The following is a 56,583-nucleotide window of genomic DNA, read 5'->3' as shown; positions in this document are numbered from 1 at the left end:
AGTCGCCCGGGCGGTCGGCCTTGTCGACGGCGTCCCAGACGTTCGAGTACCAGGGCCGGACCGTACCGGCCTTGCCGGTACGGTGCCGCTCGGCGGCTTCGGCTCCGGGGTCGGTCATGATGTAGCCGATCTCCCCCGGGCGCAGGAAGTGCAGGTGCTTGCGCGCCTGCTGCTCGGCGTACGCGTCGTCCTGCCAGCGGGCCTTCTCGTCGCGGAGCCGCTCCAGGCGGTCCCGCGCCGCGGCGGCCGCCTTCTGCTGCTCCGCGATCTCCGAGCGCTGGGAGACGTACTGGCGCATCGGATACGCGAGGGCGACGACCAGCGTACAGAGGACGAGCACCAGCAGGGCCGCACGTCCGGTGAGCCGGCTGCGGCGGACCTGGCGGCGCGACTGGGAGCGGTAGACGTGGGCGGCGGTCCGCTCGCCGAGCTGCTTGAGCCTGGTCGCGGTGGAGAAGGTGGAGAACCGATCCCGGTTCCCGGCCATTGATCCGCCTCCCCTGTGTACACGTACTAAGCAATACGTCCCCGCACACGGTACGGGACCGAGTGCGGGGACGTACGGAGGCTAGACCCGGAGGTCCGGATCAGCCCTTGAAGCGGGGGAACGCGCTGCGGCCCGCGTACACGGCGGCGTCGTCGAGGATCTCCTCGATGCGCAGCAGCTGGTTGTACTTGGCGACGCGGTCCGAGCGGGCCGGGGCGCCGGTCTTGATCTGACCGCAGTTCACCGCGACGGCGAGGTCGGCGATGGTGACGTCCTCGGTCTCACCGGAGCGGTGCGACATCATGCACTTGAAGCCGTTGCGCTGGGCCATCTCGACGGCGTCGAGGGTCTCGGTCAGCGAACCGATCTGGTTCACCTTCACGAGCAGGGCGTTCGCGGAGCCCTCCTCGATACCGCGGGCCAGGCGCTCCGGGTTGGTGACGAAGAGGTCGTCGCCGACGATCTGCACCTTGGAGCCGATGCGCTCGGTGACGGTCTTCCAGCCGGCCCAGTCGTCCTCGAACAGCGGGTCCTCGATGGAGACGAGCGGGTACGCCTCGACGAGCTCGGCGTAGTAGTCGGTCATCTCGGCGGCCGAGCGGGACTTGCCCTCGAACTCGTACTGGCCGTCCTTGTAGAACTCGGACGCGGCGACGTCCAGCGCGAGCGCGATGTCCGTGCCCGGGGTGTAACCGGCCTGCTTGATGGCCTCGATGATGAGGTCGAGCGCGGCGCGGTTGGACTCCAGGTTCGGGGCGAAGCCGCCCTCGTCGCCGAGACCGGTGGAGAGGCCCTTGGCGTGCAGGACCTTCTTGAGGGTGTGGTAGACCTCGGCACCCCAGCGCAGCGCCTCGGAGAAGGACTCCGCGCCGATCGGGGCGATCATGAACTCCTGGATGTCAACGTTGGAGTCGGCGTGCGACCCACCGTTGAGGATGTTCATCATCGGAACGGGCAGCAGGTGCGCGTTCGGACCGCCGAGGTAGCGGAAGAGCGGAAGGTCGGAGGCCTCGGACGCGGCGTGCGCCACGGCGAGGGAGACACCGAGGATGGCGTTGGCGCCGAGGGAGCCCTTGTTCTCGGTGGCGTCCAGGTCGATCATCGCCTGGTCGATCAGGCGCTGCTCGGTGGCGTCGTAGCCGACGAGCTCGGGGCCGAGCTGCTCGATGACGGCGAGGACGGCCTTCTCGACGCCCTTGCCGAGGTAGCGGTCGGGGTCACCGTCACGGAGCTCTACGGCTTCGAATGCACCGGTGGAGGCACCGGACGGAACTGCAGCACGGCCGGTGCTGCCATCGTCGAGGCCCACCTCGACCTCGACCGTGGGGTTGCCTCGGGAGTCCAGGATTTCCCGGGCTACGACGACGTCGATGGACGGCACGAGCATCTCCTTCTGGGATGTGACGCTGGGTGTGCGGCGGCATGTCAGGCCGTGGGACGGCCTTGCCGCTTAGAGCCTAACCGGCTCCGGGCACTCGGCCCGCCGACCGCCCGGGTCCTGGGACGAAAAAGGGCCCGAATACCCCCGTTCCAGGACATACAGCTGCGGAGGAAGGTGTCTTGGCCGTGCACACGCCGCCGCCCGGCGCGTGGAGGGGAAGGCGCGCCGGGCGGTGGGGCTGTCACGTGTGGTGAAGAAACCTGCGGCTATTGCCGCATCGTTCAGCTGAGCTTCAGCTTCTGACCCGGGAAGATCAGGTCGGCGTCGGACACGATGTCCTTGTTCAGCTCGAAGAGCTTCTCCCAGCCGCCCTTGACGCCGTTGGCGTCGGCGATGCCGCCGAGGGTGTCGCCGTCCTTGACCTCGTACGAGCCGTTGCCGGTCTTCGGGGCCTCGGTGCGCTCGGACCGGGTGGTCGGGGCCGGGGTCTCGGAGCGCTTGGGCTCCGTCTTCTTCGGCTCGGCCTTCTTGGTCTCGGTCTTCTTCGGCTGGGTCTTCTTGGTCTCGGTCTTCGGGGTCTCGGTCGAGCCGCCGCCCGTGTAGGAGGAGTTCGACAGACCCACGCCGCAGGACGGCCAGGCGCCCTTGCCCTGGCCCTTGAGGACCTTCTCGGCGATGGCTATCTGCTGGGACTTCGAGGCCTGGTTGGCCTGCGGGGCGTACGACTTGCCGCCGTACGCGGCCCAGGTGGAGGAAGAGAACTGCAGGCCGCCGTAGTAGCCGTTGCCCGTGTTGATGGCCCAGTTGCCACCGGACTCGCACTGGGCGACGCGGTCCCACTCGCTCGCGGTGGCGGCACTCGCGGTGCCCGCGGCCATCAGCGGCGCGGCGACGACGGCACCGGCGACACCGGCGAGCGTGGCGATGCGGACGGCCTTGGTGGCGCGACGGTGCTTGCCCTTGCCGGAAAGCAGCATGAGGTTCTCCTCACCGACGCCTACGAGGTGAGCTGTCGGGTTCGGGCGGATGAGTTGCCCGGCCGTGCGACCTAGCGCACGTCTTGACCCCTAGCCGGTTGCCGCCCGTCTCCGGACGGCCGTTCCCGGCACCTACCTTGGGTCCCCCGCTCCTGCCTTCGGCGCTTGACGCGACGACTGTTCCCCCCGTCCGCCGGCAGGACTCGGCGATGCGGTCGAAGGAGCCCGCGGTGGCGGGCGATTCAGAAGGTAGACAGGTCTCCCCCCGATGTTCAACGCGCCGCATCGGGGGGAGACGACCCCTACTTGCGCTCTCCCCAAGGGTGTTTGCGCAGGTGAGGACGGGGTTTGCGGAAGCCCCTGGGCGGGACACGCCAGTTGACCGGAAGAGACACATGTCTCATTCGAACGAAACGGACAATCAACTCTTTCCGGAAGGGTGAAGTGCCCTTATTGCGCGGTTAGATCCAGGTTCTGTCCGGGCTTGATCAAGTCCGCGTCCCCGCCGATGACCTGCTCGTTGGCCTTGTAAAGGGCGTCCCAGCCGCCCTTGACCCCCTTGGCATCCGCGATGGCCGTCAGGCTGTCGCCCGCCTTCACGGTGTACGTGGGCTTCGACGCGGCGTCAGAAGCCGCGGGCACCTCGGCCGCGGGCGCCCCGCGGTGCTTGCCGCTGCCCTCGCCGGGAGCGGCGAGCGGGGCCGTGGAGGCGTCAGGGGCCGCGGGGGCGTTCGGGTCCGCCGGAGTGGTGGCCGGGGGCAGGCCCGGGGTCGCGGGGGCCGTCGCGGGCGGGGTGGTGGACGGAGCCGTCGGGGTGCCCGGGTCCGCAGGCTTACCCGAGTTGCCCTGGTTGCCCTGATCGCCCGGGTTGCCTTGGTTGCCCTGGTTGTTCGAGTTGCCCGGAGCCGAGGGCTCCTCGACCGGGAGGTCGGCCGGAGGCATGACGGGCAGTCCGAGGTTCGGGCCGAGCGGGCCGTCGGCGATCCCCGGGGTCGGCGCCCCGAAGTCGGTGGACGGCGGCACGGCGCCCGAGTTCGGCACGGCGTCGTCCGGGCGGGAGGGCGCGGGGCCGACGGTCCCGTGGTTGCCGGGCTGGCCGGGGTCGACCACGGCGGCGGGGCCCTGCGCGTCCAGCCCGGCGGGCGCCGCGCACATCGGCCACGCCTGCGGGCCCTTCGCGGCGAGCACCCGCTCGGCGATGGCTATCTGCTGGGAACGGCTGGCGAGGTCGGCCCGCTCCGCGAAGTCGAGCCCGCCGGCCTCCCGCCACTCCTCCTGGGTGAACTGGAGCCCGCCGTAGGCACCGCTGCCGAAGTTGGCGCTCCAACTGCCGCCGCTCTCGCATTCGGCGACCTTGTCCCACGTGGACGTGTCCGCCGCGCTCGCGCCGGTGGCGGCGAGCAGCGGCAGAGCCAGCGCGGAGCCGGTGACTCCGGCAGTGACGACTATCGCGGGCACCTGACGGGGGCGTCTGTGGCGGCCGTTCCCGGAACGCATGAGGCTGCACCTTTCGCATAACGGCGGGGTAACGGCAGAACCTAGCGGCCATCGAACGCATGTCACAAGTTGGGTCGGAAACTGACTTCGGATCAGGTGCGACTCAGGCGTTCGGTACTGCGAAGCGAACGGGAAGAGTGCGCAGGCCACGCATGACGAGTCCGCCGCGCCAGCGCAGCCCTTCGGGCGGAACGGCGAGTTCCAGATCCGGCAGACGCGTCAGCAAACTCGCAAGCACGGTCTGCAGACGGGATTCGGCAGGGGACACCCGCCGGTCCGGGTCGCCTCCTCCGACGTACACCTCCCCACAGTTCCCCGTGATCCGGCCGGCGGCGGGGGTCCGCCGGCCCAGCCGCCCGCCTGGAGCTTCTGCTCGCGGCCGTTCCAGGTCCGGGAGAAGATCACGGCGGCTGTGAGGTGCTTCGGCCCGTCACGGTTACGGTCAGGAGGTGCACGAAGACGCCTCCCCTACCCCGCCGCCCCGTCTGTTCGACTGGGAGTTCGCGACCGACCCCTACCCCGCCTACGCCTGGCTGCGGGAAAACTCCCCGGTGCACCGCACCAAGCTCCCCAGCGGGGTCGAGGCCTGGCTGGTCACCCGGTACGCCGATGCCCGCCAGGCCCTCGCCGACCAGCGGCTCAGCAAGAACCCGGCACACCACGCGGGATCAGCGCACGCCAAGGGCAAGACCGGGATCCCGGGGGAGCGCAAGGCGGAGCTGATGACGCACCTGCTCAACATCGACCCGCCGGACCACACCCGGCTGCGGCGGCTGGTGTCGAAGGCGTTCACCCCGCGCCGGGTCGCCGAGTTCACAGGACGTGTGCAGGAGCTGACGAATCAGCTCCTCGACGGTTTCGCGGAACGGGGGGAGGCGGACCTCATCCACGAGTTCGCCTTCCCGCTCCCCATTTACGCGATCTGCGAGATGCTCGGCGTACCGCGCGAGGACCAGGACGACTTCCGCGACTGGGCCGGCATGATGATCCGCCACGCCGGAGGCCCGCGCGGTGGGGTGGCTCGCTCGGTCAAGCAGATCCGCAGCTACCTCGTCGAGCTCATCCACCGCAAGCGCGACGACCTGGGTGACGATTTGATCTCCGGACTGATCCGGGCGAGCGACCACGGCGAGCACCTCACCGAGAACGAAGCCGCTGCGATGTGCTTCGTGCTGCTCTTCGCCGGTTTTGAAACGACGATCAACCTCATCGGCAACGGAGCCTACGCTCTGCTGCGGAATCCCGGTCAACGCGAGCGTCTCCAGGCCTCCCTCGCTGCTGGAGAAACAGAGCTGCTGGAGACCGGCATCGAAGAACTGCTCCGCTATGACGGTCCCGTGGAACTGGCCACCTGGCGGTACGCGACGCAGCCGCTGACGCTGGGCGGCCAGGACATCCCGGCCGGCGACCCTGTCCTTGTGGTCCTCGCCGCCGCCGACCGCGACCCGGAGCGGTTCACCGATCCGGACACCCTGGACCTCTCCCGGAGCGACAATCAACACCTCGGATACGGCCACGGCATCCACTACTGCCTGGGAGCCCCCCTGGCCCGCCTGGAAGGCCAAACGGCCCTGGCTGCGCTGCTGACCCGCCTGCCCGACCTCGAACTCGCCGTAGATCCTTCGGAGCTGCGGTGGCGGGGAGGCCTCATCATGCGGGGCTTGCGCACTCTGCCGGTCCGGTTCACCCCGGGCACCGGCCCCCGGGTATGACGAAGGCCCTCAACGGAAGAGGGCCCATGCCGGTGCCTGCACGGGTCACGCGCCTTCACCGAGGCCTTCGCGGTGGCCCCGGTCCCCGTCAGCTGGTCACCGTGGTCACGTGCCCGGATCAGGTCGGAGATGACGCCGCTGGTCGGCGAGGACCTGACGGGCATCGGCGTACCGGGTGACCAGCCAGGCCTCGACCCCGCTGGGGAGCTTGGTGCGGTGCACCGGGGAGTACTCGTGCACGCGACGACCGTGTCCCGGCTCCCACCCCTCATCCCATATGGCCGGTTCGCCGCGGCTGTCCGTAGATCGCCTTCCGCTTGACCTCGCGCGCTCCCGCGTTCCTACTTTCGGTTCTGTGGATGTGAGGATCTTGAAAAGCAGTTTTGCGGTGGTGGAGAGACGGGCCGAGCACGCGGTCAAGTTCTTCTACTCCCACCTCTTCTGGCACAACCCCGGATTCCGTGATCTCTTCCCGGCCTCCTTCGAAGACATGGAAAGACAGCGGGACCGGCTCTTCGCCGCGCTCACGCACGTGATCGCCCACCTGGAGACCGAGAGCCTCGTCCCCTATCTGCGCGACCTGGGCCGCGACCACCGCAAGTTCCTGGTCGAGCCCCAGCACTACGCGGTCCTCGGCTCCAGCCTGCTCGCCGCGCTCGCCGAGACCTCCGGCAACGCGTGGACCACGCAGACGGAGAAGGCGTGGGCCGAGGCGTACCAGGTGATCGCCGACGCGATGATGGCCGGCGCCGCCGCGAGCGAGGACCCGCCGTGGTGGGACGCGGAGGTCGTCCGGCACCTCCAGTACGGAGAGGACATCGGCGTGCTCACCCTCCAGCCCCGGATCCCCTTCCCCTACCTCCCCGGCCAGTACACGAGCGTGTGCAGCGAACGGGTCCCGACGACCTGGCGCACGTACTCCATCGGCAACGCGCCCCGCCCCGACGGCACCGTCGACCTGCACGTCAGCCGTGTCGACCGGGGCCGGCTCAGCACCTTCCTGGTCCGCGACACCCTGCCGGGCGACGTGCTGCGCCTCGCCGCCGCCGGCGGGCGGATGACCTTCCGCCGCGAGGGCCGGCCGGTCAGCCTCATAGCCGCCGGCACCGGCTGGGCACCGGTCCGGGCCATGCTGGAGGAACTCGCCGAGCATCCTCCCGATCAGGACGTGCGGCTGTTCGTCGTGGCGCGGGACGCCGCGCACCTCTACGACCGGCCGCTCATCGACGAGTACGCCGCGGCCTGCGACTGGCTGGGCGTCACCTACATCACGCCCGCTCCCGGCCGGCACCGCAACCAGGCCACGGACCGGCTCGTCACCGCCCTCGCCAACCGGGGGCTCTGGCCCGACCAGGACGTCTACGTCAGCGGGCCGCCGCCGTTCATCAGCGAGACCGCCCGGCTCCTGGAGGAACTGGGTGCCCCTCCCGACCGGATCTTCCACGACTCCGTACCGGCCGGCGCCCAGGGGGACGGTCCCGGCCAGGGGCGCCCGCTGGGCTTCGGCGAGTGGTTCCTGAACCGCCCGTCACCGCACTGGCACGACCCTTCGAGCCGCGCGCCGAAGGACGGCCGTACCACCTGAACACCGATGCCGGGGGCTACCCGCCGACGCCCTCGGCCGCACGGATCGCATCCCGGTAGACGCGGGCCGCAGCCCGCAGGGCGGTCTCGGGGTCGATCCCCTCCTCCTCGGCGCGCGCCGCCAGCGCCAGCAGCTCGTACCCCACGCCCTCACCCCCGGGCAGCTCCACGGCCAGTTCCCCCGCACGGGCACGGCCGGCGAGCTTCGCCGCGAGCGCGAGACCGGGCTGGCCCAGCGGGATCCCGTCGGTGACCGACTCCCGCCGCTTCTCGACCGCCTTGGTGCGCTGCCAGTGCTCGTGCACGTCCTCGGGGGTCTCGGCCGAGGCATCTCCGAACACGTGCGGATGCCGGTGGATCAGCTTCTCCACCAGCGTCCCGGCCACGTCGTCGATGGAGAACGCCCCGCCCGCGCCTTCTTCGTCCTCGTCGCCGTCCCCTCCTCCCACGGCGCCCTCCTGCGCGATCCGCGCGTGGAAGACCACCTGGAGCAGGACGTCGCCGAGCTCCTCGCGCAGCTCCGTACGGTCCCCGGCCTCGATGGCCTCGACGAGTTCGTACGCCTCCTCGATCGCGTACTTCGCCAGGCCCTCGTGGGTCTGCTGCGAGGTCCACGGGCACTCGCGCCGGACCCGGTCCATCACCTGGACCACGTCGAGCAGGCGCGCGCCCGGCAGGTCGTAGGAACCCGGCAGCAGTTCCAGGTCGGGCATCGAGACGCGGCCCGAGCCCGCGAGCCGCGCCAGCCCGTCGGTGAGCCGCTGATCGCCCTCCCCGCCCGGGAGCACCACGACCGTGCGGCCGCCCGCGCAGGCGTCGACGAGCGCGTGCGCGTCGGGGGCCTCGTGCTCGACCTCGATGCCGGCCTCCCGCAGGTACGGCAGCTGCGGGTGGCCGGGGTCGGCGCACAGCACCCGGTCCGCGGCGTGCAGGGTCTGCCATGCCGGCCAGGACAGCACGCCGGGGGCGACCCGGTGGCTGGTGGTCAGCAGGACGATGCGGCCGGTGGGCCCGGCGGCGGGTGCGGGGTCGGCGGGTGCGTGGTCGGTCACCCTTCGAACCTACCTCTGCGCGGCCGCCATCGGATCCGCGGGGGCGCCCTCCGCCCGGGAGCGCTGGACGATCCACGGGGTCTCCCCGGCGCCGAGCCGGATCTGCTGGGCGTCCCAGGCTCCGTAGCGCGGGTTCACCTCGATGTGCAGGGCCTTCACGGCGGCCCGGGCGGGCTCCTCGAGCTTGCCGTTGCCGTACTTGGCGGTCAGCTTGGCCAGCAGCACCCGGTTCCGCAGGAAGCGGTCGGCCTGGCCCGGGGCCATGGCGCCGCCCTGGAGGAGCTTCGCCTCGAACTGCTCGGTGCCGCCCTCCTCGGCGACCAGCGCCTTGCGCGCCTCCTCGACGTCCTTCTCGGAGGCCTCGATCCCGGCGGTGTCGGCCATCTTGTCGATGATCCGGCTCTGGAGCATCGCGTCGAGCTTCTGCCGCTCCAGGTTCGGGGTGCTCGCGATGAGCTCGGCGGAGCCCTGCCCGGAACGGTTCTGCGCGGCCCGGACGTCGTTCACCTGTGCCTGGAGCGCGGAGGTCGTGATGCGTTCACCGCCCACGACGGCCGCGGTACCGGGGCGGGTCTCGCCGGAGCAGGCGGTCAGCAGGGGGGCCGCCACGAGCAGGGCGGCGGAGACGGAGATCGCTGTGCGACGGTGCAAAGGAGCCTCCAGGGCCGGGAGATTGTGCGTTCTTGCACAAGGCCGTGCGGTGATCGATGTTATGAGGTCGGGGTGATCCGAGCCACTGGTTCGACCAACGATTCGCGCGCGGACTGAACACGCCTCGTTCATAGGCGGATCGGCCCGCTTCGACGTGTCCGCCGCGCCACCCGGTCACCCGTCCTGGGGACCCGGCCGCCCTGGCGGCGGCCGTGCCTGCGGCGACCGGCCACCCGGAGGCCACCCTGCGGTCACCCGTCGCTGCCACAGTGCGCGCACCATGCCAACACCGCACCGCTCTCCGCGCGGCGCACCGCGCCGCCGCAGCCTGTACGGCTCCGCGCTCGCCGCCCTGCTCACGACGGCGGCCGTGTGCGCCGGGGACGCCGTCGCCCGCGTCTTCCCGTACGGGCCGCGCCACCGCAGCATCAACGACCTCGGCAACCAGTTCGTGCCCTTCCACGCGCAGCTGTGGGACCTGCTGCACGGCCGGGCGGAGGGCGGGCTGCTGTTCAACTGGCGCTCCGGGTACGGCACGAGCTTCCTGCCGGATCTGGGGACGTACCTGACCAGCCCGTTCGCCCTGCTGGTCGGGCTGTTCCCGCGCGCGGACATCGACCTCGCCGTGTACGTGGTCACCGTGCTCAAGACGGCGGCCGCGGCGGCGGCGATGTCCTGGCTGCTGCGCACCCAGCAGCGCGGCCCGTGGTGGGCGGCGGGGCTCCTGGGCGCCTCGTACGCGCTGTGCGGCTGGTCGGTGATCGAGGCCTCCTACAACCCGATGTGGCTGGACGGGCTGATCGCCTTCCCGATGCTGTGCCTGACGGGGGAATGGGCGCTGCGCGGACGCCGCCCCGTGCTCGGCGTGGCGGTCGTGGCCGTCTGCTGGACGGCGAACTTCTACACCGCCTACATGGCGACGCTGGGCGCCGCGCTGGTGGTGCTGGTACGGGTGGTCCTGGCGCGGGAGGGTGTCCGGGCCCGTCTCGCCGTGGTCGGGCGGGCGGCCGGGACGACGGTGCTCGGGATCGCGCTCGCGGCTCCGGTGCTGCTCCCGCTGTTCCTCAGCTCTGGGCAGGCCTTTCCGGGGTGGGTCAAGGAGTTCCGGCCGGTGTCGTGGGCCGACGTGTTCGCGCGGCTGCTTCCGGCGACGTACTCCTTCTCCTCCCCCGCCGTCTTCGTCGGCACCGGCACCCTGCTGCTGGTGGCCGCACTGCCGTTCCACCGGGCCGTGCCGGCGCGGACCCGGCTGTGCTGGGCGGGGCTGACGGCGGCGGTGGCGCTCTCGCTCCAGTGGGGGCCGACGCACCTGGCCTGGCACCTGTTCGCGACCCCGAACGGCAGCCCGTACCGGCAGACCTTCGTGCTCGCCGGCATCGCCGTGATCGCCGCCTGGGCGGGGCTCGCGGCGGGGCTGCCGGGGCCGCGCGCCCTGGCGGGCGGGGCGGGACTGCTGACGGCGGCGGCCCTGTGGGCGGCCGACAGCCCCCTCACCACGCGGATCGGGTACGTGCTGTTCGCGGGCGGGGGGTTGGTGGCGGGCGCGGCGTGGTGGGCGCTGCGCCGGCGCCGGCTGGTCCTCCCGGCCGCGGCCGCGCTGGCGCTGGTGCTCGCCGGGCAGGCCGCCGCGGCCACGGCGTGGGGCCACAAGGGCAAGCTCGGCGGCCTCGACGACTACCCGTCGTGGTCCGCGGCGCACACCGCGCGCGCCGAGGCGCTGGCGGGGGCCGAGGGCTGGCCCGCGTACCGCACGGACCCGAGCCGGCCCGCCCTGACCGGCAACGACCCGATGCTGCTGGGCGGGGAGGGCGGCGCGTACTACAGCAGCCACACCCCGGCGGTGTTCACGGACACGATGGTGGCGCTGGGGGCGGGCTGGACCTCGCGGGGCCGCAACGTCCAGAGCATCGACAGCCCGGTGACCGACGCCGTGTTCGCGGTCGGCGCCCGCCTGCAGCCCGACGGCACGGTCCGCCGCGCGCAGGTGCCGCCGCTGGTGACGACCCGCCCTCCCGGCCCACCCGGCTCCTACGGGGATTCGCCGTTCGCCAACCAGGAGCTGCTGCTGGGCGCGAAGGTGTACGAGGATCCGCAGGCGCCCGGGGTGTGCCGCGCGGGCACCGAGGCCTTCCTGTGGGCCCCGCAGTACAACGCGACGGCCCGCCTCGCCGACGGGCCCGCCTTCCGGCTGAACGGCAACGCGCCCCGCAACCGGGCGGCCGTCCAGCCGCTGGGCGTCTCCCGCGGGGAATCGTCGGCCCTGGTCTTCGACGCGGACCCGCCGCCCCGCTGGACCCTGTCCTGCCTGGACCGCTCGCTCCTCGACCCGGCGGTGGCCGCGCTGCGCGCCACTGCGGCGACCTCGGTGCGGGTGGGCTCCTCGGGGGTCCGGGCGACGCTGCCGCCGGGGGCCACGGGGACGGCGGTGCTGTCCGTGCCGGCGGTCGCGGGCTGGAGCTGCAACGGCCGCCCGGCCGGGGCCTACCTGGGCCTGGTCGCGGTCCCCCTCGACGGCCGCACCGCCACCGTCGCCTGCTCCTTCCGCCCGCCGGGCCTGCTGCCGGGCGCGGCTGCGGCGGGGGCGGCCCTGGCGGTGCTGCTCGCCGGGGCGGTGCTGCGCAGGCGCCGTCAGCGCACCTGACCCAGCCACTGGAGGGTCCGGCGCACCTCGGCCGGGAAGGGGTGGGCCGGGCCGTGCAGGCGTTCCGCGTCGAACAGGAGCCGCACCAGGGTGTCGTGGGCCGCCTGGCGGTCGCCGAGGGAGAGCTGCAGGTGCGCTATCCGGCGGCGGACCTCCAGGGGCAGGCCCGGGTCCGGGTTGGCGTAGTGGTTCTCGAAGAGCGGGAGCAGGGAGCGGTACTCCGCCAGGGCGGCGGCCGGCTCGCCGAGTTGCTCCAGGCACTGGGCCGAGTCGTAGCGGAACCGCAGGGCCTGGGGGTCGCCGGCCGGGTACTCGTCGGCGAGGCGGCGCAGTTCGGGCAGGGCGCGCCGGTACTGGCCGTCGTCCATGAGCGTGGCGGCGTACTGCTTGCGCAGGGAGCGGACCACCGGGGAGTGCTCGCCGTGCTCGGCGGCGGCCGCAGGGAGGATGCCGCCGAGGATGTCCACGGCCTGGGTGAGCCGGCCCTGGGAGAGGAGCTGCCGGGCCTGGTCCACGGCGCCCGGGATGTCCGGCTTGGCGGGCGCCGCCGGCGGCGCGCTCGGCCGGGGCGGGACCCCGGGGACGGACGGGACGCCCGGGGCCGACGGGACGCCCGCGGCCGGCGGGGTGCCGGGGGCCGCGGTGAGCGACGGGGCCCGGTCGGGCCAGGGCGCCTGCGGCTTGAGGAAGGGGCGGGTCGGGTCGAGCGGCCCGGCCGGGGCGGCGCTGCCGCGGGCGGGCAGCAGCGGGGTGAGGGCCTCGTAGACCTCCTGCGCGGAACCGGGGCGCTCCTGCGGGTCCTTGGCGAGGAGGCGGAGCAGGATCGCTTCCAGCTCCGCCGGGACCTCCGGCCGCAGCCCGCGCACCGGCTGCGGGGGCTCGTAGAGGTGGCGGTGCAGGACGCCGAGGGCGGTGGATCCGGCGAAGGGGACGTTGCCGCTGAGGAGTTCGTACAGCAGCACGCCGAGGGCGTAGAGGTCGGTGTACGGGCCCACCGCGCCGCCCATGGCCTGTTCGGGCGCCATGTAGGCGGGGCTGCCGATGGGCGAGCCGGTGCTGGTGAGGCGGGTGGTGTCGGTGTCCATCACCGAGGCCACGCCGAGGTCCAGGACGAGCACGGTGCCGTCGGGGCGGATCATCACGTTGCGCGGCTTCAGGTCCCGGTGGACGATCGGCACCGCGTGCACGGCGGACAGCACCGAGCACAGCTGCGCGACGACGGACACCGCCCACTGCCACGGGTAGGGGTCGTGCTCGGCGAGGTGGTCGGCGAGGTCCGCGCCCTCGACGTACCCCATGACCAGGAAGAGTTCGTCGCCGTCGCTGCCCGCGTCGTGGACGGTGACCAGTCCGGGGTGGTCGACCTGGGCCGTCACCCGGCACTCGCGCACGAAGCGGCGGCGCAGTTCCTCGGCGACGGTGCCGGGGCCCGCGACCTTGTCGGGGCGCAGCAGTTTGACGGCGACGCGCCGGTCGAGGCGCCGGTCGTAGGCCGTCCAGACCTGGCCCATGCCGCCCTGGCCGAGGATGGTGGCGAGCTGGTAGCGGTCGCCGATGAGCCGGTCGGTCACTGGTGCGGGTCCTCGAAGGAGGTCGGGCCCTGGTGCGGGGGCCGGTTCGGGTCCTGCTGCTTGCGCAGCAGTTCGCTGAGCTCGTCGAGTTCGGCGCGCACCTGCCCGATGCGCGGCACGTCGGGCGCCTGCGGGGGGACTCCGGGTACTTGCAGCTGGCCCGGGACGGGCGTGGGCGCCTGGGGCGGGTACCCGTATCCCGGCTGCTGGGGGTAGGTGGCGGCGGGGTAGGTGACGGCGGGCGACTGCTGCCCGTACCAGCCCTGGGCCGGGGGCGTGCCGGCGGCCGAGTAGTGCCGGATGTCCTCGTAGAGGAAGTAGGCGATGACGGCGATCGCTGTGGTCAGCGAGGTGATCATCGCGATGTTGGTGCTCGGCCCGGTCTCGCCGTCGGGCGAATCGTCCGAGCCGACGAACGCGATGCACACGATGTTGATCACGACCGTGCCGACGAAGAGGATCCAGTTCCGGGGCGCCCGCGTGACGATGGCGACCTTCAGCATGGCGGCCCACGCCAGGAACCCGCAGCTGAGCAGGGTGAGCGCGACGAAGAGCACGCGCAGCGATACCTGCAGCCCGTTGCCGGACTGTTGACCGGACTGCGGCGGCGTGAGGCCGGGGCCGTGCATCGTTGCTCCTGACGGGCCGTGCGGAAGGGTTGCAGGTCTGAGCGTATAAGCCTTTCCGGCCATCGGTGAGGGGGTGTGCGCAACCGTTGCACGCTCGCTGCACACCTCGCACGCCCCTTCGCTATTGCGGTGAGACCGTGCCGTCGGACAGGCCGTCGTAGAGGCCCTGTACGAGCTGTTCCCCGAGCCGTCCCGCCAGCCGCAGCGCGTCCTCGAACTCGGCGAGCGCGCGGAACCGGGCTCCGTAGCCGCGCTGTTCGGCCAGCGGCTGGCGGGGCAGCTGCAGCCGGCGGACGTCGAGGCGGGTGGCGGTGGAGGCGTGGCTGCTGGCGCGGCGGGTGCCCGCGGTGCCGCGCAGGAATCCGGCCAGGAACCACGGGTCGAGGGCGGCCGGGTCGGGGCGCAGCAGTACCAGGCCCCGGCCGGGGACGGCGCCTGCGGTGTCCGCGTCGACGACGCGGGCGACGGAGGCGGCGCCCACGACGGGTACGAGGACGTCGCCGGGGGCGGTGAGCAGGGGTGCTTCGGGGCCTGCGGCCAGGGCGCCGGAGGGGCCCGTCCCGGCGTAGACGTCCTGTTCGGTGAGGACGGGGGCGCTGCCGCTTCCGGCGCCCGTGCCGGTGTGGAGCTCCAGGGCTCCGGCGCGGGCGAGTTCACCGATGGTGGTCAGCGGCGGCCGGGCCGCGGCACCGGCGGGCGGGGCGGCGGGCGGCGGGGTGAGCCGGGCCGCCCGGCCGAGGGTCTCGGCGAGGCGCTCCCGTACGGCGGTCAGCTCGGCTGGTCCGCCGCCCGCGGCGGGCGGCGGCAGGTGGCGGGCGGGGGTGAGGTCCACGTCGTCGTCGAGCAGTTCGACGACGGGCACGACGCGGGTGGCGCCCGGCACCTCCTCCACCGTCCCGGCGGCGTCGTACGCGGCCCAGGCGGCCTCCACCCCGCCGTCCCCGGCGGCCGCGGCGTCGACGAGCAGCAGCCCGGCCGGGGGCGCCGCGTACGGGGCGGGCCTGCGCAGCACCCACAGGTGCAGGGGGATTCCGTACGGGGGTGCCGCGCCGGCCGGCAGGGCGACGACGGCGCGCAGTGCGCCGCGGCGCAGCAGGTCGGCGCGGATGCGGCGGCCGGAGCGGCGGGCGGCGACGGCGGGCGGCATGAGCAGGACGGCGGTGCCGCCCTCGCGCAGGTGGGCCAGGCAGTGCTGGACCCAGGCGAGTTCGGATTCGGTGCGGGCCGGGAAGCCGTACTCCCAGCGGGGGTCGTAGGCCAGTTCCTCGTGGCCCCAGTTGCGTTCGTTGAACGGGGGATGGCAGAGCACGGCGTCCACGGCGGCGCCCGCGAAGGCGTCGGCGCGCAGGCTGTCCGCGGCGGCCGCGCGGACCGGGGCGGGCCCCGCCAGGGCCAGGCGCAGCGCGGTGAGCGCGGCGAGTTCGGGCGAGGAGTCCTGCGCGTACAGGGTGCTCGCCCCCGGGAGCGCCCGCAGCAGGGTGCCGGTGCCGCAGGCGGGGTCGAGGACGGTGCGGGGGGCGGGCACGGCCTGGTCCGCGGGAGCGATCAGGGCGGCCATGAGCGAGGCGAGGCCGTCCGGGGTGAGCGTGTACTGGCGGGGGTTGGCGTCGAGGTGGCGGCCGAGGAGGAACTCGAAGGCGCCGTGGGCGCCGAGTTCGGCGGCGAGTTCGGCGGCGGCCCGCAGCAGCGGCACCACGGCGGGACCCAGCGGGACTTCGGTGAGGGCGTGGCCGGGCCCGAGGCGGGCGCGGAGCACCTCGTCGAGGACGGGCCGCAGCAGGCCGGCCGTCTGCTCGTCGGGGCCGGCGGTGAGCTTCAGCCACTCGGCGGGCCGTTCGCGTACGACGAGCAGCGCGCTGCCGGCCTTGACGAGTGCGGCGACCGCCCCGCCGGGGTGGGCGGCGATCTGCTGCCAGACGCGTTCGCGCAGGGGGACTTCGGCGAGCTTGCCCTGGGCGCGCAGCCACTGTTCGACCTCGGGGAGGGCGAAGGAGGGGCTGGTCTCGGTGCCGCCCACCGGTTTGGGGAAGTCGGCGTGGCGGCGGCGCCAGTTGCTGACGGCGGCCCGGCCGACTCCGGCCAGGCGCGCGACCTCGGCCGCGGTGACTTCCGCCGGGGCGGCCGCCGCGGGGGTCTGGGGGTCTTGGGGGGCGTGGGGGGCACCGATCTCCTCGGACATGCCGCGGAGCATACCCGTCCACACGTAAGAGACCCATTCACAGCGTGAACTCAACTTCTTCCGTAAATCCTGTTGACTCGGTTCACAGGCATCTGATGTGATCACCCTGTCGAACAGAGAAACGCTCAGTAGCCGGAACGCGCCGGAGAGGCAGGAGTCACCCATGTCCCACACCTCGCGCACGAGCTGGATCGCCCGCAACAAGGTCCTGACGAGCAGCGGAGTGGTCATCGCGCTCATGACGCTCGGCGCGTGCACCGACACCGACACCGCGGGCAAGGACGACGCGGCGGCCAAGAAGCCGGCGGCCTCGTCCCCGGCGGCGGGCGGCGGCGACTCCGCACAGAAGAAGGCCGCCTTCAAGGGCAACGGCACCTTCGAAGTGGGCAAGGACATCCAGCCGGGCACCTACCGCACCACGGGCAACGGCAGCGCGGGCTGCTACTGGGAGCGGGCCAAGGACTCCTCCGGCGAGGCCGACTCGATCATCTCCAACGACAACGTCACCGGCGCGAGCTACGTGACCATCGCGGACAGCGACAAGATCTTCAAAACCAACGACTGCAAGGACTGGGAGGCCGTCGACCCCAAGGCCGCCGGCGGCTCCCCGAAGACCGAGTTCTCCGGCAAGGCCGGAATGCTCAAGGTCGGCACGGACGTCGCCCCGGGCACCTACAAGTCCGCCGGCCCCGCCGAGGACGGCGCGGGCTGCTACTGGGAGCGCTCCAAGAGCGCCGCGCACGACCTCGACTCGATCATCGCGAACGAGAACCCCACCGGGTCCGCGGTCGTGACGATCGGCGCCGACGACGCCTACTTCAAGACCAACGACTGCGCGGACTGGAAGAAGTCCTGACCGCAGGCGAAATGCCCCGCCCTGACCCGGTCCGGGCCGGACTGACCCGGCCCGGCCCGGCCTGCCCCACCTGGCCTGGCCCGGCCTGCCCCACCTGGCCTGGCCCGGCCTGACCTGACCTCACCCGACCGAACCCGCGCGCCGATTAAACGGACCCCCGCCTTCCGGTTGTTCTCCCTCCCCCTTTAGCCTTCCCCCCACCTGCCATCCACTGCCCGAGAGAGTCCCCCCGCCATGCGCACCCTTCGCCCCCTCACCGCCGCCGCCGCGCTCGCCTGCGCCGCCGCCCTCTCCCTCACCGGCTGCTCCCTGCTCAAGGCGGCCGACTCCGGCCCGTTCCCCGGCAAGACCGGCTCCCAGGTGGCCAACGACTCCGTGACCGCCCTGCGCGGCACGCAGTCGCTCACCGTCAGCGGCAACGTCTGGGACGCGGGCAAGCAGATGCAGCTCAACATGGCGGTCAGCAAGAGCGGTGACTGCAAGGGCACGATCTCCAGCCAGGACGGCTCCTTCGAGCTGATACGCAACGCCCAGTTCGTGTACATCAAGGCCGACGAGCCCTTCTACCGCGCCCAGATGAAGGACCTGCCCAAGGAGCAGGCGGACGCCGCGGTCAAGCAGCTGGCGGGCCACTGGCTGAAGTCGAAGGCCTCGGACGAGGACTCGAAGGAACTGTCCGCCCTGTGCGACCTGGACGAGCTGCTGAAGGAGTTCGACAACAGCCAGGGCGCCCAGAAGGGCAAGGTGACCACCCTGGGCGGCCAGGAGGCCCTCACCATCACCACCAAGACCACCGACGGCACCGAAACCCTGCTGGTGGCCACCAAGGGGGAGCCGTACCTGCTCAAGGCGAGCAACACCGGCAAGGAGCCGTCGGACGTCTCCTTCAGCGGCTTCAACGAGCCGGTGAAGGCCGACGCCCCGACCGGCAAGGACGTCATCGACGCCGACAAGTGACACCCGGCGACGGATGTACGTGGAGGCCGGGCCCGGACGGGCCCGGCCTCCACGCGCCGTCACGGCACGGCCGTCACCCCGCTGCCGTCACACCGCCGCCGTCACGATCCGAGGATCGTGGTGAGGAACTCCCCCGTCCAGGCCAGCAGCTCCCGGCCGACGAGCGGCTTCCCGCCGATCTTCCCGGTCTTCGGACGCGGGACCAGCACCTGCGAAGTGGCGGGCTTCAGCACCGACCCCGGGTAGATCCGCTTCAGGCGCAGCTCCTGCGATTCGCGCAACTCCACCGGCCCGAAGCGGATGTTGGGACCCTGGAGGGTGATGTCACCGACCCCGCAGGCCCGGGCCAGCATCCGCAGCCCGGCCACGAGCAGCAGGTTCTCCACCGGCTCCGGCAGCTTGCCGTAGCGGTCGGTGAGTTCCTCGCGCACCGCCTTGACGTCCGCCTCGGAGGTCGCGGCGGCGATGGACCGGTAGGCCTGCAGGCGCAGCCGCTCGCCGGGCGCGTAGTCGTGCGGGACGTGCGCGTCGACCGGCAGCTCGATCTTCACCTCCAGCGGCGGCTCCTCCTCCACCCCGCCCTCGACGGCCGCCCGGTAGTCCGCCACGGCCTCGCCGACCATCCGGATGTACAGGTCGAAGCCGACGCCCGCGATGTGGCCGGACTGCTCGCCGCCGAGCAGGTTGCCCGCGCCGCGGATCTCCAGGTCCTTCATGGCCACGTACATGCCGGCGCCCATCTCGGTGTGCTGGGCGATCGTCGCGAGCCGCTCGTGCGCGGTCTCCGTCAGCGGCTTCTCCGGCGGGTAGAGGAAGTACGCGTACCCGCGCTCGCGGCCGCGGCCCACGCGGCCGCGCAGCTGGTGCAGCTGCGAGAGGCCGAAGTTGTCGCCGCGCTCCACGATCAGGGTGTTGGCGTTGGAGATGTCGATGCCCGACTCGACGATCGTCGTCGAGACGAGCACGTCGAACTTCTTCTCCCAGAAGTCCACCACGACCTGCTCCAGGGCCTGTTCGGACATCTGGCCGTGGGCCGTCGCGATCCGCGCCTCGGGCACGATCTCCCGCAGCTTGGCCGCGGCCCGGTCGATGGACTCGACCCGGTTGTGGATGTAGAAGCACTGGCCCTCGCGCAGCAGTTCGCGGCGGATCGCCGCGCCGATCTGCTTCTCCTCGTACGGGCCGACGAAGGTGAGGACCGGGTGGCGCTCCTCCGGCGGGGTGGTGATCGTCGACATCTCGCGGATGCCGGTCACCGCCATCTCCAGGGTGCGCGGGATCGGCGTCGCGGACATCGTCAGCACGTCCACGTTGGCGCGCAGCTTCTTCAGCTGCTCCTTGTGCTCGACGCCGAACCGCTGCTCCTCGTCGACGATCACCAGGCCCAGGTCCTTGAACTTGGTCTCCTGCGAGAAGAGCCGGTGCGTGCCGATGACCACGTCCACCGAGCCCTCCTTCAGGCCCTCCATGGTGGCCTTGGACTCGGTGTCGCTCTGGAAGCGGGACAGCGCCTTCACGTTGACCGGGAACTGGCTGTAGCGCTCGGAGAAGGTCCCGAAGTGCTGCTGCACCAGCAGCGTGGTGGGGACGAGGACGGCGACCTGCTTGCCGTCCTGGACCGCCTTGAAGGCCGCCCGGACCGCGATCTCGGTCTTGCCGTAGCCGACGTCGCCGCAGATCAGGCGGTCCATGGGGACCGACTTCTCCATGTCCTCCTTGACCTCGGCGATGGTGGTGAGCTGGTCGGGCGTCTCCGCGTACGGGAACGCGTCCTCCAGCTCCCGCTGCCAGGGGGTGTCGGGGCCGAAGGTGTGGCCGGGGGCCGCCATGCGCGCGCTGTACAGCTTGATGAGGTCGGCAGCGATCTCCTTGACCGCCTTCTTCGCCCGCGCCTTGGTCTTGGTCCAGTCGGCGCCGCCGAGCCGGTGCAGGGTCGGGGCCTCGCCTCCGACGTACTTGGTGACCTGCTCCAGCTGGTCGGTGGGGATGTAGAGGCGGTCGCCGGGCTGGCCGCGCTTGGCGGGGGCGTATTCGACGAGGAGGTACTCGCGGGTGGCGCCCTGGACGGTGCGCTGCACCATCTCGACGTAGCGGCCGACGCCGTGCTGCTCGTGGACGATGTAGTCGCCGACCTCCAGGGTCAGCGGATCGATCGACTTGCGGCGCCGGGTCGGCATCCGGCCGAGGTCCTTGGTCGCGGTGCGCTGTCCGGTCAGGTCGGTCTCGGTCAGCACCGCGATCTTCAGCGCCGGGTCGACGAACCCGTTGTCGAGGGAGCCGCAGGAGACGTGGACGATCGACGGCTCCAGGGTGCGCAGATCCGCCTCGAGGCGGGCCGCGATGCCCTCGCCGCCGAGCACCTCGACGGTGCGGGCGGCGGGACCGTGGCCCTCGGTGAGGTAGACGGTGTGCCAGCCGTCGGCGATCCAGCCCTTGGTGTCGGCCAGCGCGCGGGCCGTGTCACCGCGGTAGGCCTCGGGGGCCTGCATGCCGAGCTTCAACACCGTCGGCTCGCCGACTGATGTCACCGTGCCGCCGACCGCCTCGTCCGCGGCGAACGGGGACACCGACCACCACATCATGCCCAGCTCGCGGGCGTGGTCCCGGACGTCGGCGATCCCGCGGAGCGACGCCGCGCCGACGTCGATGGGGGCCTCGCCGCCGCCGGCCGTCGCGGCCCAGGAGGCCATCAGGAACTCCTGCGAGGTCGCGACGAGGTCCGCGGCCCGGGTCCGTACCCGCTCGGGGTCGCACACCACGGCCATCGACCCGGCGGGCAGCACGTCGATCAGCAGTTCCATGTCGTCGACGAGGACCGGGGCGAGGGACTCCATGCCCTCCACCGCGATCCCCTCGGCGATCTTGTTCAGCAGTTCCCCGAGCTCGGGGTGGGCCTCGGCGAGGGCCGCGGCCCGCTCCCGCACCTCGTCCGTCAGTAGCAGCTCGCGGCAGGGCGGGGCCCACAGCCCGTGCTCGGCGATCTCCAGGGAGCGCTGGTCGGCGACCTTGAAGTAGCGGATCTCCTCGACCTCGTCGCCCCAGAACTCGATGCGCAGCGGGTGTTCCTCGGTGGGCGGGAACACGTCGAGGATGCCGCCGCGCACGGCGAACTCCCCGCGCTTCTCGACGAGCTCGACACGGGCGTACGCGGCGGCGGCCAGCGCCTGCGTCACCTCGCCGAGGTCGGCGCTCTGCCCCTGCCGCAGCCCCACGGGCACCAGGTCCCCGAGCCCCTTGACCTGCGGCTGGAGCACGGAGCGGATCGGCGCCACGACCACGGAGACGGGCCCGGCGGCCGGGTCGTCCTTGCTCGGGTGCGCGAGGCGGCGCAGCACCGCGATCCGGCGGCCGACGGTGTCGCTGCGCGGGCTGAGGCGTTCGTGCGGGAGCGTCTCCCAGGACGGGAAGTCCACCACCTCGTCGGCCGGCAGCAGCGACCGCAGTGCCGCGGCCAGGTCCTCCGCCTCGCGCCCTGTGGCCGTGACCGCGAGGACGGTCCGCTCGGTCTGCCGGGCCAGCGCGGCGATCACGAAGGGCCGTGCGGCACCGGGCCCCACGACGTCGACGTGCATACGGTTGCCGTCCCCGGCCGCGGTGACCGCCTCGGCGAGCGCGGGATCCCGGGTGACGGCGTCGAGCAGTCCGTGCAGGCTCATGAAACGGCTTCCATCCGGTGAGGGGGCAACGCGAAGGACCCGACACGTCGTACGGGCCGGGGGTTCCCACTCTATGACGCGCCCGCCTGCGCCGCGCGAGGGATTCCGGTCCCCCGTGGGGTGACGGAAGGGGCGCGCACTGCCACGCCGGGCTCCTCGGACGGGACGCGTTCGTCCCGCTCTACGATGGCGGTGTACTGACCGTCTGAGCTCGCCGCGTCGCTGTCGCCGGAGAGACGCCGACCGGCCGAGGGGCACGACTCCGTGACGAGTGACGCGATAGCACGCCCGGCGCCGGTGACACCGGCCGACGCGAAGCCGGGCAGGGCCTGGTGGCCGGGGCCGTACGTGGTGGCCGGCGCACTGTTCCTCGTCTACCTCGTGCTGTCCGTCGGGCGGTTCCGGCGGATGGAGTGGGCCTCCTGGGACCTGGGGATCTTCGAGCAGGCCATCCGCGCCTACGCCCACCTGCAGACGCCCGTCGCCGATCTGAAGGGGCCCGGGGCCAACATCCTCGGGGACCACTTCAGCCCGGTCATCGCGGCCGTGGCGCCCGTGTACCGGGTCTTCCCCGGCCCCGTCACCCTGCTGGTCGTGCAGGCCGCCCTGTTCGCGCTGTCCGCGGTCCCCGTCACCCGGGCCGCCAGCCGGCTGCTCGGCCGGCCGCGCGGGATCGCCGTCGGGGTCGCGTACGGGCTGTTCTGGGGGATCCAGCGGGCCGTGGAGTTCGACTTCCACGAGATCGCCTTCGCCGTGCCGCTGATCGCCTTCGCCCTGGAGGCGCTGCTCGCCGGCCGCTGGCGGGCCGCTCTGCTGTGGGGGCTGCCGCTGGTCCTCGTCAAGGAGGACCTCGGCTTCACCCTCGCGGCCCTGGCGGTCGTCGTGGCCTGGCGGGCCCGGCACACCGGCCGGCGGGCCGTGTGGACCGCGCTCGGCGTCGCCGTCGCCGCCGCCGTCTTCGCCGTCCTCGTCTTCACCGTCTTCATACCGGCCTTCGCCACCGCGGGCTACGGCTACTGGGACAAGATCCACGGCGCGGGCCCCCTCGACGGCCTCGGCACCAAGCTCACCACCCTGACCTGGGTGCTGCTGCCCACCTCCGGGCTGCTCGCGCTGCGCTCCCCGCTGCTGCTGGTCGCCGCCCCCACCCTGGGCTGGCGGTTCCTGTCCGGGGACGACCACTACTGGTCCACGGACTGGCACTACAGCGCCGTCCTGATGCCCGTGGTCGCCCTCGCGCTCGTCGACGCCGTCGACATCCTGCGGCGCAGCGGGCGGCCGTGGCTGCGCTCGTACGCCCTGCACATGCCCACCGCCGTGCTCGCCGCCTCCCTCGCGCTGGCGGCGACCTCGATGCCGACGGCCAAGCTCGTCGAGGCGAAGACGTACGAGAAGCCCGCGCGGGTGACGGCCGTCGAGCGCCTCCTCGACCGGATCCCGGACGGGGCGACCGTGGAGGCCGACACCGGGCCGCTGACCCGGCTGACCTCCCGCTGCCGGGTGCTGTGGATCGGCGGGAGCAAGGGCCTGGTCCCCGACTGGATCACCATCGACAACGGCTCCAAGTGGGCGGGCGAGGACCCGACCGCGTACGCCACCCAGCTGCACCCGGGCGAACGGTACGCCCTCGTGGGCGAGGCCGAGGGCGTCGTCCTGATGCGGCGCGTGTAGGAAACGCACGGCGCCGGCCCGGGACCACTGGTCCCGGGCCGGCGCCGCCCCCCGTTCGACCGCGGCGCCGCCTACTCGCTCGCGATCGCGTTCAGGACGTTCATCCGCCCCGCCCGGAAGGCCGGGATCAGCGCGGCGAACAGGCCCACCAGGGCCGAGCCCGCGAACACCCCGAGGATCGTCGGCCACGGGATCTCCAGCACCTTCAGGCCCTGGAGCGCGAGCAGCTGCTGCGCGGTGGCTCCCCAGCCCATGCCCAGCCCGAGGCCGAGCAGGGCGCCGAAGAGGGCGATGACCACCGACTCCAGGCGGATCATGCGGCGCAGCTGGCGGCGGGAGAGGCCGATGGCGCGCATCAGGCCGATCTCGCGGGTCCGCTCGACCACCGAGAGGGCGAGGGTGTTCACGACGCCCAGGACCGCGACGATGATGGCGAGGGCGAGGAGCCCGTAGACGATGTTCAGGAGCTGGCCGACCTGGTCCTTCAGGGACTGCTTGTAGTCGGCCTGGTTGCGGACCGCGTACTGCGGGTACTCCGCCAGCCCCGTCTTGACCGCCTCGTACGCGGCGGCCTCGTCCTGCCCGTCCTTCGCGCTGGCCAGCAGCATGAAGGGGCGCGGCAGCCGGTCCGCCGGGACGTTCGCCTCGGCGACGGCGGTGCTGATGTACTTCATGCCCTTGTCGAGGTTGCCTTCGTCGTTGGTGATCGCCGCGACCTTCAGCTTGACGGTGTTGCCGCCGGTGAAGGCGACCGTCAGCTCGTCGCCGAGCTTGACGCCGTGCTTGGCGGCGTATTCCGAACCGACCGACATCGAGTTCGCCCCGTACGCCGCCGCGTGCTCGCCGGCGGCCATCTTGCGGCGGATGTCCTTGGCGTACGTGGGGTCGGTGGCGCCGAGTCCGTCTTCCTCGGCGGTGCCGTCGGGCGCGGTGACCTTGGCTTCGACCTCCCGGTAGGCGGTGACGTGGTCGAGGCTCTTGATGCCGCGCATCACCTGCTCGGCTTGCGGCATGACCGGCTGCCCGGTCTGGGAGTTCACGATGAAGTCCGCGCCGACCGACTTGTCGAGCTCTTGGGTGGCGGAGGCCACCATCGAGGAGCCGACGACCGACAGGCAGGCGACCAGCGCGAGGCCGATCATCAGGGCGGCGGCGGTCGCGCCGGTGCGGCGCGGGTTGCGCAGCGCGTTGCGCTCGGCGAGCCGGCCGACGGACCCGAAGGGCCGCAGGACGATGCCGGAGAGCACCCGCACCACGCCCGCTGCGAGCAGCGGGCCGATCACGATGAAGCCGATGAGGGTGAGGACGACGCCCTGGCCCAGCCAGAGCGATCCGGGTCCGGCCTCGTCGGCGGCCGAGGCCATGTAGAGCCCGGCGCCGCCGGCGGCGGTGAGGAGCAGGCCGATGACGGCGCGGACCACGCCGGCCTTCTTGTCGCCCGGCGTGCCCGACTCGCGCAGGGCGGCCATCGGGGAGACCTTGCCGGCCCGGCGGGCCGGGACGAAGGCGGCGACGACGGTGACGACGACCCCGAGGACGATGCCGGCGACCGGGGTGGTCCAGGCGACGGTGAGGTCGTCCGTGGACAGGTTCATGCCCATCTGGCCCATGAGCTTCATCAGTCCGACGGCCAGGCCCACGCCCACGCCGACGCCCGCGACCGAGCCGACGAGACCGAGGAGGAAGGCCTCCAGGACGACCGAGTTCAGGACCTGCCCGCTGTCGGCGCCGATGGCGCGCATCAGGCCGATCTCGCGGGTGCGCTGGGTGACCAGCATCGCGAAGGTGTTGAAGATCAGGAAGATGCCGACGAGGAAGGCGATGAGGGCGAACCCGAGCATCGCGTACTTCATGACGTCGAGGAACGAACCGACGTCCTTGCGGCCCTGGTCCGCGGATTCCTTGGCGGTCTGGAGCTTGTAGGTGTCGGCGCCGACGGCGGCGGCGATGTTCGTCTTGAGCTGCTCGTCGCTGACGCCCTCCTTGGCCGTGACGTTGATGTTGGTGAACGTGCCGGGGGCGCCGAGCAGTTCGCGCTGCGCGGTGGCGGTGTCGAAGTAGACGACGGTGGCGCCCGGGTTGGTCACCTTGAAGGTGGCGATGCCGGAGATCGTGGCGCGGAAGTCACCGGTGACGGCGATGGTGCGCAGCTCGTCCCCGATCTTCAGCTTGTGCTTCTTCGCCGTGTCGGCGTCGACCATCACCTCGGTGGGGCCGCGCGGCTCGTGGCCGGAGCTGACCTTCATCGACTTGAGCTCGTTGTCGTTCCAGCTCGCGGCGATCGTCGGGGCGCCGGAGGTGGGGCCGACGTTCTTGTTCCCGGCGGCCACGACCGTCACGGACAGGGAGACCACGCTGCCCTGGGCGGACTCGACGCCCTGGACGGCCGCGACCTTCTGGACGGCGTCGCCGGGGATGACCGCGGGCCGGGCGTTGCGCGGGTTCTCGACGTCGTCGTCCGCGGCTCCGACGGGCTTCGCGGAGACCGTGACGTCCGCGCCGGTGGTCGCGAAGAGCTTCTCGAAGGTGGCGTTCATCGTGTCGGTGAACACCAGCGTGCCGCAGACGAAGGCGACGGAGAGCAGGACGGCGACGGCCGAGAGGGCCATCCGCCCCTTGTGCGCGACGAAGTTGCGCCGCGAGGTCTTCAGGACGGTGTTGCTCACGAGGTCCGCCCGCGCGCGTCGAAGTCCTTCATACGGTCCAGGACCTGGTCGGCCGTCGGCCCGTACATCTCGTCGACGATCCGGCCGTCGGCGAGGAAGATGACGCGGTCCGCGTACGAGGCGGCGACCGGGTCGTGCGTGACCATGACGATGGTCTGGCCCAGCTCGTCGACCGAGCGGCGCAGGAAGCCGAGGACCTCGGCGCCCGCCCGCGAGTCCAGGTTTCCGGTGGGCTCGTCGCCGAAGATGATCTGCGGGCGGGCCGCGAGGGCGCGGGCCACGGCCACGCGCTGCTGCTGACCGCCGGAGAGCTCGGTCGGGCGGTGCTTGAGGCGCCCGGCGAGGCCGACGGTCTCCACGACCCGGTTCAGCCACTGCGCGTCCGGCTTGCGGCCCGCGATGTCCATGGGGAGCGTGATGTTCTCCAGGGCGTTGAGCGTGGGCAGCAGGTTGAAGGCCTGGAAGATGAAGCCGATCCGGTCCCGGCGCAGCTGCGTGAGCTTCTTGTCCTTCAGCCCGGTGACCTCGGTGTCGTCCAGGAAGATCTGGCCGCTGGTCACCGTGTCGAGACCGGCGAGGCAGTGCATCAGGGTGGACTTGCCGGAGCCGGAGGGCCCCATGATCGCGGTGAACTGGCCGCGCATGATGTCCACGTCCACGTCGTCGAGGGCGACGACGCGCGTCTCCCCGGAGCCGTAGGCCTTGACGACCTTCCGCGCCCGGGCCGCGACGGCTTCATGCCCTCCAGTACCCCCGTGCCTGGTTTCGGTCATAGCCGTTGTCACGGTCTTTCTCCTTCTTCGGTCTGCGGTGTGCGGCCGGCGCTGCCGTCGTCCTGAAGCATCCGGCGGGAGGGGGGTCCGGCGCCCTGGTGCCCATCGCCGTATCCACCCGGGGGTTAACCCCACCCCCGGCCCCCGGCCCGTACGTTCCAGTTAAGGAGCCGCCGGCGGCCGGTTCCTCCTCCGCCGGGACGAACGGCCCCTGGCCCGAAATACGGAGGTCCCCTTAGGGGTTGTCCACCCTTCGGACGATGCGTCCTGGGGGATACCCGGGGGCACCGCCGCGGTGAGATGGTGTTCCCCGCAGATACGTGTACGGGGAAGGGATCTTGGTGGGCGCAAGGGAAAGCGCGGCCGGCACGACCGGGACCGCGGCGACGGCGCCTGCCGGGCGGCCGCCCGGGGCGGTCGTCGCCTCGCTCATGCTCGGGATGGCGCTGGTCGCCCTCGAAGGCACCGTCGTGGCCACCGCCGTCCCGCAGATCGTCGGCGACCTCGGCGGGTTCTCCGTCTTCTCCTGGCTGTTCTCCGGGTACCTGCTCGCCGTCACCGTCACCCTGCCCGTCTACGGCAAGCTGTCCGACACCCTCGGCCGCAAGCCCGTCCTCCTCTTCGGCACGGGCCTCTTCCTCGCCGGCTCCCTGCTCTGCGCGAGCGCCTGGAACATGGCCGCCCTCATCGCCTTCCGGATCGTCCAGGGCCTGGGCGGCGGCGCCCTCCAGGGCACGATCCAGACCCTCGCCGCCGACCTCTACCCGCTCGCCGAACGGCCGCGGATCCAGGCCCGCATGTCCACCGTCTGGGCCACCTCGGCCGTGGCCGGCCCCGCCATCGGCGGACTGCTGGCCTCGTACGCGCACTGGCGCTGGATCTTCCTGGTCAACCTGCCGCTGGCCGCCCTCGCCCTGTGGATGATCTCCCGCCACCTCGTCGAACCCGTACGCTCCCCCGGCCGCCGGGGCCCCGTCGACTGGGCGGGCGCCGTCGGCGTCTTCGCCTGCGGCGGCGTACTGCTCTTCGCACTCGTCCAGGGCGGGGTCGCCTGGCCCTGGCTGTCCGCGCCCTCCCTCGGGCTCTTCGCCGCCGGCGCGCTCCTGGCCGCCCTGGTCGTCGGGGTGGAACGCCGGGCCGAGGAACCGATCCTGCCCGGCTGGGTCTGGCGCCGGCGCACCATCGCCGCCGTCAACCTGGCGATGGGCGCGCTCGGCCTGCTGATGGTCGCCCCGATGGTGTTCATGCCGACGTACGCCCAGTCCGTGCTCGGCCTCGGACCCGTCGGCGCGGGCCTCGTCATGTCCGTGATGACCCTGAGCTGGCCCATCAGCGCCGCCTTCAGCCAGCACGTCTACCGGCGCATCGGCTTCCGCAACACCGCCGCCCTCGGCATCTCCCTGGCCGCGGCCGTCCTCTTCTCCTTCACCCTGCTGCCCCACCCCGCCCGCCCCTGGCAGCCCGCACTGATCATGCTGCTGCTCGGCGGCGCCCTCGGCCTCTTCCAGCTCCCGCTGATCGTCGGGGTCCAGTCCACCGTCGGCTGGGCCGAGCGCGGCACCACGACCGCCTCCGTGCTGTTCTGCCGCCAGGTCGGCCAGAGCGTCGGCGCCGCGCTGCTGGCGGCCGTCGCCAACGCCACCCTCGCCGCCCGGCTCGCGGACGCCCCCGTGGCCGGACTGCCTGGCCACCTGGACGACGTGGCGAAGGCGCTCGAACAGCCGGGACTCCTCCCGCAGGCCGCCGCCGCGTACCTGCGCGAGGCCGTGGCCGTGGCGGTGGAGCACATCTTCCTCGGCGCGACGGCGGCCGCCGTGGCGGCGCTGCTGATCCTGCTGCTGGTGGCCCCGCGCCGGTTCCCGGTCCTCCCCGACCAGGAGCAGTAGCCACTTGTCATGACCCCAGCCATTCGGAGACCCTGTGAACAGGACCGTTTCCGGGGGGACGACATGGCATCCGCACTCTTCGCGCTGGCGTTACTCGCCGCAGCGACCGTTCCGGTGGGCCTGCGCCTGCGCCACCACCCCGGTTTCGTCACCGGCCGCGACGGCCGCCTCTCCACCTCGACCGTCCTGGCCCTGGCCTGGACGGTCATCCTCGTCTGGCTGCTGCTCGCGATCCTCGCCCACGGCCTCACCGCGGGCGGCGGAGTGGCGTACTTCCAGGGCGCCGACGGCCCGCTCTCCACCCTGACGACCGTCTACCTGCCCCTGCTCGGCGGCCCGTACGTGGCCCTGATCGGCGCGAAGACGGTCGTCGGCATGCGGCTGGAGAACGGCAGCATGACCAAACCCGCCCCGAAGCCGACCGCCTCCGGCCGCAGGCCCCTGCGGGAGCTCGTCGCCAACGACAGCGGCCGCATCGACCTGGTCGACCTCCAGTACGTCGCCTTCAGCGCGGTCACGATGGCGTACGTCGTGCTGTTCTTCCTCGCGGACGTCGACGGCGGGCTCCCCCGCCTCCCCGAGGAGATCTGGGCCCTGACGGGCGCCCCGGCCGGCGCCTACCTGGTCAACAAGATGGCGGTCCGCGCCAACCCGGTCATCACCGGCGCCACCCTCACCGGCCCGGCCCTCACCGTCGAGGGCGGCGGCTTCACCCCCGACTCCACCCTCACGGTCGACGACACCGTCACCCCCGCCACCTCCGACCCCGCGACGGGCACCCTCACGGCCACCCTCCCCGAGGGGACGAAACCCCCGCTCACCCTGGTGGTGACCACGGCCCGCGGCCTGCGCAGCGACCCCTACCTCATCGAGGCCTAGCCTTCACCCTTGTGCCGGGCGTAATAGCGGGCCACCCGCGCCCGGTTGCCGCAGACCGACGCCACGCACCAGCGGCGGCGCGGGTGCGCGGGCAGGAAGAGCAGCACGCACCCCTCCCCCTCGCACGCGCGCACCGAACCCACCCGGGGATCCGTCAGCAGGTCCGCGACCGCATCGGCCAGTTCCGCCGCCAGCCGCCGGGCCGGGTCGGCCGCCCTGCGCGGGGCCGCCGCGAGGCCGCTCCCCGCCTCCCAGGCCAGCTCGCGGTGGGCCGGCGCCGCGGCCAGGGCCCCGTTCAGCACGCCCAGCGCATCCGCCGGCGGCCGCTCCCCGTCCCGCACCGCCCCGATCACCGCACGCGCGGCCTCCCGTACGCCGCACACGGCGGCCACCTCCGCCTCGCCGACCTCCCCGACCGGGGCCAGCCGCCCCTCCTGCTCGGCCAGCCACGCCGCGAGACCCGCCGGGTCGGCGACCAGATCGCCGACGGCGGTGCGGGTGTTGAGGAGGTCCAGGGCGAGGGGCTCACCGATGAGCGGAAACGTCGTCACCCCACTAATGCTACCAACCGCTCTTGACCCATTAATGATCGTCGGTAAGACTAATGGAACCAAGTCCACAGGAGGCATGTGATGAGCGCAGTCCAGCACCGCACCGTCGACGTCGACGGAGTACGTGTCGCCTACCGCGAGAGCGGCCCCGCCGACGCCCCCGTCCTGCTGCTCCTGCACGGCTTCCCCACCGCCTCCCACCAGTTCGCCCGCCTGATGGACGCCCTCGGCGACACCCCCTGGCGCCTGATCGCCCCCGACTACCCCGGCTTCGGCCGCACCGAGGCCCCGGACGGCTTCACCTACACCTTCGACCGGCTCGCCGACACCGTCGAGAACTTCACCGACGCACTCGGCCTGGACCGCTACGCCCTCTACGTCTTCGACTTCGGCGCCCCCGTCGGCCTCCGCCTCGCCACCCGCCGCCCCGACCGGGTCACGGGCCTGATCGTGCAGAACGGCAACGCCTACGACGAGGGCCTCTCCGACATGGCCCGCGAGTTCACCGCCCTGCGCCGGGACGTCCCGGGCAACGAGGAACAGGTCCGCGGCCTGTTCACCCTCGAGGGCACCCGCTTCCAGTACGAAGCCGGCGTCGCCGACCCCTCCCTGATCTCCCCCGACAACTGGACCCTCGACGCCCACTACCTCGGCCTGCCGGGACGCGCCGACGCACAGGCCGACCTGGCCTTCGACTACGCGTCCAACCTCCGGCACTACCCGGAATGGCAGGCGTGGCTGCGGAACTCCGGCGTGCCGGTCCTGGTCGTCTGGGGCGCGGGCGACCCCTTCTTCACCCCCGCGGGCGCGAAGGCGTACCTCCGGGACGCGCCGGACGCCGCCGTCCACGTCTTCGACGGCGCCGGGCACTTCGCCCTCGAAACCCACCTCGCGCCCATCGCCGCCCTCATCGCGGCCTTCCTCCCCACCCTCCTCACCTGACCGCTGCGCGGGACCGCCCCCACGACCCGGCCGAGCCGGGGAACGGTGGAAGGGCGGTAGGGGACAGGCCCCGCGCAGCGCACGGCGGACGGCAGCGGCCGAATCCAGCCCCGCCGGCGTTTGAGGCGCGGGGTCCGGGGCGGAGCCCCGTGCGCACGGCCCGCGGCCGCACCCGCCGCCCGAAGAACCGCCTCACCCGGCGGAGCCACCGGCAGGGGCCCGCCCCGTCAGCGCCGCCAAACTCGCCCGCACGTGGTCCATATGGGCCCGCATCTCATCCTCCGCCTCCGCATGCTCCCGCAGGACCCGCTCCGTCTCCCGCCCCACCCGCTCCTCCTCCACCCGCGCCCCCGCCAGCACCTCCGCGGCCAGCGCCTCCGCATCCTCCTGGCCGTGCCGCGCCGCCTCCTCCGCCTCCGCGAACCCCCGCCGCGCCTCCGCCAGCCGGGACTCCGCCTGCCGCTCCGCCTCCGCATGCCGCGCAGCGAGCTCCGACTCCCGCGCCGACAGCTCCCGCTCCGCCGCGTCCCACCGCTCCACCTGCTCCTGCTCCCGCTCCGCGAGCAGCGCCTCCGACCTCCGCCGCACCGCATCCAGCCCCGCAGTCGCCTCCGCCCGCCACGCCGCCGCGTCCTCCCGCGCCGCACCCCGCGCGTCGTCCGCCTCCCGCTGGTCCCGCAGCAGCCCCTGACGGGCCCGCACCTCCGTCTGCTCCCGCACCGCCGCCGCGTCCTGCCGCGCCAGCTCCGCCACCCGGTCCGCATGCGCCTCGGCCGCACCCCGCGTCGCCGACGCGTCCGCACGCGCATCCATCCGCAGCGTCTCCGCCTCCTCCTGGGCCAGCAGCAGGATCCGCCGGGCGCGCTCGCTCAGCTCGTCGTACGTCTGCGCCTGCGGCCCCAGCGCCGCCACCGCACCCCGCAGCCGCTCCGCCTCCGCCTCCATCTGCTTGGCCAGGACGGTCAGCCGCGCCACCCGCTCCCAGGCCTCGTCCCGGCTGCCGGACAGCCGGGCGAGGTAGCGGTCCACGTCCTCCACCCGGTAGCCACGGCCGCGCACGATCGCAATGGGTGCACTCATCTGGGGGCGCCTCTCTCGCGGGGATTCCCGTCAAGGATGCGCCATTTGCTCCCGGAAGCCCGAATGGCCGGGCCGAAGCCCCTTTCGAGGGGCCCGCCCCGGCCATTCACTGCGAACCGGCCTCCGCTAGAGCAGCCCGTCCCACATCTGCTCCAGCAGCACCGACCACCAGCTCTCCGGCGAAGCCAGCGCCGCGCTGTCGAGCCCCGCCAGGTTCGCCTGGAAGTCGACCGTCCAGCGGCCCGCCTGCTCCGGCGTCAGATGCTGGCGCAGCCGCCACATGTGACCCAGCATCGCCAGCGACCGCACGAACTGCGGCAGGCTCGAGTTCACGAACTGCGGCGGCACCGGGGCACCGCCCGGACCGCCCTCCACCGGCACCGCCACGATGTGCGCGGTCCCGTACTGCACGCACAGCGCCTTGCCGAAGTCGCTGCCGACCACCAGGTACGAGCCCGCGTCCGACGCGGGCTGCACCTGCCGCTGCGCCGCCAGCTCGGCCAGCGTCGGCACCGGCTGGCCCGGCACCGCCTGCGCCCAGAAGAACGGCCCGAAATCGACCGGCAGGCCGGACCACACCAGCGTCTGCGCCACGATCTCCGGCACGCCCTGGCGGGACACGGCCCGCTGGTCGAAGCGGAACACGCCCTGCGGACCGAACGCCCCCGCCAGCTCCGCCGCGATCGCGTCCAGCGGGATCGCCGGCTGGAGCGGAACCTGCGGCAGCGGCGCCCGCACCGGCGCGGGACGCGCCGGGCCGTCCGCCACCTGGTGGAGTTCGCCCTGATGGGTGAGCAGATGCCGCATGCCCTGCTGACGGCCCGCATGGTCCTTGCCGTACGGGGCCACGCTGGTGATCCGCACCTGCGGCCACGTCTCCCGGATCATCCGGGCGCAGTAACCGCCGGGCAGCTCACAGGACTCCAGCTCCGTGTGGAGCTCCAGCACCTGCTGGGGCGGCACGTTCATGGCGCGCAGCTCGTGCAGGATCTGCCACTCCGGGTGCGGGGTACCGGGCGCCGAGCGGCGGATGAGCTGCTGCTCGGAGCCGTCGGGCGCACGGTAGCGGAGCACGGCCTGGTAGCCGGGCCCGACCGTGGGCACACCGGAGGGAGCCTGGTGCGGCTGGGGCGCCTGCGGAGCTTGGTGCGGCTGGGGAGCCTGGGGCGCCGGATGCGCCGCCACGGGACCACCCGGAGGCGGGCCGGGAGGCGCCGGCGGCTGACCCGTGACCGCCGGACCCGCCAGCATCGTCGCGGCATGGTCCAGCCCACCACCGAGCGACCCGCCACCCGGAACCCCCGGCGGACCGGGAGGCTGCGGCACACCACCGCGCGGCGCCCCGGGCGGACCGGGAGGCGCGGGCGGCTGACCCGTCACGGCCGGACCCGCCAGCATCGTCGCGGCATGGTCGAGCCCACCGCCGAGCGACCCGCCACCGGGCACACCGGGCGGACCGGGAGGCTGCGGCGCAGCACCACCGGGAGCCCCCGGAGGACCGGGAGGCGCGGGCGGCTGACCCGTGACCGCCGGACCCGCCAGCATCGTCGCGGCATGGTCCAGCCCACCACCGAGCGACCCGCCACCGGGCACACCCGGCGGACCGGGAGGCTGCGGCACACCACCGCGCGGCGCCCCGGGCGGACCGGGAGGCGCCGGCGGCTGACCCGTCACGGCCGGACCCGCCAGCATCGTCGCGGCATGGTCGAACCCGCCGCCGAGCGACCCGCCCCCCGGAGCCCCGGGCGGACCGGGCGGCTGCGGCACGCCCGGAGCCCCCGAAGCCGGCACTCCCGGCGATCCCGGCGCCGCCGGCACACCCTGCACTCCCTGCACTCCCTGTCCTCCCTGCGCTCCCTCCGACGACGCTGCACCCGGCACCCCGGGCGGAGGCGGAGGCGTCGGCACACCCGCTCCCGGCGTACCCGGCACACCCGCCGCCGGCACACCCGCACCCGGTCCGGCAACGCCGTCGGCGCCCCCGCCCGAGTCGCCCGGGCGGGAGATCCGGGCCCTGCTCGTCGGCGCGTCGGCGATGTCCGCCGCCTCCGACCCGAGCGCCGGCACGACCCGGGTCTTCGGCAGCCGGCTGCCCCCCGGAATCAGCGTGGTCTTCGCCTCGGGGGCCACCCCGGAGGACGGCGCGTCGTCCAGGTCCGACCCGGACAGCGGCGGCGCGAACACGGTCGCCGGCAGCGGCACGGACGCGTCGTCCGAGCCCGAGTTCACATCGGTCCCGGCCCACGGCGTGGACCCGGCCGGCACCCCGTCGTTGGCGGTCGGCTCGTACGGGATCTCGCCCCCGCGCCGCAGCGGCACCGCATCCACGGGCTCCACGACCCGCGCCGGAGCCGCATCGACGGGCTCGACGGACGCCGCAGCAACGGGCTCCGGAGCCCGTTCAGCCACACCGACACCACCAGACGCACCGGCACCGGCCGACCCACCGGCGCCCGAACCGCCGACCCCAGCCGGAGGCGTCACCGCCGGCGGAATCCCCGCCCGGTCCGCCGCCTCCTGCAACCACTCCGGCGGGCTCAGGATGAACGAGGTCTGCTCCGAATCGATCCGCGGCGGCGGAACCGAAGCCTCCGAAGCCGACGCGGCCGCAGCCGCCCCGTACTCCTCCTCGTACCGGCGGATCACCTCACCCACCGGCAGCCCCGGCCACAGCGTCACCTCACCGCTGTCCCGCGCGATGACCAGCCGCTGCCGCCCACCACCGGACACCGGACCGGCCGCACGGTCCTCAGCCCACACCACGAACCCGAGCCCGAACTCCCTTACCCGCACCTCACGGTGCTGGTACCCGGGCACGTCCCCGTTGATCCACTCCTCGGCGCGCTCCTGCGCCTGCGCAAACGTCACCATCGCGCGCTCACCCCTCCACCCGCGCCGGGCCCGCCACGGGAACCGAGCGTGCGAATCCGCCGTCCACCATCAGACCGGCCACCGTTTCCAGTTCCGGCGGATTGCCCGCCAAACGCTCCAGGAAGGCATCGAAATCAGCGCCGCACGGCAGCAACAGCCGCTCCACGCGCTCCTGGACGGACCATCCGTCCCGGTCGCGCGCGTCGTCGTACGGGGAGAACCACACCGACCCGATCGACTCGCCCTTGACCTTCAGCGCGAGCAGCCCGCCCTGCGCGAAGGCCACGCACAGGTAGTCCTTCGTCAGGTGGTCGCGCAGGCACTTGTTGACGTAGACGAGGTCGTTGACCGCCGCCTCCTCACGCACCGTGAAGAACGGCTGGTCCACCAGCAGCCCGAGGTCCACGTCCAGCCCCGCACCCACCGGAGCGCAGCCGCCCGCAGCCTTGAGGAACGACCGGTACGCCTCCGGCAGCCGGTACCCGAGGTCCTCCTCGACACCCTGCACCTGCGACTCGGACACCGAGACCACCGACTTCGGCAGCCCCATGTGCACCGGACGCACCTCCTGCAACGGCCGCGTCCCACGCTTCTCGTGGTCCACCGGAGCCGTCGCCAGACCGGCATGGTGCCGCAGCAGCGCCTTCACCTCGACGGGGACCAGCTCCATGCGCCGCGAACCCGCCACGTGGTGCCAGGTCCAGCCGTGCGGGGTCGCCACCGGGCCGACCGTGTCCCACAGCTCGTGCCCCGTCGCCTTCATCGCGGCGTTCGCGGACACGTAGTCCGTCAGGCGCAGCTCGTCCACACCGAAGCCCTCCGGCGGTTCGGCGATCTCCACCGCCGCGCGCGCGTACGCGGAGAAGTCCGGATGCCCGGCGCCGCCCATCCGCACTCCGTGGGGATGCCGAGCAGCCCGGACCGGGTCCGGGAAATGCACGACCTGCCCCGAGTAAGCGGCGTTGGGTGGCGCGGCATGCTGCCCGAGCCGACCTGTCGTCATGGCGGTAGCCCCCTGCTGGATCTGGCTGGTTCACCACAGCCTATGCGCTGGGGCAAGAGCGTCACTCGCCCGCAACCGGCGCACCCACCCGAGGGCCAGGAACATCCGAATTGATACGAATATTCGACCCCGCTTCCGTATGACAGATGACATTTGGCAGGCTGTCCCCGCAGCACGGGGGCGTGCGCACAGCGGCGACAACCGCGGCCACGGGAGGGAAAGCGCGAGCATGCACAACACGGCAACACGTACAGACCGGGCCGACTCGACCGGACCAGGACCCGGAACCGGAACCGCCACGGGCCCGGCCACCCCACCGGCCCCCGAACCCGGAGGCCCCGCCGGCGACCCCCGCCTGCGCTGGAGCAGCACCAACGGCCGCCCCGCCGTGCCCGTCCTGCGCTTCCGCCGCGACGGCATCCTGCCCACCATCGCCGCCGCACTCTCCGTCCGCGGCGAAACCCTCACCAGCACCGCCGGCAAGGGCGACCAGCCACCCGCGCTCCACCACCTCGTCCAGGACTACCTCGACACCCTCACCAGCGGCCAGCGCGAACGATTCACCGGCCGCTGCCCCGAGGCGATCCTGCTCTCCCGCCACCTCGCCACCGTCGAAGGCGCCCGCTCCAAGCGAGCCTCCCGCAAACCCCTCTCCCCCAGCGAGGCCCGCCGCTCCCTGAAGCACTCGAAGATCACCGCACGCCGCATCCGCGAGGACGGCGACCCCCTCCACGGCAGCTACGCACCCCCCTGCCGCTCCTGCGAGGCCCTCCTCGCCCACTTCGGCGTACGCCACGTCGACCTCACCCCCGCCGAGTAGCCATGACCACCACCTCAGCCTCCTACGACCGCTCCTCGGCCACCCGCTTCCCCGTCGCCGTCGACTCCGCCCTGCGCACCGCCGGATGGGAGCCCGGCCGCTGGGACATCAAGCAGGCCGAGTACTGGGCCGACGCCCTCCGGGACCACACCACCCCCGCCGGCCACCGGCACACCGTCTTCCCCGCCGCCGTCGAGGCCTGGGCCGAATTCGGCGGCCTCACCGTCACCGCCCACGGCCCCGGCCGCCAGATAGCCCCCGTGACCGTCCGCCTCGACCCCACCACCGGCCTCCACCTGGCCCGCACCTTCGCCGACCTGGGCCGCGCCCTGTCCACGGAGCTCTGCCCCCTGGGCACCGAGGCCGACGGGAGCTCGCACCTGGCCATCGACCGCGAGGGCCGCGTCTACGGCATCGACCACACGGGCGACTGGTACCTCGGCTCCCACCTGGACGAAGCCCTCACCCTCCTCCTGACGGGCCTCCAGCCGACCCGCCTCACCACGGGCTGACCCCGCCGGGGCGAAACCAGCCCCGCCGGGGATTGAGGCGCGGGGGTCCGGGGGCAGCGCCCCCGGCAACGGCGCCGCACGAACCCGCCAAGCGGCCCTACCCCCCGGCCCCCACGGGAAGCACCGCCGACACCTTGAACCCACCCGCATCCGTCGGCCCGGACACGAACACCCCGCCCAGCCCCAGCACCCGCTCCCGCATCCCCACCAGCCCGTTCCCCCCACTGGGAAGCCCCGGCTCGGCGGCGCTCCCGTCACACGGCCCGTTCTCCACCTGCATCGCCACCTCCCCCTCCCGGTGCGCGAGCCGTACGACGACCCGCGCGCCCGGCGCGTGCTTGTGGCAGTTGGTCAGCGCCTCCTGCACCACCCGGTAGGCCGTCTGCTCCACCTCCGCCGCATACGCGGCCGCCGCCTCCCCGTGCACCACCATCTCCACGGCCATCCCCGCCACCCGGGACTGCCCGACCAGCGCCTCCAGCTCACCGAGCGAAGGCCCGTCCTCGAAACCCGAGCCCGAGCCCGAGCCCCCCACCAGCGCCACGGAGACGGCAGCAGCCACCGGGACGGCCCTGACCGGCTCCTCCCGCCGCAAGACCCCGAGCATCTCCCGAAGCTCCGTCAGCGCCTGCCGCCCCATGTCACCCACCAGCGCCGCGTTCTTCGCCGCCCGCACCGGATCCTTCGCGGCCACCGCCTCCAGCGCCGCCGCGTGCACCACCATCAGCGACACCCGGTGCGCGACCACGTCGTGCATCTCCCGCGCGATCCGGGTCCGCTCCTCCGTACGGGCCCACTCGGCCCGCTCCTCCGCCCGGTCCGCCAGCAGCGACAGCTCCCGCTCCAGCGAGTCCGCCCGCTCCTGGAGGCTCTCCATCAGGCGCCGCCGGGCCCCGATGTACAGCCCGAGCAGCACCGGCGGCACGGTCAGCGCCACCGCCACGAAGACGGACAGCATGAGCACGAACGTACGGCCGGCCTCCGTGTCCCCGCTGGTCCGCAGGTACATCACGGCGAAGGTCGCAACCAGCGCCATCGAGGTCAGCGTGGCGGTGATCCGGCGGGGCACCTCGGAGGAGGCCACCGTGTACAGGCCCACCACCCCGAGCATGAACCCCATCACGGCCGGGGTCACACCGATCCCCACCAGCACCACGGCGACCGGCCACCGCCGCCGCACCACGAGGGTGGCCCCCACCACCAGCCCGAACAGCACCCCGACCGCGGTCGGCACCCCCGCCTCGTGGGCGAAGGACACGCCCTCCCACCCGCACTCGACGGCGGACGCGACACCGAGGGCCACGTCCACCACGACATCCCGCCGCCGCCCCCACCACCACACAGGCGGCCCGGCGCGGCCTTCCACATCCCCCGTACTGGTCATGCCGACCAGCGTACGCAGGGGCCCCAGCACACGGTCGACCGGAATTCCGGCAAACCCCGGGTAATCGCACATACGACTGAATAGCCCGGAATCCGAGACCCGAATCCCGAATTCCGGACGACATTGAACCCATGACCGAAATCCGACGTCGCCCCGGCGACGGCACCGGCGGACTCCGCCACGGCACCACGACCTTCGAATCCCTCCGCGAGCAGGCGGTGTCCCTGCGCCGCGAGGGCCTCAGCCGCCGCCAGATCCGCGACCGCCTGCACGTCCACAACAACGAAATCCTGAACCGCCTCCTGGACGGCGAGCCGGCCCCCGAGTGGACCGAGCGGCCGAACGCCAAGGACGACCTCCGCGCGAAGGCCCGGGACCTCCGCCTCCAGGGCCTCACGTACGACCAGATCCAGGTCGAGCTGGGCTGCTCGAAGAGCTCGATCTCCCTCTGGGGCCGCGACCTCCCGAAACCGGAACGCACGCGCACCGCCGAAGAGAGGTCGGCCATGGCCAAGCGAGGGTGGGAGCGCACCCTCGAGACGCGCGACGAGGAAAGGCGCCGAGCCAAACAGGAGGCGGCCGCCGAGATCGAGACCCTCTCGGACCGAGAACTGTTCGTCCTGGGCGTCGGCCTCTACTGGGCCGAGGGGACCAAGGACAAGGCGTACGACCGCCGCGAACGCGTGATCTTCGTGAACAGCGACCCGGACATGGTCCGCGTCTACCTCGCCTGGCTGCGCCTGCTCGGCGTGGAGGACGAGCAGGTGCGGTACTCCGTCATGATCCACGAGACGGCCGACATCGCAGGGGCGGAGCAGTTCTGGATGGACTTCGCCGGTGCGGACGCCTCGCAATTCCTCAAGACAGCCATCAAGCGACACAACCCCAAGACCATCCGCAAGAACACCGGCGAGGACCACTACGGTTGCCTTGCCATTCGCGTCCTCCAAAGCGCCGGTCTGTACCGTCGCATCGAAGGCTGGTGGTGCGGCATAGTAGGGGCTACGTCCGAACCTGATCAACGGAATCGGACATAGAGGGCGAACCATCCCGGATCGTCTAAAGGCAGGACAAATGGTTTTGGTCCATTGAATGAGGGTTCGAATCCTTCTCCGGGAGCTCACAGAGCACTGATGCTCAGGTTCGGGTCCTGACCTCCAAGGTCAGGACCCGCCCTCGTTTCCGGCCCTTAACGCCCCGGTATCCTTCACGGGTCCACTCCCGAAAGCCGAAGGGCACACCCGTGAGCGCCAACCGCCCGGCAGCCGTCGTCGTACTCGCAGCGGGTGAAGGCACCCGCATGAAGTCGGCGACTCCGAAGGTTCTGCACGAGATCTGCGGGCGCTCGCTCGTCGGTCACGTCGTCGCCGCCTCCCGTGAGCTGGACCCCGAGCACCTCGTCGTGGTCGTCGGGCACGCCCGCGAGCAGGTCACCGCGCACCTCGCCGGCATCGACGCCGACGTCCGCACCGCCGTCCAGTACGAGCAGAACGGCACCGGGCACGCCGTCCGCATGGCCCTCGAAGAGCTCGGCGGCGCGCCGGACGGCACCGTGATCGTCGTCTGCGGCGACACCCCGCTCCTCACCGGCGAGACCCTGCGCCAGCTCGCCGCCACCCACACCGCCGACGGCAACGCCGTCACCGTGCTCACCGCCGAGGTGCCGGACTCCACCGGCTACGGCCGCATCGTCCGGGACTCGGAGAGCGGCGCCGTGAAGGCGATCGTCGAGCACAAGGACGCCACCGACGCCCAGCGCGCCATCCGGGAGATCAACTCCGGGGTCTTCGCCTTCGACGGGGCCCTGCTCGCCGACGCCCTCGGCAAGGTCCGCACGGACAACAGCCAGGGCGAGGAGTACCTCACCGACGTCCTCGGCATCCTGCGCGAGGCCGGCCACCGCGTCGGCGCGGCGGTCGGCGCCGACCACCGCCAGATCCTCGGGATCAACAACCGCGTGCAGCTCGCCGAGGCCCGGGCGCTCCTCAACGCTCGCCTGCTGGAGCAGGCGATGCTCGCGGGCGTGACGGTCGTCGACCCCGCGGGCACCTTCATCGACGTGACGGTGACTTTCGGCCAGGACGCGATCGTGCACCCCGGCACCCAGCTGCTCGGCGCCACGCACATCGGCGAGGGCGCCGAGGTCGGCCCGAACAGCCGGCTCAAGGACACCCAGGTGGGTGCGGGCGCCCGCGTGGACAACACGGTGGCCGACGGCGCGGTCATCGGCGCGCAGGCCACGGTCGGCCCGTTCGCGTACCTGCGCCCCGGCACGAACCTCGGTGCGAAGGCCAAGGCCGGTACGTACGTGGAGATGAAGAACGCGACGATCGGCGAGGGCACCAAGGTGCCGCACCTCTCCTACGTCGGGGACGCGACGATCGGCGAGTACAGCAACATCGGCGCCGCGAGCGTCTTCGTGAACTACGACGGTGAGCACAAGCACCACACCACCGTCGGCTCGCACTGTAAGACGGGTTCGGACAACATGTTTGTGGCACCCGTCACCATCGGGGACGGTGCCTACACGGCTGCCGGGTCCGTGATCACGAAGGACGTGCCGCCCGGCGCCCTGGCCGTGGCCCGGGGCCAGCAACGGAATATCGAGGGCTGGGTGGCTCGCAAGCGTCCGGGAAGCGCCGCGGCGACGGCGGCTCAATCGGCGGTCCAGGTGGACTCCGACGCCCGTTGAGGTGAACTGACCGGAAACGGGTACGTTCAGGACGGCGTACCGTGATAGGTGCCCCAATTCGGCTGGCTCACCGTGTGCGGGACGGACGCACATGGGGGCGAGCAGCTTTCAACACGTCTGAGGAGACAGTGCTGTGACCGGGATCAAGACGACCGGCGAGAAGAAGCTGATGCTCTTCTCCGGCCGCGCCCACCCCGAGCTGGCCGAGGAGGTCGCGCACCAGCTCGGTGTCGGCCTCGTGCCGACCAAGGCTTTCGACTTCGCGAACGGCGAGATCTACGTCCGTTTCCAGGAGTCGGCGCGCGGCGCGGACTGCTTCCTGATCCAGAGCCACACGGCTCCGATCAACAAGTGGATCATGGAGCAGCTGATCATGATCGACGCGCTGAAGCGCGCGTCGGCCCGCTCCATCACCGTGATCGTCCCGTCCTACGGGTACGCCCGTCAGGACAAGAAGCACAAGGGCCGCGAGCCGATCTCGGCCCGCCTGGTCGCCGATCTGCTGAAGACCGCGGGTGCGGACCGCATCCTGACGGTCGACCTGCACACGGACCAGATCCAGGGCTTCTTCGACGGCCCGGTGGACCACCTTTCGGCCCTGAACGTCCTCGCGGACTACGTGGGCGCGAAGGTGGACCGCTCGAAGCTGACGATCGTCTCCCCTGACGCCGGCCGCGTGCGCGTCGCCGACCGCTGGTGCGACCGCCTGGACGCGCCGCTGGCGATCGTGCACAAGCGCCGCGACAAGGACGTCGCCAACCAGGTGACGGTCCACGAGGTCGTCGGTGAGGTCAAGGGCCGCGTCTGCGTCCTGGTCGACGACATGATCGACACGGGTGGCACGATCTGCGCCGCTGCCGATGCGCTGTTCGCGCACGGTGCGGAGGACGTGATCGTGACGGCGACGCACGGCATCCTGTCGGGTCCGGCTGCGGACCGTCTGAAGAACTCCAAGGTCAGCGAGTTCGTGTTCACGAACACGCTGCCGGACCCGTCCGACCTGGAGCTCGACAAGATCACGGTGCTGTCGATCGCCCCGATGATCGCGCGTGCGGTGCGCGAGGTCTTCGAGGACGGTTCGGTCACCAGCCTGTTCGAAGAGGACCACTGAGCCTCTAGAAGATCCTTTTGAAGTGCGGCCTTCCCGCCGGGTAGACTCATGAAGTTGCTCGGCGAGGGAGGCCGCACTTTCGTGTGCGGGCACTCCGTTATCGACGCGCTCTTCGTAGCAGGCCGTTCCGGCCGGGTGACTTCGTCCTTTTTTCCGTCACCCCACGAGGAGTGAGCATGTCCGAGGTCAAGCTTTCCGCCACCCTGCGCGACACCTTCGGCAAGGGCTCTGCCCGCCAGGCCCGTCGCGACGCCCTGATCCCCGGCGTCATCTACGGTCACGGCAACGACCCGAAGCACGTCAACGTCGAGGCCCACGGCCTGGCGCTGGCGCTGCGTACCCCGAACGTCCTGATCTCCCTGGACATCGCGGGCGACGGCACCGAGCTGGTCATCCCGAAGGCCGTTCAGAAGCACCCGCTGAAGCGCTCGATCTCCCACGTCGACTTCCTGATCGTCAAGAAGGGCGAGAAGGTCACCGTCGACGTCGCGATCGTCACCGAGGGCGAGCTGGCCGCGGGCGGCAACATGCTGGAGACCCTCCAGAACACCGTCTCCGTCGAGGCCGAGGCCACCCACATCCCGACCGAGGTCACCGTCTCGATCGAGGGCCTGGAGGCCGGCGCCACCATCCACGCCAAGGACCTGGTCCTCCCGGCGGGCACCACCCTGGCCGTCGACGGCGACATCGCCGTCCTGCAGGTCGTCGCCCCGCAGGCCGAGGAGCCGGCCGCCGAGGCCGAGGGCACCGAGGCCTGAGTCTCGCCCTCACCCCTCAGCAGTTGCTGACCGACCGCCGTCCGGCTCCACTGGAGCGGGACGGCGGTCGTCTTCGTTTTCCAAGGCGGTAAGGAGCTATTGATGTCGGACGACGCGGCGACTCCCTGGCTGGTCGTGGGCCTGGGGAACCCGGGTGGCGAGTACGCGGGGAACCGGCACAACATCGGTTTCATGGTCGCGGACCTGCTGGCCGAGCGGATCGGCGGCAAGTTCAAGGCGCACAAGGCCCGTGCCCAGGTGGTGGAGGGCCGGATCGGGCCTCCGGGGCCGGCGAACCGCCGGGTGGTGCTGGCGAAGCCGATGTCCTTCATGAACCTGTCGGGGGGTCCGGTGACGGCCCTGCGCGACTTCTACAAGGTGCCGCTGGAGCGGGTCGTCGCGATCCATGACGAGCTGGACATCGACTATCCGACGCTGCGTCTGAAGCTGGGCGGCGGGGACAACGGCCACAACGGTCTGAAGTCGATGACGAAGTCGATGGGTGCGGACTACCACCGGGTGCGCTGCGGGATCGGGCGGCCGCCGGGCCGGATGCAGGTCGCGGACTTCGTGTTGAAGGACTTCTCCTCGACGGAGCGCAAGGAGCTGGACTGGTTCGTGGACCGGGCGGCCGATTCGGTGGAGTGCCTGATCACGGAGGGTCTGGAGCGGGCCCAGTCGGCGTACAACTCCTAGGGGGTGCGGGTCGGTCGGCGGAGTGGACCGACCGCGCCATTCCGGGCATAGGGCACACGGACCCCCAAGAGCACACGAATACTCGTGCGTACCTCTTGACCGCTGTGGGGCGGCGTCAGCAAGCTGGGCGGCGCCACCCCCACGGCCCCGTATCCCTCGCCCGTGCCAGAGGTGTCCCATGCCCATTCCCAGCCAGCGCTTGACGGCCACGGCGGTTGCCGCCGCGGCTTCCCTCGTGCTCGCCGCAGGTGCCGTGCCCGCTCTCGCGACCGACGCGTACACCGTTCCGCTGCATCAGGCGGTTCCCCTCACCGCGGCTTCCTTCGGTGAGAAGGAAGCGAAGTGTGCGGATGTCCCGTCGTCCAAGGACGGCTGGCACTTCGTGCTGCCGGGCGGCTCGACCGTTTTCAAGAAGCTGACGGTGACCTTCGAGCCGGGCGGCACGCAGGTGATCACCGTCTTCGGTCCGCCGTCGGAGAAGCACGCGTACGCGGCCTCCGCCGCCGGTGCCAAGCTCACGGCGGCCTCGGCGGTGGTCGAGGGCGGCTCGGTGGAGTGGTTCAACCTGTCGCACACCTGCCCGGCGGCGGTGACGCCGAGCGGTACGCCGTCGAAGACTCCGTCCGGCACTCCGTCGAAGACGCCGTCGCACACCCCGTCGCACACTCCGTCGAAGACGCCGTCGGGCAGCGCCTCGTCGTCGGCTTCGTCCTCGCCGTCGGCGAGCCGGAGCGGTGGCGGTACGCCGTCGGGGTCGGTCTCCCCGAGTTCCTCGGCGAGTTCTCCGGCTCCGGTCACGGGTGGCACCACGGGCGGCGGTGGTCTGGCGAGCACCGGTTCGGACCTGCCGGTGGCCCTGCTGTCGGCGATGGCCGCGGCGCTGGTGGCCGCCGGTGGGGTGCTCGTGGTGCGCCGTCGCCGCATGCGTTAGTCGCGACGCGTACGGGGAAGCCCCCGGCACCGACCACGGTGCGGGGGGCTTCCTCGTGACTGCGGTGGGTTCAGCCGGTGTTGCGCAGGCCGGCGGCGACGCCGTTGACGGTGAGCAGCAGGGCGCGGGCGAGGAGCGGGTCGGCTTCCTCGCCGCGGGCGGCGGCTGCGCGCTGGCGGGCCAGGAGGGAGACCTGGAGGTAGGAGATGGGGTCCAGGTAGGCGTCGCGTACGGCGAAGGTCTGCTGGAGCACCGGCTGGGAGTCGAGGAGCTTCTCGCCTCCGGTGATGCGCAGGACTTCGGCGACGGTGAGGGCGTGTTCGGCTTCGATGCGGTCGAAGACGTGCTTGAGCTCTTCGGGTACGAGGGTGTCGACGTAGTGGCGGGCGATCCGCAGGTCGGTCTTGGCCAGCGTCATCTCGACGTTGGAGAGGAAGTTGCGGAAGAAGTGCCAGCGCTCGCCCATTTCGCCGAGGACGTCCTCGTGACCGGCTTCGCGCAGGGCCTTGAGGCCGGAGCCGACTCCGTACCAGCCGGGGACGATCTGGCGGGACTGGGTCCAGCCGAAGACCCACGGGATGGCGCGCAGGCCGTCGAGGCCGGCGCCGGAGTCCGGGCGGCGGGAGGGGCGGGAGCCGAGGTGGAGGTCGGCGAGCTGGTCGACGGGGGTGGCGGCGAAGAAGTACGAGGGCAGGTCGGGGTCTTCGACGAGTTCGCGGTACGCGCCGTGGGCGGCCTCGGAGACGATGTCCATGGCCGCGTCCCAGCGGGTGAGGGCGTCCGGGGACTGGCGGGGTGCGGTGTGCAGGGCGGAGGCCTGGAGGGTGGCCGCGACGGTCAGCTCCAGGTTCTCGCGTGCCAGGGACGGGACGAGGTACTTGTCGGAGATGACCTCGCCCTGTTCGGTGACCTTGATCTCGCCTTCGAGGGTGCCCCAGGGCTGGGCGAGGATGGCGTCGTGGGAGGGGCCGCCGCCGCGGCCGACGGTGCCGCCGCGGCCGTGGAAGAGGCGCAGGCGGACGCCGTAGCGGTGGGCGACGTCGCGCAGGCGGCGCTGGGCGCGGTGGATTTCCCACTGGCTGGTGGTGATGCCGCCGAACTTGGAGGAGTCGGAGTAGCCGAGCATGACCTCCTGGACGTCTCCGCGGAGGGAGACGAGGCGCCGGTAGGAGGGGTCGGCGAGCATGTCGCCGAGGATGACGTCGGCGGCGCGGAGTTCGTCGGTGGTTTCCAGGAGCGGGACGATGCCGATCTTGGCCCAGCCGGCGTGGAGGTCGATGAGGCCGGCTTCGCGGGCGAGGACGGCGGCGGCGAAGACGTCGTCGGCGCCCTGGCACATCGAGATGATGTAGGACTCGATGACCTCGGGGCCGAACTTCTCGAAGGCGTCCTTGACGGCGAAGAAGACGCCGAGGGTCTTGTGTCCGGCGGGGTCGAGGGGTGCCGGGGTGGGTGCGAGGGGGCGGCGCGAGCGGAGTTCCTTGGCGAGGAGCTTCTGCCGGTAGTCGCGGGGCATGTCGGCGTAGCGCCAGGATTCCTCGCCGAGGCGGTCGAAGAGCTGGCCGAGTGCGTGGTGGTGGGCGTCGGCGTGTTCGCGGACGTCCATGGTGGCGAGCTGGAGGCCGAAGGCGGCCAGGGTGCGGATGGTGCGGTCCATGCGGCCGTCGGCGAAGAGGGCGCCGCGGTGTTCGCGCAGGGAGGTCTGGATGAGGGTGAGGTCGGTGAGGAGCTCGGCGGTGCCGAGGTAGTCGCGGCCTTCCTCGTGCGGGATGCCCTTGGCGAGGCGTTCGCGGGTGTTGAGGAGCTTCTGGCGGATGCAGGTGGCCTTGAGGCGGTACGGCTCCTCGGCGTTCAGCCGCTTGTAGCGCGGGCTGATCTCGGGGAGGCGTTCGAGGTCTGCCTGGAGGGAGGCGAGGAGTTCCTCGGTGGCTCCGGTGTAGCGGATGGAGTTGGAGAGGAGGCCGCGCAGGAAGTCGATGAGTTCGAGGGCGTCGGTGATGCCGTGTTCGTGCTGGAGGATCAGCACGTCGCGGGTGACGTCGGGGGTGACGTTGGGGTTGCCGTCGCGGTCGCCGCCGATCCAGGTGCCGAAGGTGAGGGGGCGGGTGCCGGCGGGGAGTTCGATGCCGACGCGCTGGAGTTCGGCGGCGAGGTCTTCGAGTACGTCGCCGACGGCGCCGGCGTGGAGCTCGTCGAGGTAGTAGATCGCGTTGCGGGCTTCGTCGGCGGGCTCGGGGCGGACGACGCGGAGTTCGTCGGTCTGCCAGACGAGGTCGATGTTCTCGGCGAGTCGCAGGTCGTGGCGGCGGCGGTCGCCGGCGCCGGTGACGGGCTCTTCCAGGAGGGCGGCGATGCGGCGCAGCTTGTTGAGGACGCTGCGTCGGGCTGCCTCGGTGGGGTGTGCGGTGAAGACGGGCCGGACGTTGAGGTTCTTGACGGTTTCGCGCAGGTGCTCGGGGTCGGCGTCCTTGAGCATGTCTGCGGTGCGGGCGAGGAGCCCGCCCTCGGCGGCGCGGTGGGCGCGGAGTTCCTTGCCGCGGTGCACCTGTTCGGTGACGTTGGCGAGGTGGAAGTAGGTGGAGAAGGCGCGCACGAGCTTGGCGGCGGTCTCCAGGTCGGTTTCGCCGAGGAGGGCGGCGGCGGCCTCTCCGTCGGTGCGGGTGAGTGCGCGCACGCGTTCGACGAGGTCGAGGAGGTCCTGGCCCTCCTGGCGTACGAGGGTTTCCCCGAGGAGGTCGCCGAGGCGGCGGATGTCCGCGCGCAGCTCTGCGTTCGCGGCGTCCGTGGTGTGGGCGGGGGCCTGGTCAGCACTGCTCACGGGTGCGGCTCCTTGCAGTGTTTCGAGCGCTACTGGGCGGTGGGCTCCCGACCGCGCGCAGCGCTGCTGCTTCCTGATGCGCAGCTCGGGCTGCCCGTGCGGACCGCGCTGTCCGCCGGGGACAGGATAGGTGTCCCGTGCTTGTGCCTGGGCAAATGTCTCACCAGACGGCAGGTGGGCGGCTTGCGCGGCGGGTGTCGCGGGCCGGTCTTGGGCCGGTCGTGGGGCCGGTCGTGGCGCACGGGTCGTCGTGCTTTTGCGCGCCCCGGCCGCGCGCCTGTTGCCCCGGGGTCCGCCTTTGCCATACTTACGATGCCGTAGGTTACGCATCCGTAACCTCGGGGCCTGCCGACTTCTCACCCTCAGGGGACCTCCATGACCACCAGTCCCGATCTGATCGAGGACGTGTCCGCGTCCTCCGACGGGTCTGCGCCGTCCGCGACTCTCGGCGGCGAGAACAAGCGGTCCATCGAACAGATCGCCCTGCTCCTGTTCATCACCGTTCCTTTCGTGGCGCTGCTGGCGGCGGTTCCGCTGGCCTGGGGCTGGGGGGTGAGCTGGCTGGACCTCGGGCTGATGGTGTTCATGTACTTCCTGGCGTGCCACGGGATCACCGTCGGCTTCCACCGGTACTTCACGCACGGTTCCTTCAAGGCGAAGCGGCCGCTGCGGATCGTGCTCGCGGTGATGGGTTCGATGGCGGTGGAGGGGCCCCTGGTGCGGTGGGTGGCCGATCACCGCAAGCACCACAAGTACTCCGATCACGAGGGGGACCCGCATTCGCCGTGGCGGTTCGGGGAGACCGTGCCGGCGCTGATGAAGGGCCTGTGGTGGGCGCACATCGGATGGCTGTTCGACGAGGAGCAGACGGATCAGCAGAAGTACGCTCCCGACCTGATCAAGGACCCGGCGATCCGGCGCATCTCGCGCGACTTCATCTACTGGACGATGTTCTCGCTGGCGATCCCGCCGCTGGTCGGCGGTCTGGTGACGATGTCGTGGTGGGGTGCGTTCACGGCGTTCTTCTGGGGTTCGCTGGTGCGGGTCGCGCTGCTGCACCACGTGACGTGGTCGATCAATTCGATCTGCCACGCCGTGGGCAGGCGTCCGTTCAAGTCGCGTGACCGTTCGGGCAACGTGTGGTGGCTGGCCGTGCTCTCCTGCGGCGAGTCCTGGCACAACCTGCACCACGCGGACCCGACGTCGGCCCGCCACGGCGTGCTGCGCGGGCAGGTCGACTCCAGTGCGCGCCTGATCCGCTGGTGCGAGCAGCTGGGCTGGGCCACCGACGTGCGCTGGCCTTCGGCGGCCCGCATCGACGCCCGGCGCAGGGAAACCGCGTCGAACGCGGCATGATGGGGGACGTGGCGATCGACGGCGGTAATACCAGCAGTGACAAGCCCAGGCGTGGACGCCGGGTGCGGATGACGGGCGCCGAGCGGCGCCAGCAGCTGCTGGACATCGGCCGGACGCTGTTCGCGGAGAAGGGCTTCGAGGGCACCTCGGTGGAGGAGATCGCGGCGAAGGCCGGGGTGTCCAAGCCGGTGGTGTACGAGCACTTCGGCGGCAAGGAGGGCCTGTACGCGGTCGTCGTGGACCGTGAGATGCGCCAGCTGCTGGACGGGGTGACGGGCGCGCTGACGGCCGGGCACCCGCGGGAGCTGCTGGAGCAGGCGGCCTTCGCGCTGCTGGACTACATCGAGTCCTACACGGACGGCTTCCGCATCCTCGTCCGCGATTCCCCGGTCGCGCAGTCGACCGGCACCTTCGCCTCGCTGATCAGCGACATCGCCACGCAGGTCGAGGACATCCTGGGTCTGGAGTTCAAGGCCCGGGGCTTCGATCCGAAGCTGGCCCCGCTGTACGCGCAGGCGCTGGTCGGGATGGTGGCGCTGACGGGGCAGTGGTGGCTGGACGTGCGCAGGCCCAAGAAGGCGGAGGTGGCCGCGCACCTGGTGAACCTGGCCTGGCACGGCCTGGACGGTCTGGAGTCGAAGCCGCACCTGGTGGGCCGCCGCAAGAACTGAGCGCGTGCCCCGTGGACGCGACGGCGCCCCGTCACCGGAGATCCGGTGGCGGGGCGCCGTCGCGTGGTGCGGTCCGCTGCGCTCAGGCGCAGGATTCCAGGGTGTGGGGTTCCAGGAATTCGAGCCGGTTGCCGACGGGGTCCTCGGAGTAGAAGCGGCGGTGCCCGGGCAGGTTGTCGTCCCAGACGACCTTGGCGCCCCGCTCCTCCAGTCTGCTCGCGTACTCCGCGATGCCGGTCACGCGCAGCCCGGGGTGGGCCTTGCGGGCGGGCCGGAAGTCCTCCTCGACGCCGAGGTGCAGCTGTACGGGTCCGGCGGCGAACCAGCAGCCGCCGCGGGCGGCGAGGACGGGCGGTTTGGGGATCTCGGTCATCCCGAGGACGTGCGTGTAGTACGCGCGCAGCAGGGCCTCGGATCCGGGCGGGGCGGCGAGTTGTACGTGGTCGACGGCGGTCAGCATGGTCAGGCCTCCTTGCGGGCTACGGCGAAGATGCGGCGGAAGGGGAACACGGTGCCGCGCGGTCCGGGCGGGTAGGCCTCGCGCAGCCGGTCGCGGTACTCGGCGAGGAAGGTGCGGACGGCCTCTTCGTCGTCGCCGAGGGCGGTGAGGACCGGCCTGAGGGCGGTGCCCTTGACCCAGTCGAGGACGGGGTCGGGGCCTTGGAGCAGCTGGTGGTAGGTGGTCTCCCAGACGTCCACGGTGCAGCCCAGTTCGGTGAAGCGGGCGAGGTACTCGGCGGGTTCGAGGAGGTGGATGTAGCGGGCTCCGTGGCCGGCGAGCCGGGCGCGCCAGCGCGGGGTGTCGCAGAGCTCGGCGAGCAGGGCGTGGCTGGGGGCGGTGAAGTTGGCGGGGATCTGGAAGGCGAAGGTGCCGCCGGGGCGCAGTCCGTTGATCCAGGCGCCGAAGGAGCCGGGGTGGCTGGGGACCCATTGGAGGGCGGCGTTGGAGACGATCAGGTCGTATGGCTCGTCGGGCAGCCAGGAGGCGAGGTCCGCGTGGTGGAAGTCGAGGCAGCCGCCGCCTGGGGTGGGGCCGGCGTGTTCCTGTTCGGCGCGGTGGAGCATCTCCGGGGACAGGTCGAAGCCGGTGATCTTGGCGTCGGGCCAGCGGTCGGCGAGGAGGGCGGTGACGTTGCCGGGGCCGCAGCCGAGGTCGGCGATGCGGGCGGGGTCGGTGGGGAGCTCGGGTATGCGGGTCAGCAGGTCCAGGAAGGGCCTGGTGCGGTGGCCTGAGTGCCGGAGGTACTGCTGGGGATCCCAGGTGGGTGCGGACGGCGCGGTGGACGTGGGGGTCCCGGCGCGCGCGGTATCGGAATACATGTTCGAGCCTCCCTGCTGGCGGGGCGGTCGGAAGCGGAATCAGTTCCGGGACGCTCCATGCCCCACCCTCGCAGCAATTATATCTCGACGTCAAGATAGTTGTGGTCAAGAAGCTTGATGTGAAGAGACTTCATGTCGACAGACCCCTTACACTGATCGGCATGGAGGACGAGGTCGACCGACTGGTAGCGGCATGGCGCCGGGAGCGCCCTGACCTCGACGTGGAACCGCTTGAGGTACTGAGCCGCGTCAGCAGGCTCGCGCGCCACCTCGACCGCGCCCGCAGGCTGGCCTTCTCCGAGCACGGCCTGGAGCCCTGGGAGTTCGACGTACTGACCTCCCTGCGGCGCGCCGGAGCCCCCTACCAGCTCTCCCCCGGCCAGCTCCTGACGCAGACCCTGGTCACCTCCGGCACCATGACCAACCGCATCGACCGGCTCGCCAAGAAGGGCCTCGTCGAACGCCTCCCGGACCCCAGCGACCGCCGGGGGGTCCTCGTGCGGCTCACCCCCGAGGGCCGCGACCGCGCCGACCAGGCCCTCGCCGGGCTGCTGGCCCAGGAGCGGGCGATCCTCGCCCAGCTCTCCCGGCACGAACGGGCGGATCTCGCCGGGCTGCTACGCCAGTTGACCGCTCCGTTCGACAACGTCCCCGGCTAGCCCCAGATCGGCCGGCCGTACGCCCGCGCGCCGGGCCAGGGCCACCGCGGCGAGGGTGGAGTGCACGCCCAGCTTGCCCAGCACGTTCTGCATGTGCGTCCGGACGGTGTGCGGGGACAGGAACAGCCGCGCCGCCACGTCCTTGCGGCCCAGCCCCGCCACCATGCAGCGCAGCACCTCGTGCTCGCGCGGGGTCAGCGACTCGACCAGCCGCTCGCTGTCCGTACGGTGCTTGCGCGCGGCCGTCAGCTCGCGCAGCACCCCGGTGAGCAGCGCGGGCGGCAGATGCGTCTCCTCGCGCAGGACCCCGCGGACGACGGCCAGCAGCCGCGAGAGCGAGCAGTCCTTGGCCACCCAGCCCGAGGCACCCGCCTGGAGCGCGTGCGCGGCCCGGCGCGGGTCGTCGCGCTCGGCGAGGACGACCGTGCGCACTCCGGGGTGGGAGCCCCGCACGGTGGCGACCAGCGCGATCCCGTCCGCGCCCGGCGGCGCGGCCCCGGAGACGGAGCCGGAGCCCGGCTCCCGCTGGGCGGGCACCACCCCGGGGGTCCCGGAGGCGCCCGGGGCCCCGGCCGCGGCGGCCAGGTCGGCGTCGACGAGCAGGACGTCGAAGCGGCGGCCCTCGGCCACCGCGCGTTCGAGGCAGCGCAGGGCGGCCGGACCGCTGCCGGCCGCGGACACGTCCACGTCCGGCTCGGCCGCGAGCGCGGCTGCGAGCGATTCGGCGAAGATGCGGTGATCGTCGACGACGAGAACCCGGATACGAGCCACAAAACCCCCAAGGGTCGGGGAACGGACGACGGCGGGTACGGCGCCCGGACCGGGTGATCCGCAGCTGCCCCGGCCGCCGCCGTGACATCACTGCACTACCCCGGACCGGACGTCGTACCCGACTTGTCTCGACCCCTGAATCAACACCGGCCCCCACCGGTGTCACGCATCAGCGTAGGGCCGGGGGCGGCTCGCGGTTGGCCGAATAGCAGAAGTTTTTCCCGCGATTTTCCCGCGGGAACGACCCGAACAGGCTTTGTGGTGGCTTGAATTCGACTGCACCGAAGGTCCGGATGGCGGCATCCGCACCGGCGTGTGCCACGGGCAGTTGCACGGGGAGCATTTCACCCGGCGTGTGCACGCCGGGCGCCCGCGCACAGCGCCCGCCCACCGCGCGTGGCGGTCGTGCACGCGCCCCCCGCACCGGCAGGTGCGGGGGGCGCGTGGGAAAGCGGATGAGCGGGGTGGTTCAGGAGGCGTCCCTGCGCGCGAAGTTCCACGCGTCCGTGATGATGCCGGTGAGGTCCGTGCGGCTCGGGGTCCAGCCCAGACGCTCGTGGGCCGTGCGCGCGGAGGCCACCAGCTTCGCCGGGTCGCCGGCCCGCCGCGGGGCGACGACCTCGGGGATCTCGTGGCCGGTCACCTTGCGGACGGTCTCGACGACCTCGCGCACCGAGAACCCGCTGCCGTTGCCCAGGTTGCAGATCAGGTGCTCGCCCGCGGCGGCGTTCTCCAGCGCGGCCAGGTGGGCCTCCGCCAGGTCGGCCACGTGGATGTAGTCGCGGACGCAGGTGCCGTCCGGGGTCGGGTAGTCCTCGCCGTACACCGAGATAGACTCCCGCTCGCCCAGCGCGACCTGGAGCACCAGCGGGATCAGGTGGGTCTCGGGGGTGTGCCGCTCGCCGAACTCCTTGTAGGCGCCGGCCACGTTGAAGTAGCGCAGGGACACCGCGGCCAGGCCGTGCGCCACGCACTCCCCCGCGATCATGTGGTCGACGGCCAGCTTCGAGGCGCCGTACGGGTTGGTCGGCGCGGTCACCGAGGCCTCGGTCAGCAGGCCCTCCGTCGGCTCGCCGTAGGTGGCGGCGGTGGAGGAGAACACCAGCTTGGCCACGCCCGCCGCGCGCATCGCGGCCAGCAGGGCGAGGGTGCCGCCGACGTTGTTCTCCCAGTACTTGCCCGGGTTCACCACGGACTCGCCGACCTGCGAGGAGGCCGCGAAGTGCAGGACGCCGTCGAAGGAGCCGTCCACGTACTGCGCGGCGTCCTGGATCCGGCCCTCGATGAAGGAGGCGCCCGCCGGGACGCCCTCGCGGAAGCCCGTGCTGAGGTCGTCGAGGACGGTCACCTCGTGCCCCGCCTCCAGCAGGTGCGCCGCGACCACACTGCCGACGTATCCGGCGCCACCGGTTACCAGGTACTTGCTCACTCGACTACTGCCTCTCCCACGGGAACGCGCACGGGGGTACACGCGTGCTAGGAGACTGGCTTACCGGATGAGGCCGCTGCGGGGAAATCCGGGCCCCGGATCAGGCCTGCCCGGCCCCCCGCACCGGGGCCGCCCGGTCCAGCAGGCCGGTACGGGCGGCCAGCGCGGCCGCCTCCAGCCGGGAGCCCACGCCCAGCTTCATGAGGACCCGCTGCACGTGCGTACGGGCGGTGCTCGGGGCGATGGCCATGCCCGCCGCGATCAGCCGGGTGTCCTCGCCCTCCGCGACCCGCACGAGCACCTCCACCTCGCGCGGGGTCAGCAGCCGCAGCAGCCTGCTGCCCTCGTCGTCGGGCTGCGCTGCGGGGTTCAGGAGCTCCGCGAACGCCCCCTGGAGCAGTTGGGGCGCGATCGCCGGCTCCCCCGCCCGCGCCTTGGCCAGGGCGCGCTCCACGCCCTCGATCCGCTCGTCCTGGCGCACGTACCCCGAGGCGCCCGCGGCGAAGGCGGCGGCGATGCCGCGCGGGCTGGGCACCGGGCCCAGGACGACCACGGCGATCTGCGGGCGCTCCCGCTTGATCCGCACGACGGGCTCGAAGGCACCGGGTTCGGCGGGGGTCGCGGTCCCCAGCAGGCAGACCTCGGGGGCCCGGCTGATGACCAGTTCGGCGGCGCCCGCGGCCGGGGCGGCGGCCGCCAGCACCCGGTGGCCGCGCAGTTTCAGGGCAGAGGCGAGCGCCTCGGCCAGCAGCCGGTGGTCGTCGACCACCACGACGCGTACGCCCATTGAGGCACCCACCCCCGAATCATCTGACCCGGCAAGCTACACGCTTGTTCGACGGTGCGCGCCGGTATCCGCACAGAAGCCCCCGGAAGGACGGACCTTCCGGGGGCTTTCGTACACGGTGCGGGCGTCAGCTCGCGGTGTAGGAGATGAAGAGGTACTCCGGGTCGCTCTTCTCCGAGTACGGCTTGCGCACCGACGTGCGCGACATGAACAGCTTCCCGTTGTGGTAGCGGTATTCGGAGTAGTCGGGCGAGAACGCGATCTGGGCCTGCTGGTTCGCCTTGTCGCCCGGGCTCTCCAGGAGGAGGGTCTCCTTCATCGTCTTGCCGTCGATGCTGACGATCTGGGCGCCCTTGTCGTACGGGGGCTCCTTGTAGGCGATGATGTTCGACCCGTCCATGCGCAGCGGCGTGATCTGGTACCGCTCGCCCGCGTCGGCGCGGTCGGTGGTCTGCTTGCCCGTCGTCAGGTCGAAGGAGAGCAGCTCGTTGGTGCGGCTGCTGCCCTCCTGGCCCTGGTGCTCGTAGGAGGGCAGGTAGAGCTTGCCGTTGCCGACGACCATGCCGGTGCACTTCTCGACCTCGGTGGCGGCGCACTTGCCGTCGAAGGTCCCGGAGGTGAGCGCGATGCGCGCCTTCAGCTCGCCCTTGTCGTCGACGACGAAGAGGTCGCTGACGCCGGTGGCGTTCTTCGCGGTCTTGCCGACGTCGGCGCCGACGATCAGCGGCTTGGTGGAGACGATGGCGGCGTAGTCGATGCCCGGGGAGAGCTTGTAGGAGGCCTTGGGCGCTCCGGTGGCCGGGTCCAGGATCTGCGCGTACAGGGTGTAGTTGGGGCTCTGGCCGCACTTGCGGATGACGGCGAGGGCCTCGCCGCCGGCGTAGCCGGTGTCGCGGCACTGCTCGGCGTCGACCTTGGGGACCCACAGGGGCTTGCCGTCGGCGAGGTTCCAGGCGGCGCCACCGATGGAGATGTCGGCGGCGGCCACGGTGTTGCCGCTGATGGTGACCTCGCGCAGGTTCGCGGGCCGGTCACCGCCGCTGGCGCTCTTGGCGTTGCCGGACCAGAGGAGCTTGCCGCCCTCCAGGTCGATGACGCCGACCTCGCTGCACGCGGGGTACTTGTTCTCGGCCGTCGGCTGGGTGGGCCGGAAGAGGATCGCCGACTTGTTTTCGGTGACGTGCTTGGTCGCTCCGCAGACCTCGCCGGGGAGCGGGATCTCCCACTTCTTGCCGCCGTCGACCAGGTTGTATCCGACGACCTTGGAGACGTCGGACTTCACGTAGGTGGACTCGGTGATCCAGGAGCCGATGGTGCCGACCTGCTCGGCGGGCTGCGGGCTCGGCAGGTTGAAGAGCGTCTTCGCCTTGGGGTTGGAGGGCACCTTCTCCGTGCCCGCAGCGCCTTCCTGGGGCTTGTCGTTGCCCGTGGAGGAGCTGCCGCCCGCGGTGGTCTGCTTGCCGTCGCCCCCGCCGTCGCCGGAGGTGTACCAGAGTCCGCCGCCGACGATCAGGACGATGGCCAGGAGGGCCGCTCCGACGATCGTCAGCTGGGTGCGCTTGTCGTTGCCGCCGCCGGCGGCGGCCGCAGTGCCCGTCGCCGGGGGCTGGGCGGCGTACATGGGAGCGGTGACGGGCTGGGGCTGGGGCTGCTGCTGCTGCGGGTAGCCGTAACCGGGCCCGGGCTGCGGGTAGCCGTACGCGGGCTGTCCGGGGG

At 72.2% G+C, this 56,583-nt stretch carries 45 protein-coding genes, 1 tRNA gene, 1 pseudogene and 1 riboswitch (2 of these 48 running past the window's edge); of the genes and pseudogenes, 21 read left to right on the top strand and 26 right to left on the bottom strand.

Annotated features, from left to right (window positions below):
- From ACIGFK_RS27510 to ACIGFK_RS27490, 5 genes and pseudogenes are all read right to left on the bottom strand, one after another.
- Positions 1–487 carry the 5' portion of a septum formation initiator family protein gene (locus tag ACIGFK_RS27510; protein ID WP_376661852.1) on the bottom strand. The gene continues 2 nt to the left of window position 1, outside the view, so 487 of the gene's 489 nt are visible here — the first part of the coding sequence; it begins with the start codon at positions 485–487; the stop codon is cut by the window's left edge — 1 of its three bases falls inside, at position 1.
- Positions 488–587: 100 nt separating this feature from the next.
- A complete protein-coding gene (eno, locus tag ACIGFK_RS27505; protein ID WP_376661853.1) occupies positions 588–1,874 on the bottom strand; it encodes a phosphopyruvate hydratase in 1,287 nt (428 codons plus the stop codon).
- Positions 1,875–2,149: 275 nt separating this feature from the next.
- Positions 2,150–2,845 (bottom strand): transglycosylase family protein, encoded by a 696-nt coding sequence (locus ACIGFK_RS27500; protein ID WP_376661854.1) that lies wholly within the window; start codon positions 2,843–2,845, stop codon positions 2,150–2,152.
- A 2-nt stretch (positions 2,846–2,847) separates the two neighbouring features.
- Positions 2,848–3,019: riboswitch (cyclic di-AMP (ydaO/yuaA leader) on the bottom strand.
- A 276-nt stretch (positions 3,020–3,295) separates the two neighbouring features.
- A complete protein-coding gene (locus ACIGFK_RS27495; protein WP_386465116.1) occupies positions 3,296–4,342 on the bottom strand; it encodes a transglycosylase family protein in 1,047 nt (348 codons plus the stop codon).
- A gap of 103 nt (positions 4,343–4,445) precedes the next feature.
- Positions 4,446–4,586 (bottom strand): annotated as a pseudogene (locus ACIGFK_RS27490) (cytochrome P450); the annotation flags it as partial.
- 205 nt (positions 4,587–4,791) lie between these two features.
- Between ACIGFK_RS27490 and ACIGFK_RS27485 the strand changes: the two are divergent.
- Entirely contained in the window at positions 4,792–6,054 is a 1,263-nt protein-coding gene (locus tag ACIGFK_RS27485; RefSeq protein ID WP_386465114.1) for a cytochrome P450, read from the top strand.
- A gap of 105 nt (positions 6,055–6,159) precedes the next feature.
- Here ACIGFK_RS27485 and ACIGFK_RS27480 read toward each other — a convergent pair whose 3' ends face one another.
- Entirely contained in the window at positions 6,160–6,294 is a 135-nt protein-coding gene (locus ACIGFK_RS27480) for a hypothetical protein (RefSeq protein WP_386465152.1), read from the bottom strand.
- A 148-nt stretch (positions 6,295–6,442) separates the two neighbouring features.
- On the opposite strand from ACIGFK_RS27480, the gene ACIGFK_RS27475 reads away from it, so the two are divergent.
- On the top strand, positions 6,443–7,639 hold the full coding sequence (locus ACIGFK_RS27475; RefSeq protein ID WP_376660607.1) for a globin domain-containing protein: 1,197 nt from the start codon (positions 6,443–6,445) through the stop codon (positions 7,637–7,639).
- Between the two features lie 16 nt (positions 7,640–7,655).
- On the opposite strand, the gene ACIGFK_RS27470 is transcribed toward ACIGFK_RS27475, so the two are convergent.
- Both ACIGFK_RS27470 and ACIGFK_RS27465 read right to left on the bottom strand, forming a co-directional pair.
- A complete protein-coding gene (locus ACIGFK_RS27470) occupies positions 7,656–8,690 on the bottom strand; it encodes a nucleoside triphosphate pyrophosphohydrolase (protein WP_376660606.1) in 1,035 nt (344 codons plus the stop codon).
- 9 nt (positions 8,691–8,699) lie between these two features.
- Positions 8,700–9,341, bottom strand: coding sequence for a SurA N-terminal domain-containing protein (locus ACIGFK_RS27465; protein ID WP_376660605.1), 642 nt, complete (start codon positions 9,339–9,341; stop codon positions 8,700–8,702).
- A gap of 280 nt (positions 9,342–9,621) precedes the next feature.
- Here ACIGFK_RS27465 and ACIGFK_RS27460 point away from each other — a divergent pair, with 280 nt between their 5' ends.
- A complete protein-coding gene (locus ACIGFK_RS27460) occupies positions 9,622–11,982 on the top strand; it encodes a YfhO family protein (RefSeq protein WP_376660604.1) in 2,361 nt (786 codons plus the stop codon).
- On the opposite strand, the gene ACIGFK_RS27455 is transcribed toward ACIGFK_RS27460, so the two are convergent.
- The 3 genes from ACIGFK_RS27455 to ACIGFK_RS27445 all read right to left on the bottom strand — a co-directional run bounded on the left by ACIGFK_RS27455 (position 11,970) and on the right by ACIGFK_RS27445 (position 16,361).
- Positions 11,970–13,493 carry a protein kinase gene (locus ACIGFK_RS27455; protein ID WP_376660608.1) on the bottom strand — a complete coding sequence of 508 codons (1,524 nt, stop codon included), beginning with the start codon at positions 13,491–13,493 and terminating at the stop codon, positions 11,970–11,972. The genes ACIGFK_RS27460 and ACIGFK_RS27455 overlap by 13 nt on opposite strands.
- A 56-nt stretch (positions 13,494–13,549) precedes the next feature.
- The gene (locus ACIGFK_RS27450) at positions 13,550–14,182 is read right to left on the bottom strand and encodes a hypothetical protein (protein WP_376660603.1); all 633 of its coding nucleotides are present in this window, start codon (positions 14,180–14,182) and stop codon (positions 13,550–13,552) included.
- Positions 14,183–14,303: 121 nt separating this feature from the next.
- Positions 14,304–16,361 carry an N-6 DNA methylase gene (locus tag ACIGFK_RS27445; protein ID WP_400053947.1) on the bottom strand — a complete coding sequence of 686 codons (2,058 nt, stop codon included), beginning with the start codon at positions 16,359–16,361 and terminating at the stop codon, positions 14,304–14,306.
- A 163-nt stretch (positions 16,362–16,524) separates the two neighbouring features.
- Here ACIGFK_RS27445 and ACIGFK_RS27440 point away from each other — a divergent pair, with 163 nt between their 5' ends.
- Positions 16,525–17,217 carry a hypothetical protein gene (locus ACIGFK_RS27440; RefSeq protein WP_376660601.1) on the top strand — a complete coding sequence of 231 codons (693 nt, stop codon included), beginning with the start codon at positions 16,525–16,527 and terminating at the stop codon, positions 17,215–17,217.
- Between the two features lie 234 nt (positions 17,218–17,451).
- Positions 17,452–18,174, top strand: a complete 723-nt coding sequence (locus tag ACIGFK_RS27435) for a hypothetical protein (RefSeq protein ID WP_386465100.1) — start codon at positions 17,452–17,454, stop codon at positions 18,172–18,174.
- Positions 18,175–18,275: 101 nt separating this feature from the next.
- Here ACIGFK_RS27435 and mfd read toward each other — a convergent pair whose 3' ends face one another.
- A complete protein-coding gene (gene mfd, locus ACIGFK_RS27430; RefSeq protein WP_400053945.1) occupies positions 18,276–21,830 on the bottom strand; it encodes a transcription-repair coupling factor in 3,555 nt (1,184 codons plus the stop codon).
- Between the two features lie 264 nt (positions 21,831–22,094).
- Between mfd and ACIGFK_RS27425 the strand changes: the two genes are divergently transcribed.
- Positions 22,095–23,501, top strand: coding sequence for a DUF2079 domain-containing protein (locus tag ACIGFK_RS27425; RefSeq protein WP_400053943.1), 1,407 nt, complete (start codon positions 22,095–22,097; stop codon positions 23,499–23,501).
- A 71-nt stretch (positions 23,502–23,572) separates the two neighbouring features.
- Here ACIGFK_RS27425 and ACIGFK_RS27420 read toward each other — a convergent pair whose 3' ends face one another.
- Both ACIGFK_RS27420 and ACIGFK_RS27415 read right to left on the bottom strand, forming a co-directional pair.
- Positions 23,573–26,110 carry an ABC transporter permease gene (locus ACIGFK_RS27420; RefSeq protein WP_400053963.1) on the bottom strand — a complete coding sequence of 846 codons (2,538 nt, stop codon included), beginning with the start codon at positions 26,108–26,110 and terminating at the stop codon, positions 23,573–23,575.
- Positions 26,111–26,163: 53 nt separating this feature from the next.
- Entirely contained in the window at positions 26,164–26,940 is a 777-nt protein-coding gene (locus ACIGFK_RS27415; protein ID WP_376659822.1) for an ABC transporter ATP-binding protein, read from the bottom strand.
- A 335-nt stretch (positions 26,941–27,275) separates the two neighbouring features.
- On the opposite strand from ACIGFK_RS27415, the gene ACIGFK_RS27410 reads away from it, so the two are divergent.
- Complete coding sequence (locus ACIGFK_RS27410) at positions 27,276–28,826, top strand: MFS transporter (protein ID WP_400053962.1); 1,551 nt, start codon at positions 27,276–27,278, stop codon at positions 28,824–28,826.
- A 63-nt stretch (positions 28,827–28,889) separates the two neighbouring features.
- Complete coding sequence (locus ACIGFK_RS27405) at positions 28,890–29,705, top strand: hypothetical protein (RefSeq protein WP_376659806.1); 816 nt, start codon at positions 28,890–28,892, stop codon at positions 29,703–29,705.
- On the opposite strand, the gene ACIGFK_RS27400 is transcribed toward ACIGFK_RS27405, so the two are convergent.
- The gene (locus ACIGFK_RS27400; protein ID WP_376659807.1) at positions 29,702–30,256 is read right to left on the bottom strand and encodes a CGNR zinc finger domain-containing protein; all 555 of its coding nucleotides are present in this window, start codon (positions 30,254–30,256) and stop codon (positions 29,702–29,704) included. The two genes, ACIGFK_RS27405 and ACIGFK_RS27400, sit on opposite strands and share 4 nt — an antisense overlap.
- 81 nt (positions 30,257–30,337) lie before the next feature.
- On the opposite strand from ACIGFK_RS27400, the gene ACIGFK_RS27395 reads away from it, so the two are divergent.
- Positions 30,338–31,198 (top strand): alpha/beta fold hydrolase, encoded by an 861-nt coding sequence (locus tag ACIGFK_RS27395; protein ID WP_400053940.1) that lies wholly within the window; start codon positions 30,338–30,340, stop codon positions 31,196–31,198.
- A 192-nt stretch (positions 31,199–31,390) separates the two neighbouring features.
- Here the strand turns inward: ACIGFK_RS27395 and ACIGFK_RS27390 are convergent, their stop codons facing one another.
- The 3 genes from ACIGFK_RS27390 to ACIGFK_RS27380 all read right to left on the bottom strand — a co-directional run bounded on the left by ACIGFK_RS27390 (position 31,391) and on the right by ACIGFK_RS27380 (position 36,152).
- Entirely contained in the window at positions 31,391–32,278 is an 888-nt protein-coding gene (locus ACIGFK_RS27390) for a cellulose-binding protein (protein ID WP_376659809.1), read from the bottom strand.
- A 126-nt stretch (positions 32,279–32,404) separates the two neighbouring features.
- Entirely contained in the window at positions 32,405–35,149 is a 2,745-nt protein-coding gene (locus tag ACIGFK_RS27385; RefSeq protein ID WP_386465087.1) for an SUKH-4 family immunity protein, read from the bottom strand.
- Positions 35,150–35,156: 7 nt separating this feature from the next.
- Entirely contained in the window at positions 35,157–36,152 is a 996-nt protein-coding gene (locus tag ACIGFK_RS27380) for an SMI1/KNR4 family protein (RefSeq protein ID WP_376659811.1), read from the bottom strand.
- Between the two features lie 229 nt (positions 36,153–36,381).
- Here ACIGFK_RS27380 and ACIGFK_RS27375 point away from each other — a divergent pair, with 229 nt between their 5' ends.
- Together ACIGFK_RS27375 and ACIGFK_RS27370 are read left to right on the top strand one after the other, a co-directional pair.
- The gene (locus ACIGFK_RS27375) at positions 36,382–36,972 is read left to right on the top strand and encodes a YwqJ-related putative deaminase (RefSeq protein WP_400053937.1); all 591 of its coding nucleotides are present in this window, start codon (positions 36,382–36,384) and stop codon (positions 36,970–36,972) included.
- A gap of 2 nt (positions 36,973–36,974) precedes the next feature.
- Positions 36,975–37,484, top strand: coding sequence for an SUKH-3 domain-containing protein (locus tag ACIGFK_RS27370; RefSeq protein WP_376659813.1), 510 nt, complete (start codon positions 36,975–36,977; stop codon positions 37,482–37,484).
- Between the two features lie 97 nt (positions 37,485–37,581).
- Here the strand turns inward: ACIGFK_RS27370 and ACIGFK_RS27365 are convergent, their stop codons facing one another.
- Positions 37,582–38,868 (bottom strand): sensor histidine kinase, encoded by a 1,287-nt coding sequence (locus ACIGFK_RS27365; RefSeq protein WP_386465082.1) that lies wholly within the window; start codon positions 38,866–38,868, stop codon positions 37,582–37,584.
- 131 nt (positions 38,869–38,999) lie between these two features.
- On the opposite strand from ACIGFK_RS27365, the gene ACIGFK_RS27360 reads away from it, so the two are divergent.
- The 7 genes from ACIGFK_RS27360 (at position 39,000) to ACIGFK_RS27330 (ending at position 45,056) form a co-directional block, all read left to right on the top strand.
- The gene (locus ACIGFK_RS27360) at positions 39,000–39,905 is read left to right on the top strand and encodes a hypothetical protein (RefSeq protein WP_400053935.1); all 906 of its coding nucleotides are present in this window, start codon (positions 39,000–39,002) and stop codon (positions 39,903–39,905) included.
- Positions 39,906–39,916: 11 nt separating this feature from the next.
- Positions 39,917–39,987, top strand: a tRNA-Gln gene (locus tag ACIGFK_RS27355).
- Between the two features lie 124 nt (positions 39,988–40,111).
- Positions 40,112–41,560: a bifunctional UDP-N-acetylglucosamine diphosphorylase/glucosamine-1-phosphate N-acetyltransferase GlmU gene (gene glmU, locus ACIGFK_RS27350; protein WP_376659816.1), complete on the top strand. Its 1,449-nt coding sequence runs from the start codon at positions 40,112–40,114 to the stop codon at positions 41,558–41,560.
- Positions 41,561–41,693: 133 nt separating this feature from the next.
- Complete coding sequence (locus ACIGFK_RS27345) at positions 41,694–42,671, top strand: ribose-phosphate diphosphokinase (protein WP_376659817.1); 978 nt, start codon at positions 41,694–41,696, stop codon at positions 42,669–42,671.
- Between the two features lie 176 nt (positions 42,672–42,847).
- On the top strand, positions 42,848–43,429 hold the full coding sequence (locus ACIGFK_RS27340; protein ID WP_376659818.1) for a 50S ribosomal protein L25/general stress protein Ctc: 582 nt from the start codon (positions 42,848–42,850) through the stop codon (positions 43,427–43,429).
- Positions 43,430–43,531: 102 nt separating this feature from the next.
- The gene (gene pth / locus ACIGFK_RS27335) at positions 43,532–44,125 is read left to right on the top strand and encodes an aminoacyl-tRNA hydrolase (RefSeq protein ID WP_376659819.1); all 594 of its coding nucleotides are present in this window, start codon (positions 43,532–43,534) and stop codon (positions 44,123–44,125) included.
- Positions 44,126–44,303: 178 nt separating this feature from the next.
- Positions 44,304–45,056, top strand: a complete 753-nt coding sequence (locus tag ACIGFK_RS27330) for an LPXTG cell wall anchor domain-containing protein (RefSeq protein WP_400053932.1) — start codon at positions 44,304–44,306, stop codon at positions 45,054–45,056.
- A gap of 70 nt (positions 45,057–45,126) precedes the next feature.
- On the opposite strand, the gene ppc is transcribed toward ACIGFK_RS27330, so the two are convergent.
- Positions 45,127–47,874, bottom strand: coding sequence for a phosphoenolpyruvate carboxylase (gene ppc, locus ACIGFK_RS27325; protein ID WP_376662262.1), 2,748 nt, complete (start codon positions 47,872–47,874; stop codon positions 45,127–45,129).
- A 375-nt stretch (positions 47,875–48,249) separates the two neighbouring features.
- On the opposite strand from ppc, the gene ACIGFK_RS27320 reads away from it, so the two are divergent.
- Both ACIGFK_RS27320 and ACIGFK_RS27315 read left to right on the top strand, forming a co-directional pair.
- Positions 48,250–49,230, top strand: a complete 981-nt coding sequence (locus ACIGFK_RS27320) for an acyl-CoA desaturase (protein ID WP_376662263.1) — start codon at positions 48,250–48,252, stop codon at positions 49,228–49,230.
- Complete coding sequence (locus ACIGFK_RS27315) at positions 49,230–49,901, top strand: TetR family transcriptional regulator (protein ID WP_376662264.1); 672 nt, start codon at positions 49,230–49,232, stop codon at positions 49,899–49,901. Before ACIGFK_RS27320 ends, ACIGFK_RS27315 begins: the two co-directional genes overlap by 1 nt.
- A gap of 82 nt (positions 49,902–49,983) precedes the next feature.
- Here the strand turns inward: ACIGFK_RS27315 and ACIGFK_RS27310 are convergent, their stop codons facing one another.
- Both ACIGFK_RS27310 and ACIGFK_RS27305 read right to left on the bottom strand, forming a co-directional pair.
- Positions 49,984–50,361, bottom strand: a complete 378-nt coding sequence (locus ACIGFK_RS27310; protein ID WP_386465068.1) for a VOC family protein — start codon at positions 50,359–50,361, stop codon at positions 49,984–49,986.
- A 2-nt stretch (positions 50,362–50,363) separates the two neighbouring features.
- On the bottom strand, positions 50,364–51,221 hold the full coding sequence (locus ACIGFK_RS27305) for a trans-aconitate 2-methyltransferase (protein ID WP_386465065.1): 858 nt from the start codon (positions 51,219–51,221) through the stop codon (positions 50,364–50,366).
- Between the two features lie 161 nt (positions 51,222–51,382).
- Between ACIGFK_RS27305 and ACIGFK_RS27300 the strand changes: the two genes are divergently transcribed.
- Positions 51,383–51,880 carry a MarR family winged helix-turn-helix transcriptional regulator gene (locus ACIGFK_RS27300; protein WP_376661331.1) on the top strand — a complete coding sequence of 166 codons (498 nt, stop codon included), beginning with the start codon at positions 51,383–51,385 and terminating at the stop codon, positions 51,878–51,880.
- Here ACIGFK_RS27300 and ACIGFK_RS27295 read toward each other — a convergent pair.
- From ACIGFK_RS27295 to ACIGFK_RS27280, 4 genes are all read right to left on the bottom strand, one after another.
- A complete protein-coding gene (locus tag ACIGFK_RS27295) occupies positions 51,839–52,651 on the bottom strand; it encodes a LuxR C-terminal-related transcriptional regulator (protein WP_376661330.1) in 813 nt (270 codons plus the stop codon). The two genes, ACIGFK_RS27300 and ACIGFK_RS27295, sit on opposite strands and share 42 nt — an antisense overlap.
- 469 nt (positions 52,652–53,120) lie before the next feature.
- On the bottom strand, positions 53,121–54,080 hold the full coding sequence (gene galE, locus ACIGFK_RS27290; RefSeq protein ID WP_376661329.1) for a UDP-glucose 4-epimerase GalE: 960 nt from the start codon (positions 54,078–54,080) through the stop codon (positions 53,121–53,123).
- 100 nt (positions 54,081–54,180) lie between these two features.
- Positions 54,181–54,867 (bottom strand): response regulator transcription factor, encoded by a 687-nt coding sequence (locus tag ACIGFK_RS27285; RefSeq protein WP_386465144.1) that lies wholly within the window; start codon positions 54,865–54,867, stop codon positions 54,181–54,183.
- Between the two features lie 127 nt (positions 54,868–54,994).
- A protein-coding gene (locus ACIGFK_RS27280; protein ID WP_400053929.1) for a PQQ-binding-like beta-propeller repeat protein crosses the window boundary here: on the bottom strand, positions 54,995–56,583 show its 3' portion. Its footprint extends 52 nt past the window's final position; 1,589 of the gene's 1,641 nt are visible here — the last part of the coding sequence; its start codon lies off the right edge, out of view; it ends in the stop codon at positions 54,995–54,997.

The organism is Streptomyces sp. NPDC085524 (assembly GCF_044541755.1).
Lineage (GTDB): Bacteria > Actinomycetota > Actinomycetes > Streptomycetales > Streptomycetaceae > Streptomyces.
This window is presented reverse-complemented; position numbering and strand designations above follow the sequence as displayed.

Excerpts from the sequence above, each read along its gene's own strand:
- eno (WP_376661853.1), bottom strand. The coding sequence starts at position 1,874 with ATGCTCGTGCCGTCCATCGACGTCGTCGTAGCCCGGGAAATCCTGGAC.
- ACIGFK_RS27500 (WP_376661854.1), bottom strand. The coding sequence starts at position 2,845 with ATGCTGCTTTCCGGCAAGGGCAAGCACCGTCGCGCCACCAAGGCCGTC.
- ACIGFK_RS27495 (WP_386465116.1), bottom strand. The coding sequence starts at position 4,342 with ATGCGTTCCGGGAACGGCCGCCACAGACGCCCCCGTCAGGTGCCCGCG.
- ACIGFK_RS27460 (WP_376660604.1), top strand. The coding sequence starts at position 9,622 with ATGCCAACACCGCACCGCTCTCCGCGCGGCGCACCGCGCCGCCGCAGC.
- ACIGFK_RS27455 (WP_376660608.1), bottom strand. The coding sequence starts at position 13,493 with ATGGGCCAGGTCTGGACGGCCTACGACCGGCGCCTCGACCGGCGCGTC.
- ACIGFK_RS27450 (WP_376660603.1), bottom strand. The coding sequence starts at position 14,182 with ATGCACGGCCCCGGCCTCACGCCGCCGCAGTCCGGTCAACAGTCCGGC.
- ACIGFK_RS27445 (WP_400053947.1), bottom strand. The coding sequence starts at position 16,361 with ATGTCCGAGGAGATCGGTGCCCCCCACGCCCCCCAAGACCCCCAGACC.
- ACIGFK_RS27440 (WP_376660601.1), top strand. The coding sequence starts at position 16,525 with ATGTCCCACACCTCGCGCACGAGCTGGATCGCCCGCAACAAGGTCCTG.
- ACIGFK_RS27435 (WP_386465100.1), top strand. The coding sequence starts at position 17,452 with ATGCGCACCCTTCGCCCCCTCACCGCCGCCGCCGCGCTCGCCTGCGCC.
- mfd (WP_400053945.1), bottom strand. The coding sequence starts at position 21,830 with ATGAGCCTGCACGGACTGCTCGACGCCGTCACCCGGGATCCCGCGCTC.
- ACIGFK_RS27420 (WP_400053963.1), bottom strand. The coding sequence starts at position 26,110 with ATGGCCCTCTCGGCCGTCGCCGTCCTGCTCTCCGTCGCCTTCGTCTGC.
- ACIGFK_RS27415 (WP_376659822.1), bottom strand. The coding sequence starts at position 26,940 with ATGACCGAAACCAGGCACGGGGGTACTGGAGGGCATGAAGCCGTCGCG.
- ACIGFK_RS27405 (WP_376659806.1), top strand. The coding sequence starts at position 28,890 with ATGGCATCCGCACTCTTCGCGCTGGCGTTACTCGCCGCAGCGACCGTT.
- ACIGFK_RS27395 (WP_400053940.1), top strand. The coding sequence starts at position 30,338 with ATGAGCGCAGTCCAGCACCGCACCGTCGACGTCGACGGAGTACGTGTC.
- ACIGFK_RS27390 (WP_376659809.1), bottom strand. The coding sequence starts at position 32,278 with ATGAGTGCACCCATTGCGATCGTGCGCGGCCGTGGCTACCGGGTGGAG.
- ACIGFK_RS27385 (WP_386465087.1), bottom strand. The coding sequence starts at position 35,149 with ATGGTGACGTTTGCGCAGGCGCAGGAGCGCGCCGAGGAGTGGATCAAC.
- ACIGFK_RS27380 (WP_376659811.1), bottom strand. The coding sequence starts at position 36,152 with ATGACGACAGGTCGGCTCGGGCAGCATGCCGCGCCACCCAACGCCGCT.
- ACIGFK_RS27375 (WP_400053937.1), top strand. The coding sequence starts at position 36,382 with ATGCACAACACGGCAACACGTACAGACCGGGCCGACTCGACCGGACCA.
- ACIGFK_RS27370 (WP_376659813.1), top strand. The coding sequence starts at position 36,975 with ATGACCACCACCTCAGCCTCCTACGACCGCTCCTCGGCCACCCGCTTC.
- ACIGFK_RS27365 (WP_386465082.1), bottom strand. The coding sequence starts at position 38,868 with ATGACCAGTACGGGGGATGTGGAAGGCCGCGCCGGGCCGCCTGTGTGG.
- ACIGFK_RS27360 (WP_400053935.1), top strand. The coding sequence starts at position 39,000 with ATGACCGAAATCCGACGTCGCCCCGGCGACGGCACCGGCGGACTCCGC.
- ACIGFK_RS27340 (WP_376659818.1), top strand. The coding sequence starts at position 42,848 with ATGTCCGAGGTCAAGCTTTCCGCCACCCTGCGCGACACCTTCGGCAAG.
- pth (WP_376659819.1), top strand. The coding sequence starts at position 43,532 with ATGTCGGACGACGCGGCGACTCCCTGGCTGGTCGTGGGCCTGGGGAAC.
- ACIGFK_RS27330 (WP_400053932.1), top strand. The coding sequence starts at position 44,304 with ATGCCCATTCCCAGCCAGCGCTTGACGGCCACGGCGGTTGCCGCCGCG.
- ACIGFK_RS27320 (WP_376662263.1), top strand. The coding sequence starts at position 48,250 with ATGACCACCAGTCCCGATCTGATCGAGGACGTGTCCGCGTCCTCCGAC.
- ACIGFK_RS27315 (WP_376662264.1), top strand. The coding sequence starts at position 49,230 with ATGGGGGACGTGGCGATCGACGGCGGTAATACCAGCAGTGACAAGCCC.
- ACIGFK_RS27310 (WP_386465068.1), bottom strand. The coding sequence starts at position 50,361 with ATGCTGACCGCCGTCGACCACGTACAACTCGCCGCCCCGCCCGGATCC.
- ACIGFK_RS27305 (WP_386465065.1), bottom strand. The coding sequence starts at position 51,221 with ATGTATTCCGATACCGCGCGCGCCGGGACCCCCACGTCCACCGCGCCG.
- ACIGFK_RS27300 (WP_376661331.1), top strand. The coding sequence starts at position 51,383 with ATGGAGGACGAGGTCGACCGACTGGTAGCGGCATGGCGCCGGGAGCGC.
- ACIGFK_RS27285 (WP_386465144.1), bottom strand. The coding sequence starts at position 54,867 with ATGGGCGTACGCGTCGTGGTGGTCGACGACCACCGGCTGCTGGCCGAG.